The sequence below is a fragment of the Mesorhizobium sp. P2_F5 genome, assembly GCF_056403715.1.
In genome coordinates this window covers 393,423-450,410 of sequence record NZ_JBFUEY010000004.1, presented here as the reverse complement: position 1 = coordinate 450,410, position 56,988 = coordinate 393,423, and the positions used below count along the sequence as shown (strand labels likewise).

The 56,988-nt window shown below is 62.4% G+C and carries 52 protein-coding genes (2 of these 52 running past the window's edge); 27 read left to right on the top strand and 25 right to left on the bottom strand.

Going from position 1 to position 56,988, the window contains the following annotated elements:
- Window positions 1–1,243, top strand: the 3' portion of a protein-coding gene (locus AC1DYO_RS08665; protein WP_477262217.1) for an oxidoreductase. The gene continues 827 nt to the left of window position 1, outside the view; 1,243 of the gene's 2,070 nt are visible here — the last part of the coding sequence; its start codon lies off the left edge, out of view; its stop codon occupies window positions 1,241–1,243.
- A gap of 109 nt (window positions 1,244–1,352) precedes the next feature.
- On the opposite strand, the gene AC1DYO_RS08660 is transcribed toward AC1DYO_RS08665, so the two are convergent.
- Window positions 1,353–2,039, bottom strand: coding sequence for a GntR family transcriptional regulator (locus AC1DYO_RS08660; RefSeq protein WP_477262215.1), 687 nt, complete (start codon window positions 2,037–2,039; stop codon window positions 1,353–1,355).
- Between the two features lie 119 nt (window positions 2,040–2,158).
- On the opposite strand from AC1DYO_RS08660, the gene AC1DYO_RS08655 reads away from it, so the two are divergent.
- The 5 genes from AC1DYO_RS08655 to AC1DYO_RS08635 all read left to right on the top strand — a co-directional run bounded on the left by AC1DYO_RS08655 (window position 2,159) and on the right by AC1DYO_RS08635 (window position 7,876).
- On the top strand, window positions 2,159–3,073 hold the full coding sequence (locus AC1DYO_RS08655; protein ID WP_477262213.1) for a substrate-binding periplasmic protein: 915 nt from the start codon (window positions 2,159–2,161) through the stop codon (window positions 3,071–3,073).
- 16 nt (window positions 3,074–3,089) lie between these two features.
- Complete coding sequence (locus AC1DYO_RS08650) at window positions 3,090–3,830, top strand: amino acid ABC transporter permease (protein ID WP_477262211.1); 741 nt, start codon at window positions 3,090–3,092, stop codon at window positions 3,828–3,830.
- A 4-nt stretch (window positions 3,831–3,834) separates the two neighbouring features.
- Window positions 3,835–4,635, top strand: a complete 801-nt coding sequence (locus AC1DYO_RS08645) for an amino acid ABC transporter ATP-binding protein (RefSeq protein ID WP_477262209.1) — start codon at window positions 3,835–3,837, stop codon at window positions 4,633–4,635.
- Between the two features lie 128 nt (window positions 4,636–4,763).
- On the top strand, window positions 4,764–5,960 hold the full coding sequence (locus AC1DYO_RS08640; RefSeq protein ID WP_477262207.1) for an NAD(P)/FAD-dependent oxidoreductase: 1,197 nt from the start codon (window positions 4,764–4,766) through the stop codon (window positions 5,958–5,960).
- Between the two features lie 539 nt (window positions 5,961–6,499).
- On the top strand, window positions 6,500–7,876 hold the full coding sequence (locus tag AC1DYO_RS08635; protein ID WP_477262205.1) for an aspartate aminotransferase family protein: 1,377 nt from the start codon (window positions 6,500–6,502) through the stop codon (window positions 7,874–7,876).
- Between the two features lie 112 nt (window positions 7,877–7,988).
- Here the strand turns inward: AC1DYO_RS08635 and ftsZ are convergent, their stop codons facing one another.
- The gene (gene ftsZ / locus AC1DYO_RS08630; RefSeq protein ID WP_477262203.1) at window positions 7,989–8,969 is read right to left on the bottom strand and encodes a cell division protein FtsZ; all 981 of its coding nucleotides are present in this window, start codon (window positions 8,967–8,969) and stop codon (window positions 7,989–7,991) included.
- 496 nt (window positions 8,970–9,465) lie between these two features.
- On the bottom strand, window positions 9,466–10,335 hold the full coding sequence (locus tag AC1DYO_RS08625; RefSeq protein WP_477262202.1) for a LysR family transcriptional regulator: 870 nt from the start codon (window positions 10,333–10,335) through the stop codon (window positions 9,466–9,468).
- A gap of 235 nt (window positions 10,336–10,570) precedes the next feature.
- Between AC1DYO_RS08625 and AC1DYO_RS08620 the strand changes: the two genes are divergently transcribed.
- Both AC1DYO_RS08620 and AC1DYO_RS08615 read left to right on the top strand, forming a co-directional pair.
- Window positions 10,571–10,726, top strand: a complete 156-nt coding sequence (locus AC1DYO_RS08620) for a YjiS-like domain-containing protein (protein ID WP_023712171.1) — start codon at window positions 10,571–10,573, stop codon at window positions 10,724–10,726.
- Between the two features lie 301 nt (window positions 10,727–11,027).
- Window positions 11,028–12,131 (top strand): DUF930 domain-containing protein, encoded by a 1,104-nt coding sequence (locus AC1DYO_RS08615; RefSeq protein ID WP_477262199.1) that lies wholly within the window; start codon window positions 11,028–11,030, stop codon window positions 12,129–12,131.
- A 155-nt stretch (window positions 12,132–12,286) separates the two neighbouring features.
- On the opposite strand, the gene AC1DYO_RS08610 is transcribed toward AC1DYO_RS08615, so the two are convergent.
- The 6 genes from AC1DYO_RS08610 to AC1DYO_RS08585 form a co-directional block, all read right to left on the bottom strand.
- Window positions 12,287–13,030 carry a ribonuclease activity regulator RraA gene (locus AC1DYO_RS08610; RefSeq protein ID WP_477262197.1) on the bottom strand — a complete coding sequence of 248 codons (744 nt, stop codon included), beginning with the start codon at window positions 13,028–13,030 and terminating at the stop codon, window positions 12,287–12,289.
- A 23-nt stretch (window positions 13,031–13,053) separates the two neighbouring features.
- Window positions 13,054–14,217, bottom strand: a complete 1,164-nt coding sequence (locus AC1DYO_RS08605; protein WP_477262463.1) for a mandelate racemase/muconate lactonizing enzyme family protein — start codon at window positions 14,215–14,217, stop codon at window positions 13,054–13,056.
- Window positions 14,218–14,247: 30 nt separating this feature from the next.
- On the bottom strand, window positions 14,248–15,345 hold the full coding sequence (locus AC1DYO_RS08600; RefSeq protein WP_477262195.1) for an ABC transporter ATP-binding protein: 1,098 nt from the start codon (window positions 15,343–15,345) through the stop codon (window positions 14,248–14,250).
- A 124-nt stretch (window positions 15,346–15,469) separates the two neighbouring features.
- A complete protein-coding gene (locus tag AC1DYO_RS08595; protein ID WP_477262193.1) occupies window positions 15,470–16,360 on the bottom strand; it encodes a carbohydrate ABC transporter permease in 891 nt (296 codons plus the stop codon).
- Window positions 16,357–17,316 (bottom strand): carbohydrate ABC transporter permease, encoded by a 960-nt coding sequence (locus AC1DYO_RS08590; RefSeq protein ID WP_477262191.1) that lies wholly within the window; start codon window positions 17,314–17,316, stop codon window positions 16,357–16,359. Before AC1DYO_RS08590 ends, AC1DYO_RS08595 begins: the two co-directional genes overlap by 4 nt.
- 81 nt (window positions 17,317–17,397) lie before the next feature.
- Entirely contained in the window at window positions 17,398–18,876 is a 1,479-nt protein-coding gene (locus AC1DYO_RS08585; protein ID WP_477262189.1) for an ABC transporter substrate-binding protein, read from the bottom strand.
- Between the two features lie 210 nt (window positions 18,877–19,086).
- Here AC1DYO_RS08585 and AC1DYO_RS08580 point away from each other — a divergent pair, with 210 nt between their 5' ends.
- From AC1DYO_RS08580 to AC1DYO_RS08530, 11 genes are all read left to right on the top strand, one after another.
- Complete coding sequence (locus tag AC1DYO_RS08580; protein ID WP_477262187.1) at window positions 19,087–19,797, top strand: GntR family transcriptional regulator; 711 nt, start codon at window positions 19,087–19,089, stop codon at window positions 19,795–19,797.
- A gap of 54 nt (window positions 19,798–19,851) precedes the next feature.
- A complete protein-coding gene (locus AC1DYO_RS08575; RefSeq protein ID WP_477262185.1) occupies window positions 19,852–21,018 on the top strand; it encodes a mandelate racemase/muconate lactonizing enzyme family protein in 1,167 nt (388 codons plus the stop codon).
- A gap of 61 nt (window positions 21,019–21,079) precedes the next feature.
- Complete coding sequence (locus AC1DYO_RS08570; protein WP_477262183.1) at window positions 21,080–22,438, top strand: mandelate racemase/muconate lactonizing enzyme family protein; 1,359 nt, start codon at window positions 21,080–21,082, stop codon at window positions 22,436–22,438.
- A gap of 45 nt (window positions 22,439–22,483) precedes the next feature.
- Complete coding sequence (locus tag AC1DYO_RS08565) at window positions 22,484–22,810, top strand: NIPSNAP family protein (RefSeq protein WP_477262181.1); 327 nt, start codon at window positions 22,484–22,486, stop codon at window positions 22,808–22,810.
- Between the two features lie 8 nt (window positions 22,811–22,818).
- Window positions 22,819–24,015: a mandelate racemase/muconate lactonizing enzyme family protein gene (locus AC1DYO_RS08560; protein ID WP_477262179.1), complete on the top strand. Its 1,197-nt coding sequence runs from the start codon at window positions 22,819–22,821 to the stop codon at window positions 24,013–24,015.
- 515 nt (window positions 24,016–24,530) lie between these two features.
- On the top strand, window positions 24,531–26,576 hold the full coding sequence (locus AC1DYO_RS08555; RefSeq protein WP_477262177.1) for an SPFH domain-containing protein: 2,046 nt from the start codon (window positions 24,531–24,533) through the stop codon (window positions 26,574–26,576).
- Between the two features lie 263 nt (window positions 26,577–26,839).
- Window positions 26,840–27,775, top strand: coding sequence for a LysR family transcriptional regulator (locus AC1DYO_RS08550; RefSeq protein ID WP_477262175.1), 936 nt, complete (start codon window positions 26,840–26,842; stop codon window positions 27,773–27,775).
- Between the two features lie 151 nt (window positions 27,776–27,926).
- Window positions 27,927–28,637 carry an SDR family NAD(P)-dependent oxidoreductase gene (locus AC1DYO_RS08545; RefSeq protein WP_477262173.1) on the top strand — a complete coding sequence of 237 codons (711 nt, stop codon included), beginning with the start codon at window positions 27,927–27,929 and terminating at the stop codon, window positions 28,635–28,637.
- Between the two features lie 14 nt (window positions 28,638–28,651).
- Complete coding sequence (locus AC1DYO_RS08540; protein WP_477262171.1) at window positions 28,652–28,855, top strand: tautomerase family protein; 204 nt, start codon at window positions 28,652–28,654, stop codon at window positions 28,853–28,855.
- Window positions 28,828–28,983, top strand: coding sequence for a hypothetical protein (locus AC1DYO_RS08535; protein WP_477262169.1), 156 nt, complete (start codon window positions 28,828–28,830; stop codon window positions 28,981–28,983). Before AC1DYO_RS08540 ends, AC1DYO_RS08535 begins: the two co-directional genes overlap by 28 nt.
- 93 nt (window positions 28,984–29,076) lie before the next feature.
- Window positions 29,077–30,606, top strand: a complete 1,530-nt coding sequence (locus AC1DYO_RS08530) for an MDR family MFS transporter (RefSeq protein WP_477262167.1) — start codon at window positions 29,077–29,079, stop codon at window positions 30,604–30,606.
- Between the two features lie 18 nt (window positions 30,607–30,624).
- Here the strand turns inward: AC1DYO_RS08530 and AC1DYO_RS08525 are convergent, their stop codons facing one another.
- From AC1DYO_RS08525 to AC1DYO_RS08490, 8 genes are all read right to left on the bottom strand, one after another.
- Complete coding sequence (locus AC1DYO_RS08525) at window positions 30,625–31,095, bottom strand: MaoC/PaaZ C-terminal domain-containing protein (protein WP_477262461.1); 471 nt, start codon at window positions 31,093–31,095, stop codon at window positions 30,625–30,627.
- On the bottom strand, window positions 31,092–32,168 hold the full coding sequence (locus tag AC1DYO_RS08520; RefSeq protein WP_477262165.1) for a Gfo/Idh/MocA family protein: 1,077 nt from the start codon (window positions 32,166–32,168) through the stop codon (window positions 31,092–31,094). Before AC1DYO_RS08520 ends, AC1DYO_RS08525 begins: the two co-directional genes overlap by 4 nt.
- A complete protein-coding gene (locus AC1DYO_RS08515; protein ID WP_477262163.1) occupies window positions 32,161–32,490 on the bottom strand; it encodes an L-rhamnose mutarotase in 330 nt (109 codons plus the stop codon). The genes AC1DYO_RS08520 and AC1DYO_RS08515 overlap by 8 nt, the downstream gene beginning before the upstream one ends.
- A gap of 11 nt (window positions 32,491–32,501) precedes the next feature.
- Window positions 32,502–33,614: a mandelate racemase/muconate lactonizing enzyme family protein gene (locus AC1DYO_RS08510; protein WP_477262161.1), complete on the bottom strand. Its 1,113-nt coding sequence runs from the start codon at window positions 33,612–33,614 to the stop codon at window positions 32,502–32,504.
- A gap of 3 nt (window positions 33,615–33,617) precedes the next feature.
- Window positions 33,618–34,715, bottom strand: a complete 1,098-nt coding sequence (locus tag AC1DYO_RS08505; RefSeq protein ID WP_477262159.1) for an ABC transporter ATP-binding protein — start codon at window positions 34,713–34,715, stop codon at window positions 33,618–33,620.
- A gap of 1 nt (window position 34,716) precedes the next feature.
- Window positions 34,717–35,583: a carbohydrate ABC transporter permease gene (locus AC1DYO_RS08500; RefSeq protein ID WP_477262157.1), complete on the bottom strand. Its 867-nt coding sequence runs from the start codon at window positions 35,581–35,583 to the stop codon at window positions 34,717–34,719.
- A gap of 14 nt (window positions 35,584–35,597) precedes the next feature.
- A complete protein-coding gene (locus AC1DYO_RS08495) occupies window positions 35,598–36,494 on the bottom strand; it encodes a carbohydrate ABC transporter permease (RefSeq protein ID WP_477262155.1) in 897 nt (298 codons plus the stop codon).
- Window positions 36,495–36,626: 132 nt separating this feature from the next.
- Entirely contained in the window at window positions 36,627–37,946 is a 1,320-nt protein-coding gene (locus tag AC1DYO_RS08490) for a type 2 periplasmic-binding domain-containing protein (RefSeq protein WP_477262153.1), read from the bottom strand.
- Between the two features lie 162 nt (window positions 37,947–38,108).
- Between AC1DYO_RS08490 and AC1DYO_RS08485 the strand changes: the two genes are divergently transcribed.
- Together AC1DYO_RS08485 and AC1DYO_RS08480 are read left to right on the top strand one after the other, a co-directional pair.
- On the top strand, window positions 38,109–38,897 hold the full coding sequence (locus tag AC1DYO_RS08485; protein ID WP_477262151.1) for an IclR family transcriptional regulator: 789 nt from the start codon (window positions 38,109–38,111) through the stop codon (window positions 38,895–38,897).
- 65 nt (window positions 38,898–38,962) lie between these two features.
- Entirely contained in the window at window positions 38,963–39,799 is an 837-nt protein-coding gene (locus tag AC1DYO_RS08480; RefSeq protein ID WP_477262149.1) for an amidohydrolase family protein, read from the top strand.
- Window positions 39,800–39,850: 51 nt separating this feature from the next.
- On the opposite strand, the gene AC1DYO_RS08475 is transcribed toward AC1DYO_RS08480, so the two are convergent.
- From AC1DYO_RS08475 to AC1DYO_RS08460, 4 genes are all read right to left on the bottom strand, one after another.
- Window positions 39,851–40,987, bottom strand: coding sequence for an extracellular solute-binding protein (locus AC1DYO_RS08475; protein ID WP_477262459.1), 1,137 nt, complete (start codon window positions 40,985–40,987; stop codon window positions 39,851–39,853).
- A gap of 20 nt (window positions 40,988–41,007) precedes the next feature.
- On the bottom strand, window positions 41,008–42,168 hold the full coding sequence (locus AC1DYO_RS08470; protein ID WP_477262146.1) for a CaiB/BaiF CoA transferase family protein: 1,161 nt from the start codon (window positions 42,166–42,168) through the stop codon (window positions 41,008–41,010).
- Window positions 42,165–42,716, bottom strand: a complete 552-nt coding sequence (locus AC1DYO_RS08465) for a MaoC family dehydratase (RefSeq protein ID WP_477262145.1) — start codon at window positions 42,714–42,716, stop codon at window positions 42,165–42,167. The genes AC1DYO_RS08470 and AC1DYO_RS08465 overlap by 4 nt, the downstream gene beginning before the upstream one ends.
- Before the next feature lie 226 nt (window positions 42,717–42,942).
- Window positions 42,943–43,728, bottom strand: a complete 786-nt coding sequence (locus tag AC1DYO_RS08460; protein WP_477262143.1) for an SDR family NAD(P)-dependent oxidoreductase — start codon at window positions 43,726–43,728, stop codon at window positions 42,943–42,945.
- 84 nt (window positions 43,729–43,812) lie between these two features.
- Between AC1DYO_RS08460 and uxuA the strand changes: the two genes are divergently transcribed.
- On the top strand, window positions 43,813–44,997 hold the full coding sequence (gene uxuA / locus AC1DYO_RS08455; protein WP_477262141.1) for a mannonate dehydratase: 1,185 nt from the start codon (window positions 43,813–43,815) through the stop codon (window positions 44,995–44,997).
- A gap of 19 nt (window positions 44,998–45,016) precedes the next feature.
- On the opposite strand, the gene AC1DYO_RS08450 is transcribed toward uxuA, so the two are convergent.
- Window positions 45,017–46,177, bottom strand: a complete 1,161-nt coding sequence (locus AC1DYO_RS08450) for an alpha-D-ribose 1-methylphosphonate 5-triphosphate diphosphatase (protein WP_477262139.1) — start codon at window positions 46,175–46,177, stop codon at window positions 45,017–45,019.
- Between the two features lie 307 nt (window positions 46,178–46,484).
- Here AC1DYO_RS08450 and AC1DYO_RS08445 point away from each other — a divergent pair, with 307 nt between their 5' ends.
- The 5 genes from AC1DYO_RS08445 to AC1DYO_RS08425 all read left to right on the top strand — a co-directional run bounded on the left by AC1DYO_RS08445 (window position 46,485) and on the right by AC1DYO_RS08425 (window position 53,494).
- Window positions 46,485–47,774 (top strand): D-arabinono-1,4-lactone oxidase, encoded by a 1,290-nt coding sequence (locus tag AC1DYO_RS08445; RefSeq protein ID WP_477262138.1) that lies wholly within the window; start codon window positions 46,485–46,487, stop codon window positions 47,772–47,774.
- Window positions 47,771–48,955 carry an alanine racemase gene (locus AC1DYO_RS08440; protein WP_477262136.1) on the top strand — a complete coding sequence of 395 codons (1,185 nt, stop codon included), beginning with the start codon at window positions 47,771–47,773 and terminating at the stop codon, window positions 48,953–48,955. Before AC1DYO_RS08445 ends, AC1DYO_RS08440 begins: the two co-directional genes overlap by 4 nt.
- 79 nt (window positions 48,956–49,034) lie before the next feature.
- Window positions 49,035–50,747, top strand: a complete 1,713-nt coding sequence (locus tag AC1DYO_RS08435; RefSeq protein WP_477262134.1) for an aldehyde dehydrogenase family protein — start codon at window positions 49,035–49,037, stop codon at window positions 50,745–50,747.
- 50 nt (window positions 50,748–50,797) lie between these two features.
- Window positions 50,798–52,450 carry an FAD-binding dehydrogenase gene (locus AC1DYO_RS08430; protein WP_477262132.1) on the top strand — a complete coding sequence of 551 codons (1,653 nt, stop codon included), beginning with the start codon at window positions 50,798–50,800 and terminating at the stop codon, window positions 52,448–52,450.
- A 159-nt stretch (window positions 52,451–52,609) separates the two neighbouring features.
- Entirely contained in the window at window positions 52,610–53,494 is an 885-nt protein-coding gene (locus AC1DYO_RS08425) for a hypothetical protein (RefSeq protein ID WP_477262130.1), read from the top strand.
- On the opposite strand, the gene AC1DYO_RS08420 is transcribed toward AC1DYO_RS08425, so the two are convergent.
- The 3 genes in view from AC1DYO_RS08420 to AC1DYO_RS08410 are tightly spaced (at most 3 nt apart) and all read right to left on the bottom strand, a layout consistent with a single transcriptional unit that may run on beyond the window.
- On the bottom strand, window positions 53,466–55,004 hold the full coding sequence (locus AC1DYO_RS08420) for a hypothetical protein (RefSeq protein ID WP_477262128.1): 1,539 nt from the start codon (window positions 55,002–55,004) through the stop codon (window positions 53,466–53,468). The two genes, AC1DYO_RS08425 and AC1DYO_RS08420, sit on opposite strands and share 29 nt — an antisense overlap.
- Window positions 55,001–56,131 carry a glycoside hydrolase family 5 protein gene (locus tag AC1DYO_RS08415; RefSeq protein ID WP_477262126.1) on the bottom strand — a complete coding sequence of 377 codons (1,131 nt, stop codon included), beginning with the start codon at window positions 56,129–56,131 and terminating at the stop codon, window positions 55,001–55,003. The genes AC1DYO_RS08420 and AC1DYO_RS08415 overlap by 4 nt, the downstream gene beginning before the upstream one ends.
- A 3-nt stretch (window positions 56,132–56,134) precedes the next feature.
- Window positions 56,135–56,988, bottom strand: the 3' end of a protein-coding gene (locus AC1DYO_RS08410; RefSeq protein ID WP_477262124.1) for a GumC family protein. It continues 1,294 nt past the right edge of the window; 854 of the gene's 2,148 nt are visible here — the last part of the coding sequence; its start codon lies beyond the right edge, outside the window; the stop codon is at window positions 56,135–56,137.

Below are 56,988 nucleotides of genomic sequence, written 5' to 3'. Positions count from 1 at the left end.
CGCGCAGGAGAGCCTAGTGTCCGGCATCAAGACGCTGACCTCGAAGCCGGTGGTCGGTGTCGGTCGTTTTACCTCGCCGGATGTGATGGTGAAGATGATCAAGTCCGGTACGCTTGATTTCATCGGCTGTGCGCGCCCGTCGATTGCCGATCCCTTCCTGCCGAAGAAAGTGGAGGAGGGGCGGATCGAGGACATTCGCGAATGCATCGGCTGCAACATCTGCATCACCGGCGACATGACCATGTCGATCTCGCGCTGCACGCAGAATCCGACCTTCATGGAGGAGTGGCGCAAGGGCTGGCATCCCGAACGCATGCAGGCCAAGGGCGACAGCGACAGCGTACTGATCGTCGGCGCCGGTCCCGCCGGACTGGAGGCGGCGCGTGCGCTCGGCCTGCGCGGCTATCAGGTGGCCCTCGCCGAAGCCGGCACCGAACTTGGCGGTCGCGTGGCGCGCGAATGCCGCTTGCCCGGCCTCTCGGCATGGGGCCGCGTGCGCGACTATCGCCAATATCAGATTAGCCAGATGTCCAATGTCGACGTCTATTTCGAGAGCCGATTGTCGGCCGAGGATATCCTTGCCTTCGGCTTTCAAAACATTGCCATCGCCACCGGCTCGACATGGCGCCGCGATGGCGTGGCGCGCGCGCATGTCGTGCCGATGCCGGTGGACCCAGCCATGCCGCTCTATACCCCGGACGACCTGATGGGCGGAAATGTTCCGACCGGAAAAGTCGTGTTGTTCGACGACGACCACTACTACATGGGGGGCGTTCTGGCAGAGCTTATGACACGCCGGGGCGCGAAGGTGACGCTGGTGACGCCGTCAGCGTATGTGTCCGACTGGACCCGCAACACGCTGGAGCAAGGCGCCATCCATCGCCGGCTGGCCGAACTCGGCGTCGAGATCGTGCTAAACCGGATCGTGACGCGCATTGTGCCGGATGGTATTGCCACTGCCTGTGCTTATACGGGCACCCGACATGACATCGCCGCAGACGCCGTGGTGCTGGTGACGTCGCGCCAACAGGACGATTCCGTCTGGCGCGAATTGAAGGCGCGGCGGGACGAGTGGGCCGATAGCGGCATTCGCTCGATCAAGATCATCGGCGATGCCGAGGCGCCAGGCCCGATTGCCTGGGCGACCTATGCCGGCCATCGTTTCGCTCGTGAGCTGGACGAACTCGATATCGGCGACGCGCTGCCGTTCCGGCGAGAAGTGACGGCTTTGGCGGCGGGGTAGGCCGATGGCAATGGCTTGATAGGAATGACGTCGCCACAAGCCGATAGTGTGTCGAAATCTGATGTCGGGATCAATCGCAAGACAATACGGAACGATACGGGAAAATCGGCTAGATGATCTTGCGAACATCCTGTTCGAAGCTCAGGACGTGATGCAGCGCGATGCGCTCGGCCGTTTCGCCGTCTCCCCGGCAAACCGCCTCGAGCATAAGGGTTTGCTCCTGCAATACCTTGTCGAGCCCCGACATGAGTTCCGGAAACCGCCGCGTCGCCACATGCAAGATCCTGAGTGACAGGTTGTGGTAGTGGTCGAGCGTGTCGAACAAATAGGGGTTCTTGGCGGCGCGGTAGATGAAGCGGTGGATGCGTCGGTCGAGCGCAAGCAGAGGTTCGAGTTCGGGAGGGTTCGCAAAGGCGGCGAGTTCGGCGATCAGGCCTTGGGCTTCGCGCCGCTCGGGCTCGCGCAGACGTTCGGCGGCCAGCCGCGTCGCCCAGGATTCAATTCTCGCCCTGGCCTCATAGATCGCGGATAGATCGCTGATGTCGATAGTGCTGACGGAGGTGCCGCGGCGGCCGTTGACGTCGACGAAGCCATCGCGCTGCAGCCGCAACAGCGCCTCGCGCACAGGCGTACGACCGACGTCCAGCCGCCGCATGAGATCGGTTTCGCGAAGCAGGGTGCCGGGCGCCAGCTTAACCGTGATGATGTCCTCCCTCAGCTGCAGATAGGTGCGCTCGGCCAATGTCGAGCCAGCCTCGACATTGTCGGCATCGTCTTCCGGCATCCGCGCGTCCATCCAACTCACCTCACAGGGATCGAATCCGATCGCCAAGGAATCACTTGACAACGGATTCATATAATATACTGATCGATATATCACAAATATATTAATCCGGTTACAGGGAGGTATCGGGGATGGAAAAGGGTGTTTTGTCGCGCTCGCGGTTCAAGGTCGGGATTGCCGCCTTGCTAGGGGTTGGAATTGGCTTGCTGGCCACGGTGGCGCATGCGGACGGGCTTGAGACGCTGAAGCCGGGCGTCCTGCAGGTCACGATCGAGCCCTATATGCCCTACACCGCGATGAAGGACGAGAAGCTCGTCGGGCTGGACAGCGATATCCTTGCCGCTGTCGCCGACAAATTGGGTCTCAAGATGGAAGTCAGCGTCACCGATTTTCCCGGCATGCTGGCATCGGTCCAGTCGCGGCGTGCCGACATCACGATAGGCGGTATCGCCTGGTCGGACGCGCGCCAGAAGGTCGGCCTCTTCACCGATCCACCCTATTATTCGCCACCGGCGATGGCGGTGCAGGGCACTGCAGACTATCCTGACGTCAAGAGCCTGGAGGGCAAGGATCTCGGGACTGTCACCGGCTATGTCTGGGCGAAATCGATCGCGCAGGTGCCCGATGCCACCCCGCACACCTATCCGTCGGCCGACAGTGTCTTTCAGGATCTGTCATCGGGCAGGCTGGATGTCGGCTTTCTCGACCCGCTGCTGATCATCTATCAGCAGAAGCAACGGCCGGACATGAAGTTCAGCGTTGCCTATCTGGCGCCGCCAACCGCCGACGAGATCAAAGCCCATCCCGACTATCAGTATTTTCAGCCCTACATGACCGGCTTCTACCTGCCAAAAGAGGCGCCGAAGCTCGCGACAGCTGTCTCGGACCAGATCGATGCAATGTACAAGGACGGCTCGCTTGCCACGCTCGTCACCAAATGGGGCGGCGATCCGAAGCAGTTCCTAGTTCCTTCGCCGGAGATGGCGGCTCAGCGCCGGGGCGTGGACCGCCCAGCGGATTGGTCGCCGCCCTCAATCGCGCCTTGAGTGTCGGGGCAAGCACATGTCCCTTTTCCACACTCTCACCGGGTTTTTCCAGGTTCCCTGGAGCGACTACGCAAGCAATCTCGGCTGGGGTCTGCTCAGGACCCTGGCCTACACGATCGTCAGCTTTGTCGGTGCCGCTGTCCTCGGTCTCGTGCTGGCGCTGATGCGCCTCAATCGCTTGCGTCTGGTGCGTCTGCCGGCCGCCATCTACACGGAGATATTCAAGAATGTCCCGTTGCTCGCGATTATGTTCGTCACCTATTTCGGCCTGCCGTCGGTCGGCATCAAGCTCAGCGTCTTCGTCGCTGGCGTGCTGAGCCTCATGTTGTTCTATGCCGCCTATCTGTCCGAAATATTCCGCGCAGCCATTTCCGGTATCCACTCCGGTCAGAGTGAGGCTGCCCAGGCGCTGGGCCTTGGCCGGGGCACCACCTTTGGTCACGTCATTCTACCCCAGGCGCTGAGGCTGGCGTTGCCAGGCACCAACACCATGTTCGTCGACCTTCTGAAATCGACGTCGCTCCTGGTGACGATCTCGGCCGTTGAACTGATGACCCAGGCGCAGCTGATCGCCTCCGAAACGTTTCGGGCACTCGAAGTCTATCTGGTGATTGCTTCTATCTATTTCGCCGTCTGTTACCCGATTTCGCAATGCCTGCTCTGGTTGGAGCGGACCATTCAGGCTGGCGTACCTCTGTCGCTGGGGCGCCGGCGACGGCTTAGGCTGGCGAAGACGCTGCTCGCAAGCGGAGCCTAGGCCGATGGCACAAGAGACACTCATTATGGCGCTTGGCACGACGGCGTCCGGTGCCAGCCCGGCAGTCACTATCCGTGGCTTGCGGAAATCCTTCGACGGGAGGCAGGTCCTCGGCGGCATCGATCTTGACGTGCCGGCTGGTCGGATCGTCAGTATCATCGGCCAGAGCGGCGGCGGCAAGACGACGCTGATGCGTTGCGTCAACCTGCTCGAGCAGCCCGACGATGGCGTCATCGAGGTCAACGGCGAGACGATCTGCGACAAGGGTGAGGTGACCTGCAGGAACCTCGCCAAGCTGCGCCAGCGCGTCGGCATGGTGTTTCAGCGCTTCAACCTGTTCCCGCATCTGACGGCGGTGGAAAATGTCGTTCTCGCCCAGATGCATGCCGCCGCAATCGGGGAGCGCGAAGCGGTCGAGCGCGCGGTGCGCCTGCTCACGCGCGTCGGTCTCGCGCATCGGGCAACAGCCTATCCGGAACGCATGTCTGGCGGCGAGCAGCAGCGCGTCGCGATCGCGCGCGCCCTAGCCCTCGGCCCGACTGTGCTCCTGTTCGACGAGCCGACCTCCGCCCTCGATCCAGAATCGACCGGTGAGGTGCTGCGTGTGATGCGAGAGCTGGCCAATGACGGCATGACGATGATCCTCGTCACCCACGAACTGCCTTTCGCCCGCGAAGTCTCGGACTGGGTCGTCTTCATTGACGGCGGCCGGATCATCGAGCAGGGGACGGCGGCGGACGTGCTCGACAACCCGCGTGAAGCGCGAACGGCTGCCTACGTCGCGCGCTACGCCGCGCCTGCCTGAACGCCAGCCAAGAAGTAGTCCTACCAGAACCCATTGGCGCATCTGCGATCCGGGCACGGCACCGCCATCACCGTTTCGCAGGGCCTCGGGCGCCAGCGACTGTCTTTGCCTCGACGCATGTGGACCAGATGAGCAGGATTTCGACCGACATCGCCGTGATCGGCGGTGGCGTCATAGGTTTGGCGATTGCGCTTCGGCTTCGCGCTGGCGGACGCGAGGTTGTCGTGATCGAGCCAAACGAACCCGGCAGTGGCGCATCTTACGGCAACGCAGGGACCATCGCGGACTATGCGGTAATACCCGTCGGGACGCCGGCGGTTCTGAGGAATTTGCCTTCCCTGCTGCTCAACGCGCGCAGTCCGTTGTCGATCCGTGCTTCCGCCTTGCCGACCCTGTTCCCTTGGCTGGCGCGGTTCGCATACGAATCTTTACCGCACCGATTCAGGGAAAACACCCGCCGGATCGCCGAACTCGTATCGGACGCATCGGCGGCTTGGGAGGAGTTCGCAGCGGAAATAGGGGCATCGGACCTGCTCTCCGCGAAGGGCTGTCTCTATCTCTACGAAACGCCCAAGGCCCTCAAGGCGGCCGCCACCGATATCAATTTGCGCCGCTTCTATGGCGTTGGTCAGGAACTGCTTTCGGCCGACGAAGTGCATCGGCTCGAACCTCGGCTACCGCCCTTCGAAGGTGGTGGCCTGTTTTTTCCGGGCGCGATCAATCTCAGTGATCCGGGCGAAGCGATGCATCGGTTGACCGCTACGGTTCGGCGGGCAGGTGTGCAATTCGTCAAGGCCTCTGCACGAACGATCGCCCGCGGAGCGAATGGAATCCGGATCATAGCCGCCCCTTTCGACATCCGCGCCCGGACCGCTGTCATCTCCGCCGGCGCCCACTCGCAAAGGCTTGCCGCCCAAATCGATGATCCGGTCAGACTCGATACCGAACGTGGCTATCACGTCGAATTTGACATGACCCACCCACTGATTGAACGGCCGGTCTGCCCCACAGCGCTCGGCTTCTATCTTTGCCCAATGCGAGGCCGGTTGCGCGTTGCAGGCCTTGTAGAACTCGGCGGCTTGGGGTCTCCAGCCGATCCGCACCGCATTGCGGCGCTGGTGGCGAATTCGCGTCGGGTTTTTCCAGACCTGGGGGAGCCGAGCCGCACATGGCTAGGATTCCGGCCTTCGATGCCCAATTCCGTGCCCGTTATCAGGCCATCGAGAGGTGGGCGGGATGTGATCCTTGCCTTCGGCCACGGACACATAGGGTTGACACTCGCGCCGCGCACCGCGCGACTGGTAAGCGCGATCCTTGACGCCTAGTCGCCGTTTCACTCCAACGTGATTGCCGCGAATGTATCGTTATACGATGCGCTCGATGCCGATCGTGACTCTGTCCCCCGCCAGTCATACCGGAACACAGAGTGGAACTGCGGCGGTACAAGATCGATGAAACCACCATTTGTTGGCGTACCGTCCTACGTCTTTCCTGCGAATTGGGTGGAGAGTTCTGTCGCGAAAGACGAACGGGTCGCATGTTCGACTGTTTGGCTGCCGCGGCACCATGCGGAACGATACGGGAAGACTTCTGATTTTGGTCCACGAAAAAGCCAATGAACAGGGTTGATTCGCCTTTCAAACGCTCGGTGTTGGGCCTAGCGATCGCAATGGTTGACATTGCCGGCATCTGGTGCGGCAAGCTTCGGAACACGGCATTTCCACCAAGCGCAAGCATCGTTGGTTGAGGTCCCGCAACCAAATATCAAAACGCTTGCCTTGTGCGGTCCGTCTTGGTTTGTGATCATACGAAAAGTAAGGGGCAGGAGATAGTTCCCCGTGAACCCCTGTAGACAGGAGCCGTCGTGGACGCCAGACCCAACTCCCCTGAAGCTCGTGACATCCGCTACCACCTACATGGCTATACCAACGCCCGTAAACATCAGGAGTCGGGGCCGCTCATCATCGAAAAGGGCGATGGCATCTATGTCGAGGACGTGGCCGGCAATCGCTACATCGAAGCGATGGCGGGCTTGTGGAGCGTAGCCGTCGGCTTCTCGGAAAAGCGGCTGGTCGACGCCGCCACGCGGCAGATGTCGAAGCTGCCCTATTATCACGACTTCGGTTCGAAATCGCATTCGCCGCTTGTCGACCTGGCCGAGAAGCTGGTTCAGATGGCGCCGGTTCCGATGAGCAAGGCGTATTTCACCAATTCGGGCTCCGAGGCCAACGACACGGCGATCAAGATGATCTGGTACCGGTCGAATGCGCTCGGCCAGCCAGCTCGCAAGAAGATCATCAGCCGCAAACGCGGCTATCACGGCGTGACGATTGCCTCGGCTAGCCTGACCGGACTACCTAACAACCATCTTTCATTCGACTTGCCGATCGCCAACGTGCTCCACACTTCGGCGCCGCATTACTGGCGTGATGCGGAGCCGGGTGAAAGCGAAGAACAATTCTCGATCCGTCTTGCCGATGATCTGGAGACGCTGATCCTCGCCGAGGGACCCGAGACCGTCGCCGCCTTTTTCGGCGAGCCGATCATGGGTGCGGGCGGGGTCATCGTTCCTCCAACAGGCTATTGGGCGAAGGTCCAGGCAGTGCTGTCGAAATACGACATCCTGCTCGTGGCCGACGAGGTCATCTGCGGCTTTGGCCGGACAGGCGAGATGTTCGGCTCGCAGACCTTCGGCATCAAGCCCGACATTATGGTGCTGTCCAAGCAGATCTCGTCGTCTTACCTGCCGATTTCGGCGCTGCTCATCAATGAGAAGATGTTCGAACCAATTGCGGACGAGAGCGACCGCATCGGTACGTTCGGGCATGGCTTCACGGGCGGCGGCCATCCCGTCGCCGCGGCCGTCGCGCTGGAGAATCTCAAGTTGATCGAGGAGCGCGACCTTGTCGGCAACGCGCGTACGGTCGGTGCGCACATGCAGGCACGGTTGCGCAAGCTCACTTCGCATCCGCTCGTCGGAGAGGTGCGTGGCGTGGGTCTGATCGCCGCCGTCGAATTGGTCGCTGACCAGACCAGCAAGGCGCCGTGGGGGAAGCCCGGGGCGCTTGGCGGACTGGTCAACGCATTCCTGCAACAGAACGGGGTCATCTCGCGCAACATGAGCGATGCGATTGCCTTCTGCCCGCCGCTCATCATTACCGAGACCCAGGTCGATACGCTGATCGATGCTTTCGAGCGGTCGCTCGCCGCCGCTATGCCGCAGGTTCGGGCGCCGGATTGAACAAGGTGATTGCAGGCGAGTCTCGATGTCGCAGGAGCCTTCGCCTCTGGTCGGCCTCGTCGCAGCGGCCTCCGCCTCGGTAGCTCCGTTGGGCCAGGAACCGGATCCTTGCTTAGTGTGGCATCTCAAGTCCCTGCCGCAATCCTGTAGCGACGACTGAGACCCTGAATTTTCCGGCAAGTGCCCGGTCGAATATGGCGCCGACGATGATGTCGGCGTCAGCGTCGACCTCCTCGCGGATGCGGGTGGCGGCCTCATCGACTTCGAACAGCGTCATGTCCATGCCGCCCGAGATCGAGACCAGGACGCCCTTGGCGCCCATCATCGAGGCTTCGTCGAGAAGCGGGTTTGCGATTGCCGCTTCGGCTGCCTTCTTGGCGCGGTCCTCACCCGTGGCTTCCCCGGTACCCATCATCGCGCGGCCCATATCGCGCATCACCGACTTCACATCGGCGAAGTCGAGATTGATCAGCCCCTCCTTGACGATGAGATCGGTGATGCAGCCGACGCCGGAATAAAGGACGCGATCAGCCATTGCGAAGGCGTCCGCGAAAGTCGTCCTGGCGTCAGCGATCCTGAACAGGTTCTGGTTCGGAATAACGATCACGGTATCGGCGCATTCGCGAAGCTGCTCGATGCCCTCTTCGGCGGCTTGCATGCGGCGTTTTCCTTCGAAGGTGAATGGCTTGGTGACGACAGCCACCGTCAGAATTCCGGCTGTGCGCGCAGCGTTCGCTATGACGGGCGCGGCACCGGTTCCAGTTCCGCCTCCCATGCCGGCGGTCACGAAACACATATGCGTTCCAGCGAGGTGGTCCCTGATCTCGTCGATCGATTCCTCGGCTGCCGCACGGCCGACCGCGGGCAGCGATCCGGCGCCAAGGCCTTCCGTGACGTTGGCTCCCAACTGGATCAGCCGCGATGCTTTGGACATGGTCAGTGCCTGGGCATCGGTGTTGGCGACGATGAATTCCGCCCCCTGCAGATTTTCGGCAATCATGTTGTTGATTGCATTGCCACCACCGCCGCCGACGCCGAAAACGGTTATCTTCGGCCGCATTTCCGAGATGACGGGCCTTGCAGCGGTGCTCATCGTCTTGTCTCCTTGATCGACAAAAGGTTCTCCCCGGAACGCGACGTTTGAACACGCCAGGTGCAAGAATCAGATTCTATCGCCTTGGCACAGGGAATCAGAGGGTGAACTTTGCGGCAAGACAAGATGTGGGGCTTGTACCATATACGCCTATCCAAGCCGACCTTTTGAACGAGTCTCCAGTCCAATCTTTTGGAATTGGCATAGATTCTGGCCAGCGAAAATCCAGCAATCCTTCGGGATCGCACCCGTCAAGCTTCACGCACCCGCCTCACGCACCAGGACCTTGAGAATCTGACGCCAGCCATGTGCAAGCAGGCTTTCGGCGCGCCATCGAGCAGCAGCACGCCGCGCCATGTCTGATTCGGGTCGCCCGGTTTACTGAGCACCCATGCGGTGACCGCATATTCGCCCACTGTGAAAGCCGATCCGTGCCAGCCACCAAAGCCTGAGCGCCAGCATGCGGCTCGGCTGGCGGCGGATCGACGCCTGAGGCTTAGCGGATCGGCATCTTGCCGCGAAACAACGGCTGATGGGCCTGCATCAGGGCGGTGATCCGGTCGGCGACTTTTCGTACCGGCGGGGAGTGGCGTTCCTCATGATGGGTGACAATCCACTGGTCGGTTTCGAGTTCGGGGACAGGCTGAGCGACGCGAACCAGCCGCGGATCGCTGTCACCGACGAAGCACGGAAAGACGGAAAGGCCGGCACCGGCGGCCACCAGTTCGCGCACCGAATGGGTGTTGTTGCCGCGCACGGCGATGCGGTCGCCGTGATGGGCTTGCAGCCAGCGAGCCGAGGCAATGTTTGCCCCTTCGCCAGTGACGCCGACGAACAACCCGGCGGCGATGCCGTTGATCAGGTGGCGTCCGGAATAGATGGCGTGGGCGACCTTGCCGCTCTGACGGCCGGCCAGCCACTGCTCGGTCGGGCGCTCGCTGCGGATGCCGATATCGGCGGCGCGGCGACCGATATCGACCCGGTCGGTGGTGGTGACGAATTCCACCCTGATGCCGTCATCGACCGTCCAGATTTCGCCGATATGGGCGGAAACGAAGGCCGAGGTCCATGGCCCGGCCGAGACGCGGACAATGCGGTCGGGCAGGTTTCCCTCGCGCCAGCGGGTCAGGGACTGCATTGCTGCCTCGACGTCTTCGGCACGCCGCAGCAGTTCTTCACCGACCGGGGTTAGCCGGTAGCCGGTCTGCTGACGTACGAACAGCGCTTCGCCGATCTGCTTTTCGAGCGCGGTGACGCGTCGTCCGAGTGTGGCTGCGCTGAGGCGCGTTGTTGCCGTCGCCGCGCTCAGGCCACCCAGCCGCGCAACGTCGAGAAACAACCTCAGATCGTCCCAGCCAATATCCATTTTGCAGAATTGAAAAACTCCTTGCGACTGTGGCTGTAGCGCGAAGTGGGCATCACGCGCAAGTATGCAGCCATTGGAGGCGTTGGATAATCCTGCCCTGGCGGGACAATGGCAGGCGCCTCGGCTGGCCAGGAAGTCAGCCCAATCCCTTCGATCATGCATACGCTTTGCGCAGTTGCTTTGCGTTTTCGACCAAACCAAGAGCGCGGGTATTCCGCTCGCCAAGGAGACGATCATGTTGCATGAACTTCGACACCGTTTCGCCCGCTGGCTTGCCTATCGCCAGACGCTTGCGAGCTTGAGGCGGCTTCCGGACAGCATATTGGCGGATGCGGGCCTTTCTCGCGAAGAGATCCGCGAGCGTGCCCGCGACGCCAGCCTGCGTCGTTGAGATTGGAGGCGGGCATGCAGAGAATGGAGCCGGCGACGACGGTTGCCTTGGTTAACGTCACTGCCACATATTGCAACATCAAAGGTCACATGAGGATCTTCTGACTGCAGCCAGCCGGTGCGCGCGCTTGCAACGCGGCGCCACGATGAGATTCTGAAGCGCGCGGGCTACGGGTTCGTAGGCTTTGCGCCACTTGTAGCAATCAGGCGCCGGTCGATCCTCCTCATCGGGCTGCGGCTAAATTGCGCCAACGCGGCGGCCGTGCTTGATGCCGCCGCAGTTTCGCTCCACATCGTGAGGGATGAAGACCGAGACATCCGAGCGGCGTCGGACTTTGCTGTGGGCCTTGCCCGCATCGCTGATCCTGCATGCGCTCATTGCCGCGCTCTTGGTCTACAGCCTGCCCACGCCTCCGGAAAAGCCGCAGGAGGAGCAGCCGGTCAATGTCGCGCTCGTGCCGCCGCCCGATCCGCCAAAGCCGAAACCTGCTCCCACGCCGCCTCCACAGAAACCCGAGGCGAAAAAGCCTCTCGAGCAGAAGGTTGAAAAGCCGGCGCCTGAAAAGCTGCCGCCAATCGAGGTGCTGAAGCCCGTTTTCCAGTTCGGTGACAAAGATACCGGCCCTCGGAAATCCCTGGATGGAGGCAGCGCTCAAGACAATGCCCCATCGCCGGCCAAGGATAACGAGCCAAAGCCGGCTGTCGCGCCAAAGGATGCGGAGAGTAAACCCGCCCCAGCGCCAGACGCCGGAGGGCCGGCAGAGTCAGCCAAGGTCGACGAGAAGCCGGAAGCAGACAATCAGGAGGCGGGGGCTCCAGACGCCGACAAACAGGCATCCGCGGCCGCAACCCCCTTGGCTGGTCCTGGGGACGACGGTGAGATCGAGCTTCCAGCGTCGGCTCAGGCGCCTCAGACCAGACCCGAAACTGTGCCGAAACCCCGCCCTTCAAAGGCTGCGAAGTCAGGACGCGGAATCACCGGAGAGCCAAGCTCCACGGAGGTGGCCGCGGCTGCATCACGGGCGTATTCGGGCCTTCCGGGCGTCCGCAAACTCTTTTCGCAGGGCGCTACCGGTGATGTGTTCGCAACGGACTCGATGGCCGACGTGCCTCGCGATCAACGGGTCGCCAAACTTTGCGCCAGCGTTCTGGAGCAGGAACTGAAAGACGCGTCCAATTTTCCCCAACTCATCCCAGTTATTCCGCTGAAAGCCGGCAATATTCTTGACGCCCCCGACACCGCTTTCCGCACGGCAACGACATGGTACCATCTGAGCTTCCGGTGCGGAATCGACACCAACGCGACGCGGGTCACGTCCTTCGCCTTCCGTGTCGGAGCTGCCGCCACGCCCGAAGAAAGCGCCTTCCTTGATCGGGAAGCTCGTCGGCGACGCGGCCCCGGCTGAGACGGGCCCAGCAAGAGCGCATTTGCGCTTGGCGAGAGCCGCCGCGAAGCCAGTTCCCTTGCATGCGAAGCAATAATTGTCTTTTGAACGGCTCCTGCGCCGAGTGCTGTTACTGCCCGAGTGGATACAGTCGACTGGCTCCGCGTAGTCCCACGTCAATCCGCCGGGCGATTGGCTTTGCGCCATTCCTCATATTCGCCGCGGGCATCGTCGTGCAGCGGATAGTAGCGCTGCAGCGGCGCACCCTGCATCAACTTCTCTCGCGAGAACTCTTCCCAATCGTGATGCTTTTTCGATTCTTCAATTACCTTTGCGGCCATTGCGACGGGAAGCACCACCACCCCATCATCGTCGGCGACGATAATGTCGCCGGGGATCACCGTGACACCGCCGCAGGCAATCGGAACGTTGACGGCGTTCGGATAGATGCTGGTTTGCACATGGTAGTTGGGCGTCCAGCCGCGCAGCCATAGGGGCAGATCGAGCTTCTCGACATTGGGCCGGTCGCGCATGCATCCATCGATGACAATGCCTGCGCCGCCTCTGCCCTTGAAATACGTCGACATCATATCGCCGAAGACGCCCGAGCTCATGTCGCCGCGCGCGTCGACCACGACCACATCGCCCTCCTGCGCGTGATAGAGCACGTGCCGGTGCAGTTGCGTTTCCGGGTCGGCGTATTCTCCCTCGCTGAAGAGGTCCGGCCGCTGCGGCAGGAACTGCAGCGTCAGCGCCGGCCCGACGATCGATTTCCCACGGTTCTGCGCCACCGGACCGACCATGTGGGGATTGCGGAAACCCATGTGGCCAAGCGTGCCGGCAACCGTCGCGGCGCCGATTTCCCTCAGCGCGTCAATGAGGTCTTTAGGCGGCCGCGTGATGTCAGGGGTATGCGTCATTGTGGACTCCGGATGAAAGGGAACTACCAGTTCGTAACAGACCCGTCGCGGCGCCTAAGGTGAGGTGCTTCCCAGAAACGAAAAGCCTCTGCCTGGACCGCCGCTTCGTTGACCTCGACGCCGAGCCCCGGCAGGTCGCTGACCGGATAGTTCGGACCGTCGAGCCGTGGTTGCACGGGGAAGAAGTCGGAATTGTCGAAGCCCAGCTTCCTTTCCGGCGCCCTGGTCTCGAGCCACGCGAAGTTGGGTACCGCGGCGGCGAGATGCAGGGTCGCGGCCGTACACACCGGACCAAGCGGATTGTGCGGCATCAGGTCCACATAGTGCGCCTCGCTCCAGCCAGCGACTTTCATCGCCTCGGTGAGCCCGCCGACATTGCAAACATCGAGCCGGTTGAATTGATGGATGCCGCGCTCGATGTAGGGCAGGAACTGCCACTTGCTGGAAAATTCCTCGCCGATGGCAAAGGGAATGTCGGTCATCCTACGCAGGGATTCGTAGGCCTCCGGTGTCTCGTCGCGTATCGGCTCCTCGAGGAAATCAAGCACGCCGCGGCCGAGCTTGTTGCAGAAGCTCGCCGCCTCCGCCACCGACAGTCGGTGATGATAGTCGATACCGAGGACGACGTCGTCGCCCAGCGCCTCGCGCGCCTTGTTCAGCATGCTCGCGGTCGCGCCGATCGACTCGCGGGGCTCGAAGATGTCCCTGCTGCTTTGCCCTACGGGGAAGAAGCGGATCGCCTGCCATCCCTGCGCGCGCAGTTCGCGGGCTCGTTCGATGGCAGCATCGCCCTCGGCCTCGTCTCCCGTCGAGGCGAAGGTGGGGATGCGGTCGCGCTGCCTGCCGCCCAGCAGTTCGTAGACCGGCACCCCCAGCGCCTTGCCCTTGATGTCGTGCAGGGCGATGTCGATGGCGGAAATCGCCGCCTGCAGAACGCGCCCGCCTTCGAAGTACTGGCTGCGATATACCTCCTGCCAGATCCGCCCGATCTGCATGGGGTCGCGGCCGATGAGAAATTCGCGATAGTGTTCGACCGCGCCGGCAACGGCTCTCTCGCGACCGCTCAAGCCGCTCTCGCCCCAGCCGAAGATCCCTTTGTCGGTCTCGATCTTGACGAGCATCTGGTTGCGCGTTCCAACCCACACAGGATAGGGCTTGATCGCGGTGATCTTAAGCTTTCCAGTCATCCCCAACGTTCCCAATGACCCCGTATTGTCTCAGCCGGCCTTGAGGGCCAGTTCGGTTTCGCCGTCGAACAGATGTATCCGCTCCTGGTCGAACTCGAGCCAGATCTGCTCGTCAGGTGCGACGGAGATGTTGGGGGACACGCTGATGTTGACGATGGCGCCAGACAGCAACGCCTGCACGAAGGTGACGTCTCCGGTCGGCTCCACAGTGTAGGCTCTGGCCGGGACGCTGCCTGGCACCGCGCTCTTGTGGAGCCTGATCGTCGAGTGACGTGCGCCGAGCACGACTTTCCTGGACGTTGCCTTCGCGACCTTCCGGGCGTTGAGCGGCGAGAGCTCAAGGCTCCAGCCCTCCGCGCCGGTCAACGCAGTGTTGCCGTTTGCTGTCGATGCCTCCAGCGGGATAAGGCTCATCGCCGGGCTGCCGATGAAGCTGGCCACGAACATGTTCACCGGATGGGCAAAGACCTGCGCCGGTGAATCGTATTGCAGCAGATAGCCGCCGTTCATCACCGCCATCTTGTCGGCCATGGTCACGGCTTCGAGCTGGTCGTGCGTCACATAGATGATCGTTGCCTTGAGGTCCTGGTGGAACCGCTTGATCTCCGACCGCATCTGAACGCGTAGTTTGGCATCGAGGTTGGAGAGCGGCTCGTCCATGAGGAACACGGCGGGGTCGCGGACGAGGGCACGCCCCAGGGCGACACGTTGCTGCTGCCCGCCTGAAAGTTCGCGCGGCTTGCGCTCGAGCAGGTGCGTCATATCGAGCACGCGCGCCGCTTCCTTGACCTTCCTGTCGATCTCGTCCCTGGGCAGTTTGCGCATCTGCAGCGGGAACGCCAGGTTCTTGTAGACCGATTTCTGCGGGTAGAGCGCGTAGTTCTGGAACACCATTGCGATGTCCCGGTCCTTGGGGTCGAGGTCGTTGACCACCCGGTCGCCGATGACGATGTCGCCCGATGTGACCGGAATCAATCCAGCGACAAGATTGAGCGTGGTTGTCTTGCCGCAGCCGGAAGGGCCGACGAGCGCTACGAACTCGCCGTCATTGACCGTCAGCGAAACGTCGTTGACAGCTTTGAAGCCGCCATAGGTCTTGACGAGATCTTTGAGGACCACGTGGGCCATCGGCAACTCCCTAGAGCATGATGCCGAAAAGTGTGAAGCGGTTTTCGGACGACATCATGCTCTATCTCTTGGATTTAGAGCCGGATTCAGATTTCAGGTCGAACAGACCTGAAATCATCCGGCTCTAGTGCTTGACCGCGCCTTCTGTGAGGGCGCGTACGAAGTATCGTTGCAGAACGAGGAACAGCACCACGACGGGCACGCTCATCATGAAGCTGGCCGCCATCAGGCCCGGAAAGTCCGTCGTATTTTCCGAGAAGAAGCGCTGTATGCCGACCGGCAGGGTCAACTGCTCGTTCTTGGAGAGGAAGGTGTAGGCATAGATGTACTCGTTCCATGCGCCGATGAAGGAATAGATCGCGGTGGCGATGATTCCGGGCGTCGACAGAGGCATCACGATCAGGATGAAGGCCTGGAACCGCGTCGCCCCATCGATGCGCGCCGCCTGCTCGAGCTGCACCGGGATGTTGTCGTAGAAACCCTTGAGCAGCCAGATCGCCAGCGGCAGGCCGAAGGTGAGATAGGTGAGAATCAGCGAGCCATGCGTGTTCACCAACCCGATCGCGCGCATCAGGATGAAGAGCGGCACGAGAAAGATCACTGCCGGGAACATGTTGCGCAAAAGCACGGTGAAGAACAGGAAGTTTCGACCGGGGAAACGAAAGCGCGAAAACGCGTAAGCCGCGGGAACGGCCACGATCACCGAAAGGATTGTGGTGACCGTCGACACGTAGAGGCTGTTCCAGAAAAACCGGAGGAAGTCCTGGCCGACGCTGTTTTGCGGATCGAGCAGCTTCTGGTAGCTGGCGAGGGTAGGCTCTTCCGGCCACCATTGCGGTGGGAACTGCATCGCCGCGAACCCGGACTTGATCGATGTGATCAGCATCCAGATCATCGGCAACGCGGTGTAGAGCAGCATGAACACGAGGAAGATGCGCCCGGCCCACCGCCATCCGTCGACACGCATGCGGCGCCGGGTGGGACGTCGAGAGGCTGTCTCGACAAGCGTGCTCATGCGCCCCCCTCCTTGCGCTCGTTACCGGCCAGCGCACGGACATAGAAGTAGCCCAGCATCATCAGCAGGAGGAACAGGAGTACCGAATAGGCCGATGCGACGCCCCAGCGCTGCCGGCCGAAGGCGAGCTCATAAATGTGCGTGATCCATATGTGCGACGCGTTCGACGGCCCGCCACCGGTCATGATCCACGGGATGATGAAGGAATTGAAGTTGGCCACCGCGAGCAGCAGGATCGTCACCGTCGAGACGTTGCTCAGGTGCGGGAAGGTGACGTGCCAGAAACGCTGCCATGCGTTCGCCCCGTCGACTTCCGCGGCGCGCAGCAACTGGTCGGGGACCGTCTGCAGGCCGGCCATCATCATGATCATGGCAAACGGAAACTCGCGCCAGATATTGACGACGATCAAGGAGGGCAACACCGTGCTGACGTTGTCGATGAAGTTCGGCGGCCGGTCGGCCAACCCGAGGCCGACCAGCACCGCGCCGATGATTCCGAAGTCCGAATGGTAGATCCACTTCCAGATATAGGAGGCGGCAACCGCGCTGATGACCCAGGGAATGATCAGAATGGCGCGCAGGACACCCCGGCCGACAAACTCGCGGTGGAGGGCCAGCGCGGCGGCAAACCCGAGGACAAAGGAGAAGAAAGTGGATCCGATCGTCCAGATCAGGGTGTTCAAGGTGACTTTCCAGAACACCTCACTGGTGAGGATGGCCGTGTAGTTATCGAAGCCGATGAAGCTCTTGTCGCGAAGCTGCAGGCCAGGCGGCGTTTTGAAGAACGACAACTCGACCGTGTAGTAGATCGGATAGGCGATCACGACGAGCATCACGCCGATCGCGGGAAGCACATATGCGTAGTCGGCGCGATGCTCCCAGATATTCCGCAGCACGCCGGACTTGCCGGATTGCAATTTTCGGCGAGCCTCGGCCTTGCCGGTCACGATCGTCACTGTGGCATGCCCTTATTGTTCGGAACAAACCGGCTGCACCCGCTATCGGCACAGCCGGTCAGATCGCAGGTCGGGCTTGGACTAGAGTCCGCCCATCAGGTCTTTCACCTTCTTGGCCGCGTCGTCCGCCGCCTGATCGACCGTCATCGCTCCGGTCAGGGCATTCTGCAGCATGTCCGGGACGATGATATTCATGATCTCGGGGGACTGCGGCAGCGCCGGGAACGGGATGCCGTATGGCAGCATCGACGTCGTGACATCGAGGAACTTGATGTTGTCCAGACGTTCCTTCATCCATTTGGTCTTGAAGCCGTTGAGGTTGCCCGGGTTCGAGCCGGCATAGGCCATCTTCAACGACCATTCCGGGCTGGTCCACATGCAGATGATAGCCTTCGCGGCCGGCTCGTCGACCTTGCCGCCCTCGACATATTCGGGCTTCAGGATGTGGATGTTCGAGCCGCCGAAAACTACGGCGCGTTTGCCGTCCGGCCCAGTCGGAATCAGGCCGTAGCGCATATTGTCGATGACGGTCTGCGCCTTGTCCTTGTCGGCGCCCGTCGCCTTCTTCTGCAGGTCGAGCATGACGTTGTAGTCGGACGGGTGCGAGATCATCATGCCGAGCTGGCCGGCGACGAACAGGGGCTGGTTGTCGGCCTGCTGGTTGGTGAGTGCCGAAACCGGAACCGACTTGTCGCGAACATACATGTCGTACGAGGCTTGCAGTGCCGCCTTGCTCTGCGGGCTGTCGAGCTCGACCTGCTCATAGGTCGGGTTTGCCGTCGCCTCGTCGAAGACGCCGCCGCCATAGGCCCATAGCTGCGGCATGAAGCGGTATGGCGTGTTGCCGGCATTCTTGCGCGCCACGAGGCCGTAGCCGGCAATGCCGAGCTTGTCGTGGATCTGCTTGGAATATTTGACGACGTCGTCCCAGGTTGCCGGAGCCTTGTCCGGATCGAGGCCCGCCCGCTTGAAGATGTCGGCGTTCCAGATGAACGCCATCGTCTCATTGTTGGTGGGTATGCCGTAGGTCACCCCATCCCAGGTTACCGCCTTCATGGCGCCGGGCCAGAAATCCTCGGTCGAATAGCCCACATCTTCGGGCTTGAGCGGCTGCAGATAGCCCTTCGAGGCGAACTCGGTTCCACCCAGGATTTGCAGGCGGACCGCCATCGGCGCGGCATTGCCCAGGAGCGCCGTGCGGAATTTGTCGAGAAGGTCGTTGTAGGTGAGGGCCTGATCCTCGAGCTGGATGTTCGGATAGGTCTTGCGGAAGGTCTCAAAGAAGTCCTTGTAGTACTGGCGCAGGAGGTCGGGGTCGCCCTCGAACACGCCCTGATACCAGAAAGTCAGTCGCCCCTTGTAGTCGAGGGGGGTGACCTTGCCGCAATCGGCGGCCGTGTCAAAATCCTGTGTGCCCGCAATGGAGCGCACATATTCCGGCGACCACTTGCTCAAATCGACCGGCGGTGCACCTAGCGCCGAACCGGACATGAGCGATGCCATCAAAGCAGTGGCGACAGTGCCGCGCAGGACAGCACCGCCGAGTGTAATCCTCGTCATAGTATCCTCCCAGGTTCTCCCATGCCGCTCTGCGCCAAGGCAAGCGGGCTCGTTCGACCGCGCGGGATGCGTCTTTTGCTCAATGTATCCCTTCGATCATCTGGTACGTTTTCAGATCATGGATTGCCTGTCAACGCGTCGGATCGTACATTGTTTTTGGGAACCGTGCGTGATATCGGGCAGAGTGTGTATTAATCCGGGGAGCCGGCCTTGGCCGAAACAAGCGATTTTAAAGCCAAGCCACCCGTGGGGATTGACGCCATCGGGGCCTCAAGCGAGGGCGCCTCGCTTTATGAACTGATCCGGGAAGACATCATTGAGGGACGGCTCGCCGCCAACGAACGGCTTGTGGTTACCGATCTCGCCCGGCGTCACGGCACCTCGACCAACCCCGTGCGCGAGGCGCTGCAGCTGTTGCGTGGGGAGGGTTTTGTCACCTTTATCGCCAACCGGGGGGCGCGCGTCCGGCCCATAGATCAGGATTTTGTCCGGGATATCTACGAGATCGGAGTTCTGATCGAGCCGGCCTTGACGCGATGGTTCGTCAACATGGCGACCGGCGAGGACATCGCCGAACTCGAACGTCTCCAAGGCCTGATTGAAGAGAACAATTTCGCCGACCCGTTCAGACACAGTGAACTCGATACCGCCTTCCACACCGTGATGTACCAGCGGCATTATAATCGCCATGCCGCCGAGCTGTGGTGGAAGCATCGCGAGGTGCTGCGAGCCGTGAGCCGGCGTTTCAATTTCACGCTCGCACGGCGTGCCGCGATCATTCGCGAGCATCGCGAACTCATCGCGCTCGCCAAGGCAGGAGAGGCTGACAAAGCCGCCGAACTCATTGCCCGCCATGTCGAGGGTTCCGGCCGGCATGTTCTCGAACAGATGCGTGCGCGCAACGCCGCTCGAGCCGGATAGAATTTCCAGTCCAGAACATCATTGGCCCGACAATCAGATAGAGGTAGTTGAGAGATGAAAATCACGAGCGTTCGGCCGTGGCTGATCAAGTCCGATGCTTCCTATTGGGGAGAGTTCCTGTTCGTCGAGGTGACGACCGACGAAGGGGTGAGTGGCTGGGGAGAAATCACCACCACCACAAGGCTCGCCAACCGCGCTCTCTGCACGATCTTGCGGCAGATCGGTGTCGCCGTGACAGGCGAGGATCCGGCGCGTATCGAGCATCTCTGGCACAAGATTTTCCGCAGCTTCACCTATATGGGCAGCCGCGGCGCCGCAGTCGAATGCGTGAGCGCTATCGACATAGCGCTCTGGGACATCCGGGGCAAAGTTCTCGGCAAGCCGATTTACGAGCTGCTGGGCGGACCCGTACGCGATGAAATCGCGCTCTATACCCATCCCAACCAACGCAAGTTTACCAGCAAGGAGGCTGTGGTCCGCGAAATTCGAGACATCGTCGAGTCCGGACACACGGGGCTGAAGTTCGATCCTTTCCCCCACCAGGGTCGCACCGCCGATGGCTTGTCGCGCGAACAGCGGGACGGCTACCTCGATGGCAGCATGACCCGCAAGGACGAGCGCGAGGCCGCCGAACTGACGGCTCTGATCCGCGAAACGGCTGGGCCCGATGTCGACATTCTGATCGATGCGCATGGCCGCTTTGACGTTCCTACCGCCATTCGCCTCTGCCGCAGCCTCGAGGAAGCCGGCCAGATCGACTGGTTTGAGGAGCCTTGTCCGCCCGAGAGCCTCAATGCCCTCAAGCAGGTGCGAGAGAAGGTCAGTGCCGCTATCTCGTGGGGCGAGCGCGGCCATACGAAGTGGGATTTCGTGCCGGTTCTCGAGAACAAGCTTGCCGACTACATCATGCCGGACGTTACCTGGACAGGCGGCATTACCGAACTGAAGAAGATTTCCGCCCTGTGCGAGGCCTACTACATCCCGGTCTCGCCCCATGATGCCGCGGGACCGATCAACGTGGTTGCGGGAGCGCAGGTGATGATGACGGTTCCCAACTTCTACAAGCTCGAGACGTCGGAGTGGAACCTGGATAAATACAATCACCTCATCGACAGACCACTGGATGTTTCGAACGGCAGCCTCAAGCTGACGTCGAAGCCTGGTCTGGGCGTCGAGATGAACCGCGACTACCTGCAGGCCCACGAGATAGAGCTTGGCTAGCAACGCTCATGCCGGCCGGGCGTGTGGGGCGACAAGCCGCCGATCAGAACGAGGATAAGCCATGGCAAAGACGGGTAGCGCCGGCGAGGCGCTCAATCGGGTAAATACGAACTCCAAGCCGAGCGAGCTACGCATCACCGACCTGCGCGTCGCCGAGATTGTCGGCGCGCCGTTCACCTCGGCGCTTATCAAGATCTACACCAACCAGGGCATTGTCGGCCTGGGCGAAGTGCGCGACGGCGCCAGCGCGACCTATGCGCTGATGCTCAAGAGCCGGCTGCTGGGCGAGAACCCCTGTGACGTCGACCGACTGTTCCGCCGCATCAAGCAATTTGGCGGCCATGGGCGGCAAGGTGGCGGTGTCTCGGCAATCGAGATCGCGTTGTGGGACCTTGCCGGCAAGGCGTACGGCGTGCCGATCTACCAGATGCTCGGCGGACGGTTCCGCGACAAGGTGCGGGTCTATTGCGACACCGATGCGGACAAGCCCAGCGGCACCCAGACCGGCAAGCGGCTCAAGGCGCGGATGGATCTCGGCTTCACCTTCCTCAAGATGGATCTCGGCCTGGCGCAGATATCGCACATACCGGGCGCGGTGGTCGCGCCGGCCGGCGTGCTCGACGGTTTCCGCACCCATGCCAGCCGTGCTCGGGCACGCACGCTGGACGAACGCCGGGCGCGCAATGCCGCCTATGACGCGCAGAACGTGCCGCATCCCTTCACCGGCCTGCACTTCACCGAGAAGGGCATCGACCTGCTCGATCAGTATATCCACGAGGTCCGCGAGGTGATCGGCTACGAGATCCCGCTCGCCATCGACCATGTCGGCCATATTTCGCTGCAGGACGGCATCCGTCTCGCCCGGCGCATCGAGAAATATGCGCCAGCCTGGCTCGAGGACGTGATCCCCTGGCAGTACACCGAGCAGTATCGCCAGTTGCAGCAGGCTACGTCTGTGCCGATCTGCACGGGCGAGGACATCTACCTCAAGGAAGGGTTCGAGCCGCTGCTCAAGTCAGGCATCTCGGTCATCCACCCGGACCTGCTGACCACCGGCGGCATCCTCGAGACCAAGAAGATCGGCGACGCGGCGCAGGAGCATGGCGTTGCCATGGCCATTCACATGGCGGAAAGCCCGATCGCGGCGATGGCCGCCGCGCATGTTGCGGTGGCCACGGAGAACTTCATGGCGCTCGAATATCACAGTGTGGAGGTCGACTGGTGGGACGACATCGTCACCGGCCTGCCCAAGCCGCTGGTCAAGGACGGCTTCATCGCTGTGCCGGACAAGCCCGGTCTCGGCATCGACGACGTGGTGGATGAGGTCATCAGCCAGCATTTGCAGGAAGGCGTCAAAGGCATCTGGCAGCCGACCGATCACTGGGACGATGAATATTCCTGGGACCGCACCTGGAGCTGATCTACATCTCTCCCCCGGAGGGAGAGGTGAACAGAAGGATCGACCATGATCTACGAACTTCGCATTTACAACTGCCTGCCGGGCCGGCTGCCGGCGCTGCTCAAGCGTTTCAACGACCATACCTTGGCGCTGTGGGATAAGCACGGCATCCGCCAGGCCGGGTTCTTCACCACGGTGGTCGGCGAAAGCAGCAATCGACTGACCTATTTCGTCGCCTGGGAATCCCTTGCCGAGCGTGAAGTGAAATGGAAGGCCTTCACCACCGATCCGGCATGGCTCAAGGTCCGCGACGAGTCCGAGCGCGATGGCCCGATCCTGGCCAATATTTCCAGCCAGTTTCTCGCGCCAACCGCCTTCTCGTCGGTGAAATAGAGGACATCATGAAAATCACCGATCTCCGGTGCGCCGTCATCGGCAAGCATCCCATCGTTCGCATCGTCACTGACGAGGGCCTCCATGGCCTCGGCGAGGTCGAGTACACCAAGACTTATCTCAAGCCCTGGGTGCTGCATTTCCGCGACGCGCTGATCGGTGAGGACCCGACAGACGTCGAACGCTGCATGCTCAAAATCCGGCAGCGGGGCTCGTTCAAGCCTTATGGCGCCGCCGTCAGCGCCATCGAGCATGCGCTGTGGGATATCGCCGGCAAGGCGGCCGGCGTTCCGGTCTACAAGCTACTCGGCGGCAAGGTCCGCGACCAGGTGCGGGTCTACAACGGCTCCGTCCGCAAAAAGCGTACCGGCGACAGGCCAGAGGATTACGCGGCCGATGTCAAATGGATGATGGAGCGGCCGGAAAACTTCTTCATGGTCAAGCAAGGCATCAGCTTCCACTCCAACATGAAGACCACCGTGCCCGACTTCCACTACGGCGTGCGCCAGCCGCCGACTTACCACGGCGCGATGGACCAGGGGCAGATCAGCGAGCGCGGCATGGCGCATATGATCGAATGCGTCATCGCCATGAAAGAGGTGCTCGGCGACAAGGTCTCGCTGGCGCTGGATTGCGGTCCCGGCTGGTTCCTGCCGGACGCGATCCGCTTCGCGCAGGCGGTGGAAAAGTACAATCTGATGTGGCTGGAGGACATGCTGACCGGCGACTACGTGCCATGGGTCAATCCGCAGGCCTACCGCGAACTCACGACGTCCACGTCCACGCCCATCCACACGGGAGAGCAGATCTACCTGCGTCATAATTTCAAGGAACTGATCGAGACGCAGGCGGTCCGCGTCATCGGCCCGGATCCCGCCGACATCGGCGGTATCGCCGAGCTCAAATGGGTGGCCGAGCACGCCTATATGCACTCGATCATGATGGCGCCGCATGGCACGGCGAACGGCCTGCTGGGCCTCGGCGCGCTGATCAATGTCTGCGCCACGCTGCCCGCCAACTACATCGCCTTCGAATATCCCAGCGCCTCAGACCCGTGGTGGGAGGATATCGTCATTGGCCTGCCGACGCAGATCGTGAAGGATTCGATGGTCGACCTGCTCGAAGCACCGGGGCTGGGCCTCGACATCGATGCCGCGGGAGCGAAGAAATATCTCGCGGAAGAGGACGCCGGTTTCTTCGACTAGCCTGCGCAGCCACCAGGGCCACCGGAAAGCGATGTCCCTCGAAGTTTGCTGCTTGAGGAGGCTAAGCCGAAGAAGTGTTCCCGTTCGGCGCCCGTTCCTCCCTTGCAACCCGGCCCAGCCGGTCGGATCGGAGGCCGACGGTTCTAAGCCGTCAAGAGCGCCATTTCGCGCTCTTCCCAATTTGTAGAAGCCAACCGCCACGCTTTCGAAATAAAAGCGTTTGGAAATACTTATGCGATTTCCACGCGGAGTACCTTTAAACCTGTTGTTGCGATCCCTACGTCATTTGTTGTAATGTCTGTCAAGGCAACACCGATGTGACATAGCTCACGACCACGCTTCCCTTACTGGGGACTCGGGATGCGCGGTCATCTTCCCATACAAAGAGCAGCCCAAACGTTCGACACGCCCTTGGTGCGTCCAGCGTGTCGCTGCGCAATCTCCCCGCTTCATCAATCAACACCAACCGGGTGGCCGGCGGGTGAATGAACCCGCGCGCCCATAGGAGACAACAGATGGAAGCCTTACAATATGTCGGCCCGATGCAATGGATGGCGATCGAGGTAGCCGTGCTAGTCGTCGTGTTGGCAATCCTGTTCTGGTGGAGCGGCGTGGTCCGCTACATCCCCAACGACAGGCTCGGCATCCTGGAAAAACTATGGAGTTTTCGCGGCTCCGTCAGTAGTGGCTTCATTGCACTCAACCGTGAGGCAGGCTACCAGCCGGAAGTCGTGCGCGGTGGCCTGCATTTCTTCATGCCGTTCCAATATTCGATGCATCGCGCCAATCTTGTCACCATCCCGCAGGGTCAGATCGGCTATGTCTTTGCCCGTGATGGCAAGCCGCTGCCTCCGACGCAGACACTTGCTTCCAACACCGAGGCCGATGATTTCCAGGATGTGCGCGGCTTTCTCGAAAAAGGCGGACAGAAAGGACCGCAACGCAAGATTTTGCGTGAAGGCACCTATGCTATCAATCTCGCACAATTCATCGTGCTGACCGCCCAGTCGATCTATTCCGTCAATCTGAGTTCGTCGGAACAAAGCCTTTTTTCCAATATGTCCAGCATGATCTCGGAGCGGGGCGGCTTTGAGCCAGTCATCATCCACAATGCCGATGACATGATCGGTATCGTCACCATCCATGACGGTCCGGCCCTGCCGGACGGCGAGATCATAGCACCGACCGTCGCCAACGATCCGAACGACCCGAACTTCCACAACAATTTTCAGGACCCGGAGAAGTTTCTCAATGCCGGTGGCTACCGTGGCCGGCAGCTTCAGGTGCTGGCCGACGGTAGCTATTTCCTCAATCGCATTTTCGCGACCGTCGAATTGGTCGAGAAGACGATCATTGACGTTGGCACTGTGGGTGTCGTCGTTTCCTATAACGGCCGCCACGGCACGGACATATCCGGGCAGGCATACCGTCACGGCGAGCTGGTCGAAATCGGCGCACGCGGTGTCTGGTCAACGCCGCTACTGCCAGGCAAGTATGCGTTCAATACCTATGCCGGCAAAATCATCATCGTGCCGACCACCAACTTTGTGCTCAAATGGACGAAGGAGCAGTTTGGCGAACACAGGCTGGACGAGAACCTGTCTGAAGTGTCGTTGATCACCAAAGATGCGTTCGAACCTGTACTGCCGCTCTCCGTCGTCGTGCATATCGACTATATGAAGGCGCCGCTCGTGGTGCAGCGTTTCGGTGACATCAAGCGGCTAGTCGAACAAACGCTCGATCCGATGGTTTCTGCTTACTTCAAGAATATCGCCCAGACGAAGACGCTGATCCAGCTTTTGCAGGAGCGTAGCGATATCCAGCGCAAGTCGGGCGAGGAGATGCGTGAAAAGTTCAATACCTACAGCCTCGAGCTACAGGAAGTGTTGATTGGCACGCCCCGTGCTGCCGATGGCCAGAACAGCATAGAGCAGATCCTGATCCAGCTGCGCGACCGCCAGATCGCAGTCGAAAAGGTCGAGACTTATAAATTGCAGGAGAAGGCGGCCATTCAGGAACGCACGTTGCGTGAGAAGGAGGCGCTCGCCGAACAGCAAGCCAAGATCACGACGTCGGCACTTACCATCGAGATCAGTGAGAACGAGGGCAAGGCGCAACTCGCCCGCACCCGCCAGGAGGCGGAAACCATTCAGGTCACTGCCAAGGCAGAGGCCGAGAAGGTGCGCCTCGGCGGCCAGGGCGAGGCCGACATGATCAAGGCTATCGCGCTTGCCGATGCCGAACGCATCAAGGCGACCGGTTTTGCGGAAGCCGAGAAGGTGCGCGCCCTCGGTCTGGCGGAGGCCGAGGCCACCGAGAAGAAGGTCGCGGCCTTCGGCGGCCCGGACTATCAGCTCAACTCGCAGGTTCTCATGCGCTTCGCCGAGGCGATCGAGAATGGCAGGTTACCGCTCGTGCCGCAGATCCAGATCGGCGCTACCGGTGGCGAGAAGGGGGCCGCCAACGGCCTTGTCGAAATGATGCTCTCGATGCTCGTTGCCGACCGGGTTGGACGGCAGAACCTACCGGATGAGATCCCGGCACCCGTTGAGGAGGATTGATTGAGGGTGGGCCACCGGCCCATTCTGCGCCTTGCCGAAAGATACCGCGGCGAGGCGCAGGAGCCCACTCATGCCGGCCGATCCGTTCACCCGCATAGACAGGGGCATGCGAAAGCGTTCCTGCATCGGATGAAGCCGGGCGCGCGGCAGAAAACCTTCCCGATATCGGCACAATCGTCGGGGACGATGCGGCATGGATTGTTGCCACAGCCGGATTGCTCGTTGAGAATCCGGCGGTAATGTTGCGCATCTGGGAATAATAGATGGACCGTATCGAAGCCATGCGGGTGTTCGTGGCGGCGCTGGACGAGGGCAGTCTGGCGGCGGCGGGGCGCAAGCTGAGGCGCTCGCCTGCCGCGGTCAGCCGCGCCATTGCCTTTCTCGAGCAGCATGTCGGCGCCGAGCTTCTTCACCGCACCACGCGGTCGATCAAGCTCAGCGAAGCGGGTGAGCGCTACGCCTCGGCCTGTCGGCGTGTGCTGATCGATCTCGAGGAAGCCGACATGTCCGTCGCCGGCGAGCGCGCCGCGCCGCGCGGAACGCTGACGATCAGCGCGCCGCCGATCAGCGGCGAGGAAATTCTGCGCCCGGTCATCGACGCTTATCTCGACGCCTATCCGGCCGTGTCGGTCAATCTGATCCTGATCGATCGTCACGCCAATCTCGTCGAGGAGGGGATCGACGTTGCCCTTCGCGTTGCGCAACTGCCTGACTCCTCCCTGGTTGCCGTGCGGGTGGGTGGTGACGTCAAGCGCGTCATCGTGGCGTCGCCGCGCTACCTCGCCGAGCATCCGCCCATCGTCGAGCCTGCGGATCTGACTAGGCATCGCATCGTGTCGACCACGCATTTCGGTCACGACGCTTGGGTCTTTGCCCCGCCACCGGGCGGCACCATCGCCCGCTCGGTCCACTTCAAGCCCCGCCTCGTGGTCAACAGCGTTCGCGCCGCGCTGGCGTCGGCCGTGGACGGCCACGGCGTAACGCGTCTCTACACCTATCACGTGGCCGAGCGTGTCCAGGACGGCTCGCTGAAGATCGTGCTGCGTGACGCGGAGCCCGCTGCTCTGCCCGTGCACCTGCTCACGCCTCAGGGCCGTACGCTCGCGCCAAAGGTCCGTACCTTCGTGGACTTTGCGGTTCCGCGACTGCGCGCCGAGTTTGCAAGACTTTCGGCGCAGGCCGACGCTCTCAAGAGCTGACTGCGCTCATTCTTCCGGCTTGGGGAAGGATGCCTGCCGAGCAGCAGCTATTCTGCCGTTTCCTGATCGATCCGATATCCGTGGCCGGCCCGCTTCAACGGGTCGACGGCAGCAATTGGCCTGCCGGACCTCTTTCAAGACAGGACAGATCATGAGCAACGAACAGAAAGTCGTCGTCATCACCGGGGGATCGCAAGGTATCGGCGGCGCCTTGGTGAAAGCCTATCGCGATCGCAACTTCAAGGTTGTGGCCACCTCGCGTTCGATCAAGCAAGGCAGTGATCCGGATATTCTCGCCATTGCCGGCGATGTCGGCGATCCCGCGACGGCGGATCGTGTCGTCAGGGATGCGATGGCGCGGTTCGGACGCATCGACACGCTGGTGAACAATGCCGGCATTTTTATCGCCAAGCCGTTCACGGACTACACCGCCGAGGACTTCACGTCCAAGATCTCGACAAATCTGGCCGGCTTCTTCCATATGACCCAGGCAGTCGCAGCCCAGATGCTGAAGCAGGGTTCCGGCCACATCGTCAGCATCACCACCAGCCTGACCGATCATGCCGTGGCCGGCGTGCCGACGGTGCTGGCCAACCTGACCAAGGGCGGCCTCAACTCGGCCACCAAGGCACTGGCCATCGAATATGCCGACAAGGGCGTACGCGTGAACGCCGTGTCGCCCGGCATCATCAAGACCTCGATGCACGCTTCGGAAAACCATGAGTTCCTGGCGGCGCTGCATCCGGTCAAGCACATGGGCGAGCTGCGTGACGTCGTGGAAGCCGTACTTTACCTCGAAACCGCAGGGTTCGTGACAGGCGAAATCCTGCATGTCGATGGCGGCCAGAGCGCCGGTCATTAAAGGGGGAGGTCGCCATGCCCATCGTCACCATTCAAGTCACGCGTGAGGGGTCTGCCCCTGGCCGGGATTCCGTCACCACCGAAGAGAAGGCCGCGCTGATCGCCGGGGTCAGCCAGTTGCTGCTCGACGTGCTCCACAAGCCACTCGAGGCGACCTGGCCGCCACATCGTGGCGGCCCTTCGCCATTGCGATGGCGGCTTGGGAGAGCCACAATCTGACGACGTTGGCGCTCGATCACACCGCCTTCATCGACAGCATCGTCGATCTGATCGCACGCGACCCTGCGGAACAGGTCGCGACGACGATCATCCACGACTGCACGGTCCGCTGGGGCTCTTCCTGTTAACCGGACGGACTGCGTCCAGGCATGGCGTTATCGCCTATTTGACACCTCTCGGCCGTGGGCACATAAATCGCGCCCCAAGTTACGGAGACACCGATGACTGTCGAGCAGACGCTGCCGAATGCAGCGCCCGTTGAGGCCGAAGCCAGGCCCGATCTGACGACATTGATCGTCTATTTCGGCGCGCTGATCGCCATGTTCATGGCCACCATCGACATGCAGATCGTCGTCACGGCCTTGCCCACCATTGCCGGCGAACTCGGCAATCTGCATCTGTTCGGCTGGGTGGGTGCTGCCTATCTGCTGTCGACCGCCGCGGTCTCGCCGTTCTATGGCAAGCTCGGCGATATGTATGGCCGCAAGAATGTGGTGCTGACGGCGATCGGCCTGTTCCTGCTGGGCTCGCTGGTCTGCGGCATGGCATGGTCGATGGAGAGCCTGATCGCCGCGCGCGTGCTGCAGGGCATCGGCGGCGGCGGTCTGATGGTCTCGGCCTTCGCCATGATCGGCGAGTTGTTCGGACCGCGCGACCGCGCAAAATACCAGGGTTACAGTTCGGCGGTGTTCGCGCTGTCGTCGGTGCTTGGTCCGTTGGCCGGCGGTTACATCACCAGCCTGTTCGGCTGGCGCTGGGTGTTCCTGGTTAATTTGCCGATCGGTATCATCGTGCTGGCGGTGCTGGCCTTCGCCATGCGCAGCCGATTCAACGAAAAGCGGCACCGCATCGATTATCTCGGCGGTTTGTTGCTCGCCACCGGCACGACGGCCATCGTCTATTGGGGCTATCACGTGCTCGACCCCACCGGACCGGACCTCATCACCTTCGCGCTTCCGGTCCTCGCACTGGTTGCCATCACCTTGTTCATCATGGTCGAGCGGCGGGCCGAGGAGCCGATCGTGCCCTTGCGGCTGTTCGGCAATTCGACGGTCAGCATCGTCTCGGGCGTGTCGCTGGTCGCCGGAACGGTGACGCTGGGCATGTTTTTCTATTTCGCGCTTTACATGCAGACGCTGACGGGCCTGAGCCCGGCCGAAGTCGGCTTCCTGTTCCTGCCCGCATCCTTGACGTCGATGGTCATCTCGATCGTGGCCGGGCGGGTGATTGCCGCAACCGGACGCTACAAATGGATGCCGGTCGTGGCGATGGCGATTGGCGGGCTCTTGATGCTGGGCTTCGTCGTCACCAACCAGCACACGCCGATCTGGGTGCTGGCGACGATGATGGCTGTGTTCGGGATCAGCATGGGCCTGCAGTTCCAGGTGCTGATCGTGGCGATCCAGGCGGCGGCACCGCTGCAGGATATCGGCGCGGTGACCTCGCTGATCACGCAAGCGCGGACGCTCGGAGCATCGCTCGGGCTGGCGCTGAACGGCGCGGTGATGATCTGGGCGCTGAACCGGCAGACCGCCGAGCTCCCCGCCGATGCTGCCGCCCTGCTGCCGCAGGGCCTGAACGGGTTGACCCCGCACCTCGCGTCGAGCCTGCCGGACGCGATCCGCGAAGTGGTGCTCGACCATTACTCGAGTGGCTTCAACGTGATGTTCATCTGGGTGGCGGCGCTCTATTTCGTCGCCATGGGGCTGACGTTGCTGCTCGAGGATAAAGAGATTCCGAAGCGGCCTTAAGCCGGTGCAGGCGACCTGTCAGGCGCCGCTGCTTTGCGCCGGTTTGTTGCGGCGCCCGACGATGTAGATGTGGTCGGCGGCCAGGACCACATCGCCATGCTGGTTGATCACTTCGCAGCGTTCGATGATGCGGCCCGAATCCGGCCGTTTCGGATCGTCTTCCTTGTGCGAAATCGTCGTGCGGGTCTTGATCGTATCGCCGATGAACACCGGCTTGATGAAGCGCAGCCGGTCATAGCCGTAGGAGAAGGCGACCGGATTGACGACGCTCGCCGTCAGCCCGACACCGACCGAAAAGACCAGCGTGCCATGTGCGATACGCTGGCCGAACGGCGTCGTCTTCATGAACTCGGCGTCCATGTGGTGCGGGAAGAAATCTCCGGTGTGGCCGGCATGGACGATGAAGTCGGTCTCTGTGATGGTGCGGCCGCTGGTCAACCGCGTCGAGCCGATCTCATAGTCTTCGAAATAAGTGATCTGTTCCATCAGGGTCTTTCCGCGATCGGCGTCGCCGGCGCTGCGCTCGAGCGATAGGCCGCCTCGACCAGCGCCATGGTGTTCCAGGCGTCCTCGACCGAGCTTATCAGTTCGTCATCCTCGCCCGCAGCAAAACGCTGGACATTGGCCATGCGGCCGACAAAGGCGTCGGGAAACCATTCGCCGGCCAATGGCACCGCGACCCAGTCCGTTCCGCCTTTCGGGTGGATCTCCAGAATGTCCGGCTCACCGGTGGGATAGTCGAGATTGAGGCCGAGTTTTAGGTAGGCCGCACCCTCGGTGCCGCTGATGCGGAATTCGCAGGCCTGGTGCCGGCGGCCGAATTTGTGGTCGTGGTTGATCGACAGCGCGCAGCGCACGGTGTCGCCATAGTCGAGGATGGCGCTGGTGCGGGTCTGCGCCACCTTGTGGTTGGGGTGGCCGAGCGTCTTGGCGTGCACGCCTTTGGGGTCGCCGAGCAACTGCCGGATCAGGTCGAGATAGTGGATCGAGTGCATGGCGATCTCGACGCGCGGCGCCTTGAGCAGGAACTCCCAAAGCTGCCACGGTGTGGCCAGCGCCAGCCATGCGTCGAAGTCGACGATTTCGCCGAGCCAGTCCTTGGCGATGGCATCCTTCAAGGCCAGCATCATCGGTGCGAAGCGCAGTTGGAAATTGACTGCCGCCTTGAGGTTTTTGGCGCGGCAGATTTCGAGGATTTCGGTGGCTTCGCCGAGATAGTTGCCCATCGGTTTCTGGATCAACGCGACCGCGCCGTCAGGCAGCGCGTTCAGGATTTCGGCGTGCCTTCCCGGCGGCGTGGCGAGATCGAAGATCGCGTCCTTGACATCAACAGCTTCGTCTACCGAGCTGAATGCCGTCACGCCCCATGTCTCGGCCAGGACCTGCGCCTTCGCCTGATCCGGATCATAGAGGCCGGCAATCGGAAACCCCGCCTTTCGGTAGGCCGGAAAATGCGCGTCACCGACAATCGATCCGGCACCGAAGGTGACGATCGGCCGAGGTTTTGTCGGTTTGGGCCAGGACTGGACGAGAGAGGCGGGATCGAAAACGCCATCAGTCATGGTGGAAGACTTCATCCATGGAAGCCCACCATTCGCCGTCCTTGCGCGTCGCCAGCGGCTCCTGGCACGGCATGCAGACGGCCCACCATTCCTGCGTCTTCGGGTCCGCAGCCATCTTCGCCATGTCGGCGACATAGTCGACGCCATGGTATTCAAAATACGAAAACAGCAGATTCTCCGGCCGCTTCAGATAGATCGAATAGTTCTTGATGTTGCAGGCGGAAATCATGGTCAGCACATCCGGCCAGACGGCGGCGTGCAGTCGGACATATTCCTCGACCTTTTCCGGCTTGAGGCCGAGCACCATTCCCATCCGCTGCATGTGCCGGCTCCCTATTTCGCAATCACCGTGGTGAATTCGGCGATGCTCTTTGCCTTGACCGCGTCCCAGTCCCAGTCGATGCCGATGCCAGGCTCGTCAGGCGCCAGCGCCTCACCGTTTTCGATGCGCATCTTCTTGCCGGTCAGATCGTCCAGTTGGGGAATATACTCGACATAGCGGCCGTTCTGAACAGCGCAGGTCAGGCTGACATGCAGCTCCATCAGGAAATGCGGGCAGACCGGAATGTCGAAGGCTTCGGCCGCATGCGCTACTTTCAGCCACGGCGTGATGCCGCCGATGCGGCCGACATCGACCTGCACGATGGAGCAGCCGCCCTTTTGCATGTATTCGCGAAAATGCCGGATCGAGTAGAGCGATTCGCCGACAGCGATCGGGGTCGACGTTGCGTTGGACAGTCGCACATGGCCATCGATGTCGTCGGCGGGCAACGGCTCCTCGATCCAGGCGAGGTCAAGATCGCGCAGCCGCTCGGCGCGGCGGATCGCTTCGTCGACGGAAAAACCCTGGTTGCAGTCGGTCATGATCTCGTAGCCGTCGCCGACCGCCTTGCGCACGGCCGTCAGCCGGGCCAGGTCTTCCGAACCGTGTGGCTTGCCGATCTTGACCTTCGAGCCGCGAAAGCCCTTGGCCTTGGCTGCCAGAGCATCGTCGACCAGTGCCTGCGTCTCGATGTGCAGCCAGCCGCCTTCGGTGGTGTAGAGCGGGCAGCGGTCCTTGGCGCCGCCGGCGAGCTTCCACAAAGGCAGCTTCTGTTTCTTCGCCCTGAGGTCCCAAAGGGCCGTGTCGATCGCCGCAATCGCTATCGCCGTGATGGCGCCGATGGTGGTGGCGTGGGTGGCGAATTCGAGCTCGTGCCAGATCGCCTCGATCTGGTCAGCATCGCGGCCGATCAGCCGCGGCGCCAGATGGTCGGACAGAAGCCGCATCACCGAGGAGCCGCCGGTGCCGATCGTGTAGCTGTAGCCGATGCCGACCGCGCCGTCGGCATCGGTGATGGTAACGATCGGCGTTTCCTGGCTGACGAAACTCTGGATCGCGTCGGTGCGCTTGACCTTGGGAACGAGGTCGACGATGCGCAATTCGACTTTTTCGATTTTCGCCATGGTCTAGCTCCGCAATGTCTTGCCGGTTGCGGCGGAAAACAGATGCGCTTGCGACAGATCGAGGCTCATCTTCACCCGGTCGCCGGCCTTGAGCGGCTTTGGGTTGAGCATGCGCGACACCCAGTCTGTGCCGTTGAATTCGGCGAAGACTAGCGTCTCGTTGCCGAGCGGCTCTGTGACCGTCACTGGCAGTTCGACCTGATGGACATCGGTGTCGGCGCCGGAGTTGAGGCCGTGGCCGGTCGGATAGATATCGTCGGGCCGCAGCCCAAACACGACCCTGTCACCGGCAGTGACGTTCGGCTTGAACTGGCTGGGCAAGGGCAGGCGCTCGCCGCTGGCAAATAGCAGCTCTCCGTTGTCGACCGTCGCCTCGTGCAGGTTCATCGGCGGTGAACCGATAAAGCCGGCGACGAAGCGGGTCGCCGGGCGGCGGAAGACTTCGTCGGGCGTGCCGACCTGTTCGATGAAACCGTCGCGCATGATGACGATGCGGTCGGCCAGCGTCATCGCCTCGACCTGGTCATGGGTGACGTAGATCACCGTCGACTGCACCTTGGCATGCAGCTTCTTGATCTCGGTGCGCATTTGCGTGCGCAACTTGGCGTCGAGGTTGCTGAGCGGCTCGTCAAACAGGAAGACGTCGGGGTCACGCACGATGGCGCGACCCATGGCGACGCGCTGGCGCTGTCCGCCCGACAGTTGCGACGGGCGGCGATCGAGCAGCTGGTCGAGGCCGAGAATGCCGGATGCCTCGGCGACGCGGCGGTCCATTTCTTCTTTGGCGGCGCCGGCGATCTTGAGCGAGAAGCCAAGGTTCTCGCGCACAGTCATGTGCGGATAGAGCGCGTAGGACTGGAACACCATCGAGATGTTGCGCGAGCGCGGCGGCAGGTCGTTGACCTTGCGGCCGCCGATCTCGATCGTGCCGCCGCTGATGTCCTCGAGCCCGGCGATCATGCGCAAGGTGGTCGACTTGCCGCAGCCTGACGGGCCGACGAGAGCGATGAATTCGCGGTCGGCGACTTCGAGGTCGATGCCGTGCACGACCGCGACCGGGCCATAATTCTTGCTGAGTGTCTTCAGGGATACGGTTGCCATGTCAGCCTTTCACCGCGCCGGAGGTCAAGCCGCCGACAAGGTGTTTCTGGACGATAAAGGTAAGCGTGAGCGCCGGGATGATCATGACCACGGCCAGCGCGCACATGCCGCGCCAGTCGATGGTGAATTCGGAGGTATAGTCGAGCAGGCCGACCGGCAGCGTCTTGGAATTGATCGAGCGCGTCAGCTGCGAGGCCAGCGCGAACTCGTTCCACGAGGTGAGGAAGGCGAAGATGCCGGCTGAGGCGATGCCGGGTCCAGCCAACGGAAACTCGACCTGCCAGAACGCTTGCCAGCGCGTGCAGCCATCGATCTGCGCTGCCTCGGCGAGATCCTTCGGCACCTGGCGGAAGAAGCCGTCGATCAGCCAGACGGTGAACGGCACGTTGAGCGCGACATAGACCAGGATCAGGCCGAAATGCGTGTCGATGATGCCAAGCCGCGCATAGACGAAGAACAGCGGCAGCGACAGCGCGATGCCGGGCACGGTGCGGGTCAGCATCAGACCGAGGAACATCGCCGACTTGGCGCGGAAGCGATAGCGGGCGAAGGCGTAGCCGCCGGCCATGCCGATGACGATGGCGATGACGGTGGAGGTCACCGAAATGATCAGCGAGTTGCGGAAATAGTCGAGCACCGGAATGCCGCCCTTGCCGATGCCGCTGAACATGGCGACGTAGGCGTCGAGCGACAGCTCTTGCGGGATCCACACTGGCGGCTTGGCCATGATCTCGACGGTTGGCCGCAGCGACGACAGCACGATCCAGATGCCGGGCAGGCAGATCACCAGCATGGCCAGGAACAGGCCGATTCCGTGCGCGATGCCGAGCGCCTGGCGGCGGACGCGATGGATGCTGTTCTGGTCCATCCTCACCACCTGTCTCACCACTCTGCCGCGATCTGCGTGCGCGCCGCGGCGAGCTTGCGGTAGAAATAGACGGTGAAGCCGATGGACAGGAGGATCGAGAAATAGGCCATGGCGTTTGCGAGACCCATCTTGGCATCGCTGTAGGCGGTGCGGGCAACGAGTGTCCAGACCAGTTCCGTGCGGCCGGCCGGGCCGCCATCGGTCATGATCTTGACGATGTCATAGGCGCGCGCCACGTCGAGCGAGCGGATGGTCATGGCGATGAAGGCAAACGGCATGATGAACGGCCAGGTGACATAGCGGAATGTCTGCCATGGCGTGCAGCCGTCGACGCGCGCCGCCTCGACCGGTTCGCGCGGCATGGCGAGCAGGCCGGCAAGGATCAGGATCGCGAACACCGAGGTCGACGACCAGATCTCGGCGGTCAGTATGGCGATGAAGGCGAGGTTGCCGTCGATCAGCCAGGGGATGGCGCGGTCGGTGAGGCCAAGCGCCTGCAGCGCGTTGTTCACCAGGCCGATATTGTCGTTGAACATGAACTTGAACTGGAAGCCGACCAGGATCGGCGAAAACATCATCGGGAACATCATGATGGTGCGCAGCAGGCGCTGTCCGCGCGATGCCTTCTCGACCAGCAGCGCCAGCCCGAGCCCGATCAGCATTTCGAGGTTGAGCGCCACCGTCAGCAGCACCACGGTGCGGGCGAAGGCGATCCAGAAATCGCGGCTGGTGAAAATGTTGATGTAGTTGCGGGCGCCGATAAAAACCCAGAACGTCTCCGGCCGCGTCAGCCGGAACGGCGTGAAGCTGGAATAGAGCGACAGCAGCAGCGGCACGACCACCACCGCTGCCAGCACGATGACGGCGGGCAGCAGAAGCAGGAACGGTGCCGAGGGTTTCCAGCCTTTCATGTCGATCCGGTTCTGGTTGATGCCTCGATGCCGCAAGCCGCTATCGGCGAGGGGAGATCAAAGCATTTTTGTTCTGGAAAACAATTCGGGGGCGCTGCTCTTCACCGATGCCGCGCCCCCGGGGGGAAAAAATCAGAGCTTGCCGGCGTCCTCGAGGATCTGGGTGGCCTTGGCGGCCGCATCGTCCAGCGCCTGCTTGGAGGTCTTGTCGCCGAGGATGGCGGCCTGGAGCTCAGGGTAGACGGCGTTGGAAATCTCGATCCACTCCGGCGTCTGCGGAACCGGGAAAGCGTTCTTGGCGGCTTCCTGGAAGGCCTGCAGAACTTCGGTCTTGTAAGGATCGGACTTCGCCTGCTCGATGTCCCATTCCCACACCTTGGTGCGGGTGGGCAGCGGGCCGGCCGCGGCTTCCAGCTTCTGGCTGTCCTCATTGGTCAGGAACCAGACCAGTGACGCCGCCGCTTCCTTGTTGGCGCAGTTCTCGGTCACCGAGAAGCCATGCGCGCCGGACCAGCCGGAGCGCTTGCCGGACGAGCCCTTGGGCTGCACCTTGACGCCGACATTGCCGGCGACCTTGGACGACTTCGGGTCGTTGAAGAAGCCTGCCCAACCCGGCCAATCCAGGTTGATGGCGACGGTGCCCGAGGCAAAGCCCTGGCCGAGATCGTCCCAGAGATAGTTGGTGGTGCCGGCCGGTACGGCCTTGGCCTTGTAGAGATTGACGAACCAGTCGAGCGCATGGACGCCAGCTTCCGAATTGAAGGCGGGCTTGCCGTCCTTGTCGAGATATTCGCCGCCATCGGCGATGACCATCTCGTAGAAGCGGCCGTTGATCGCCTCTTCCTTGCCGGCAAATTGGGTGCCGTAGAAATCCGGCGGGCTGGCGAAGAATTCAGCCTGCTGCGCCATCTCGTCGAACGTGTCCGGCGGTGCGAGCTCTTCGCCGTATTTGTCCTTGTAGGCCTTCTTCTTGGCTTCGTCCTGATAGAGGCTCTTCTGGTAGTAGAGAGCCGAGACATCGAACTGCGCGCGCGGCAACATCACCAGCTTGCCGTCCAGCGTGCCGGCGGCGATGTTGGCCGGAACGAAGGCGTCGATCTCCTCCTTCGGCAGCAGCTTGGCAAGATCGGTGTAGATGCCGGGATATTGCGGCGCGAACGAGGTGTGGTTGGAGCCGACGCACCAGTTGATGCTGCCGGAGGCGATATCCGATTTGATTTCCTTGTCGAGCTCGAAGTGGTTTTTCTTCGAGATGACGTTGACCTTGGCGCCGGTCAGCTTTTCCCATTCGCCGATGCGCGCGTAGAGGCCTTCATATTGCTGGCCGCCGATCAGCTTGGCATCGATGGTGACGCCGTCGAATTTGCCGGGCAGGTCGCCGGCAAAGGCAGCGCTTGCAGACAAAGCAAGCAATGTCACGCCGGCCGACAGGCCGGAAAACAGTCTGTTCATTTGGTTTCCTCCCAAAGAGCCTGCGTCGAACCCGTCCTGGGACTCGATTGACAGCCTTCATTCATATACAAACAAAACATTTATAGCCGCGTCAAGCCGAAAGTTCTTTCGGATGACGGCTGGTATGCGTATATGAAGTCTGAAATTCACTGGAGGATGAGTATGGCCGAAGACGATGACGACGACCGCTACCGCGCCCCGGCGCTGGACAAGGGGCTCGACATTCTCGAGCTGCTGGCCGGCGTCGACGGCGGCCTGACGCAGGCGGAAATCGCCAAGAAGCTCGACCGTAGTCCGAACGAATTCTACCGCATGCTCGACCGCCTGGTGCGGCGCGGCTATGTCACCCGCCCCGACGGCGACCGCTACTCGCTGACGCTGAAGCTGTTCGGCCTGGCACAGCTGCACGCGCCGGTGCGGCGGCTGGGGTCTTACGCGACGCCGCTGATGCGCGAGCTCGCCGAGACCTCGCAGCAGGCCAACCAGCTTGTCGTCTTCGACCGCGGTTCAGCCGTGGTGATCGCGCAGCAGGAGGCGCCGGACTATTGGGGCATCTCGATCCGCGTCGGCTCGCATATCAGCCTGTTCGACACCGGCTCAGGCCATGTGCTGCTCGCTTTCCGTTCGGACGAGGAGCGGCAGATGATGATCGCCGAGCATATGCGCAGCACCGACAAGCCGGCACAGTCGCCGGAGTTCTTCGCCCGCCTCGACCAGATCCGCGACCGCGGCTACGAGATGATGGCGTCGTTGCAGACCGCCGGCGTTTTCAACCTGTCGGCGCCGGTGCTGGGGTCGGACGGCAAGGCGATTGCCGCGCTTTCGGTACCCTACATCACGCTGGTCAATTCCCCCCAGGCGCCCGACATCACCAGGACCATTGCGTTGCTGCAGGCGGCGGCGGAAAAGCTGTCGCAGTTGGCGGGGTCGGGGTTCAAGCAAACCAAGTGAATTCTTATTTGAATGAACGATTTCTCCGTGAGATGATCTGAAATCACCGAGGAGGACAGCGTGTCATGATCATCGACACCCATCTGCACCTGATCGATCTGTCGGCGCTGCGCTATTCCTGGCTCGGCGGCGTGCCGGCGCTCAACCGCGATTTCTCGCATCAGGAATACGCGACCCAGGCCCGCCGCGCCGGCGTCGAGGCGGCGCTGCATATGGAGGTCGATGTCGATCCGGCCGACATCCAGGCGGAGACCAGTCATGTGAAGACGCAGTCGCTGGAGCAGGGCAGCCTGCTGCGCGGCGCGATCGCCGCCTGCCGTCCGGAGGAAGCCGGCTTTGCCGCCTACCTTGAGCGCCAGCAGGCCGATCCCTTCGTCAAGGGGTTTCGCCGCGTGCTGCACGTCATGCCGGACGAGCTTTCTGAAAGCGTGCTGTTTCGCGACAATATCAGGCGACTTGCCGGCACCGGCCTGACCTTCGATCTCGTCGTCCTGCCGCATCAGATTCCGCGCGCGATTGCGCTCGCCGATCTGGCGCCGGACGTTCAGTTCGTGCTCGACCATTGCGGCGTTCCCGACATCAAGGGCAGCGCCGAGCACCCCTGGTGCGAACACATGGCCGAGATCGCTCGGCGGCCCAATGTCATCGGCAAGATCTCTGGCGTGGTTGCCTATGCGGATGCCGGCTCATGGACCGTCGAGACACTGCGCCCCTATGTCGAACACACGATCGGCTCGTTCGGCTGGGACCGCGTCGTGTGGGGCAGCGACTGGCCGGTGTGCACGCTTGGCGGCGGCCTTGCGACCTGGGTGGCGGCGACGCATGCGCTGATCGCGGGCGCCAGTCCCGACGAGCGGATCAAGCTGCTTTCGGGCAATGCGAAGCGGATGTGGAAGCTGTAGACGTGGTCGGACGGCGCTCGCCCGCCGGCGGGTGCGTCTCTGCCTCTGGTTTCAGGCTCCTCCGCGGGCCACCTGCGCCGGAATGCTCTCCCGGAACAGGCGATTGAGATCGGCAACGACCTGGTTGGGCCGATGCCGGGAATTCAAACCGTCGATGATGCGGTCGGATGCTTTCTGCTGGAACGCCATGTAGCCGTCATGGCGTGGCCGCACCCATGCGCCTTCCAGCGTCGCGCGCGTGTCGCGATAGAAATTGCCGGTCGAGGCATTGACGTTCTGGTCTTCCCAGGCGGCGGCGTGGCCGGGCTGGCCGCCGGCAGCAGCATAGGGACCGCGCTGGACATCGCCGCTGGCGACCCAATAGGCGAAATCGATCGCGGCATCCTTGGCCTTCGAGAAGGCTGATACGGCTATGCCGGTGCCGCCAAGCGCCGAGCCAACCGGACCAGTGGAGCCGATCACCGGGATATCGGCAAACGCCAGCCGGTGCGCGCGAAACCCTGTTAGCGCATAGGAGACATAACCGTAGATCAGCGGCGCGCAGACGATGCGGGAGTTGGCTTCCGCCATGCGCTCCGAGACGGCAATCGGGTCCATCTTGAAACAGGCGGGGTCGACCAGCGCCGCGATCTCGCGCATTGCCTCGAAGACTTCGTGGCCGGTCTCGGTAGCGATGAGATCGCGGGACGGGTCGGTGGCGCAAGCGTACCCAAGATTGCCGGCCAGCGTGTAGAACACCATCAATGCATGCGGTGGCCGCAGCGGCAGCAGCACGCGGCCTTGCCGGGCAAGGTCGAGCACCTCGCTCCAGCGCGCCGGAGGGGCGTCGAGCGTATCCGGCCGCCAGGCCTGCACCTGCGCCGCCGCATCGATCGGGAAGGCCCATTGCCGGCCCTGCCAGGTATAGCTCGGATAGGATTGGCCGACGCTGCCCGAGGCAAGCGCCGCGCGCTCGGTCTCACGGCCGGCGACATCGAGCGGCGCGAGGCAGCGCTCCGCGGTGATCTGGCCGACATGCGGATGGTCGATGACGATGAGGTCGTAGGCGCGTGCCAGTTCCTCGACCGGGAAGGATTCGAAATCCTGCAGCGAGCGCTTGTCCCAGTCTACGGCGACGCCAGTCTTCTCTTTCCACAGCGCCGAACAGGCGACCATCGGGTCGTAGCCACGCGGATGGCTCCAAGTCATGCCCTTGAGCGTCACCTCGCTCACAGGCCGAACTCCGCGCGTATCGCAGCACTGTGCTCGCCGATGCGCGGGGCCGCGCGGTCGACCTTGGCCCTGACGCCGTCGACCCGCAGCGGCGAGCTGGTGGTGAGGATCGAGACGTCATCCTCGCGCGTCACCGTCTGCAGCATGTCGAGCGACTGGAAGCCGTCGCTGGCCAGCATCTCCGGCCAGGTCAGCACCTTGGCGCACCAGATGTCGGCTGGCTCCAGAATGGCGAGCCATTCGTCGATGGTTTTCGTTGCGATCCGTTGTGCGATGATCGCCTTGATGTCGTCGCGCGCGGTGAACCACGACGCCGGTTTGTCGCGATAGGGCGCTAGCTCATCGAGCGACAAGAGGTCGGCGAGTTTCGGAATTGGCGTCATCGCGATGGCGAGATAGCCGTCCTTGGCCGGATAGACGCCGTAGGGCGCGGAGAGGTAGGCATGCGCGCTGCGGAAACTGGAACGGCGCGGCAAGCGGCGGCCATCATTGAGGTGTGTGGTCAGCACCTCGAACTGAAAGTCGACCAGCGCTTCCAACAGGCTGGTCTCGATATGGCTGCCTTGACCAGTGATACCGCGCCGCACCAATGCCGCGAGAATACCTTGCGCGCAGGCAGCGCCGGCCAGCATGTCGCCGATGGCGAGCCCGAACGGCACCGGCCCCTGGTCCTCGTCGCCGTTCAGCCACATCACGCCCGAGCGCGACTGCGCCAGCAGATCCTGGCCGGGCCGTTTGACCCATGGGCCTTCCTCGCCATAGCCGCTGATCGAGGCATAGACGAGCCGCGGGTTGATCTTGCGCACCGCCTCATAGTCGAAGCCGAGCCGTTCGATGACGCCGGGCCGGAAATTCTGGATCAGCACATCAGCCTTGGCCAGAAGCCCGCGCAGCGTCTTCAGATCGGCCTCGTTCTTCAAGTCGATGGCGAGACTTTCCTTGGCCCGGTTGATGGCGTGGAAGATTGTGGAGTCGCCGCCGATCTCGGTGTCGCTGAGATAGAGCCGGCGCGACAAGTCGCCACCATCCGGGCGCTCGATCTTGATGACGCGGGCGCCGAGATCGAGCAGCCGGAGCGAACAATAAGGCCCTGACAGGAACTGGCTCATGTCGACGACGGTGAGACCGACAAGCGGCAATTCGGCTGCCATCGTCATTTCTCCGTCTTGCCGACGAAATCGGACGGGTTGCGGTACTTCACCGTCTGCAGGTGCTCGCAATAGAGAACGAGTTCGCCTTCGCCCTTGAACACTTCGTAGCTGGCGCGGATCAGCCCCATCTCCTTGTAGCGCGGCTTCTTGTCGAGGTTGGAGCGGATCGAATAGATCGTGTCGCCAATGAAGACAGGTTTTATGAAACGGAGCTTGTCATAGCCGTAGGAAAAGGCGTTGACGCAGTTGGTGGCGACCAGGCCGAGACCGGCCGAGAAGACGAAGGCGCCGGCGATCAGCCGCTTGCCGAAAATGCCTTCGCTCTCGGCAAACATCTGGTCCTGCACATAGGGATGGATGTCGAGCACCAGCGTGTTGAACAAATGGCTGTCACCTTCGGCCATCGTGCGGCGCAACGAGCGGATTTTCTGGCCGACCGGCCAGTCTTCATAGAACCAGTTCTCGGCGTTCCAGACCGGGATATCGGCGTGATCCTTGGCCATGTTGGCCGGGTGTGTCGATGCCACGCCAACGGTCGGCGCGAAACCCGTCATGGCAACACCCACAGAACGGACAAAGCATCCGTTTGCGCGCGCCGCGAACCCACTGGCTGCATGATCGATCCTCCCGCCAATCTTCTTTTGTGAATAATATTTTCACATATGGGATGAGGTTGCAAGCGGGGCCGGGCGAAATTCGGCTATCCCGATTACGCGCGGGCCTGCAGCGCCTGTGGTGTTGCCGGGAGGCGACCAGCGGAGCGTTGCTTGAACGATGGTTCTACTTCACTCCAATGCCTGCGGTCAGGCCGCCATCGATCCTGTAGTCGGAACCGGTGCAGAAGCCGGCCTTCGACGAGCACAGAAAGGCGATGAGTTCCGCCACTTCCTCCGGTTCGCCGATGCGGCCGAGCGGATGCGCCGCGCTAAAGCGCTTGTAGGCCTCTTCGACATCGGCATCGCTGCCATTGTCGCCGCGCGCGGCTTTCTCCAGGATCGGTGTGCGGATCGAGCCTGGGCTGACCGAATTCACCCGGATGCCGGCCGCCGCATAATCGAGCGCCAGCGAGCGCGTCAGCGTGTGGATGGCGCCCTTGGTGGTGGCGTATGCGGCGACGTTCTGCTGACAGGCAAAGCCCTGCACCGAGGCGACGTTGACGATGGCGCCGCCGCCGCGCTTGATCATTTCCGGAATGCCGAAATGCGCTGTCAGATAGATCGAGCCGACATTGACCGTCATTGCCCGGTTCCAGGTTTCCCAGTCGGTGGTCGTGGCGGTTCCATAGGGATGGACCGCGGCCGAATTGACGATCACATCCAGGCCGCCGAATTTTGTGACGCCGGCCACCACCGCGTCGCGCACCTGATCAGAGATAGACACATCGGTATCAATGACCAGCGCTGCGGCTCCGGCGCTTTCCAGCTGCGCTTTCATCGCCGCATTGGCGGCGCGGTCGATGCCGCAGGCGATGATTGCGGCGCCACCGGCCGCAAGGCGCTTGGCGGTTGCCAGGCCGATGCCGGTCGTCCCCGTCACCAGGGCCACCTTGCCGTCGAAATCCTGCATTTTCGAAAACTCCTCCATTTTCTATCGACTCCCATCGCGGTCCGACAATAAGTTGCCAACCTCTCGCAGAAGGAAAGCCGAAAAATGGAACAATGCTGGCGCTGGTATGGACCCGACGACCCGGTGACGCTCGATCATGTCAAGCAGGCGGGCGCCACCGGCGTGGTCTCGGCACTTCACCACATCTATGACGGCAGGGCGTGGCCTGAAGCCGAAGTGCTGGAGCGTAAGCGCATTATCGGGGAAGCCGGACTGACCTGGTCGGTCGTCGAGAGCATCCCGGTCCACAATTCCTTCAAGATCGGCGCACCGGAACGCGAGCGCTATGCCGGCTATTATCGCGACTCAATCCGCGCGCTGGCCAAGGCAGGCATCGCCACGATCTGCTACAATTTCATGCCCGTGGTCGACTGGACCCGTACCGATCTCGCCTACCGGCTGCCGACGACGGGTTATGCCTTGCGTTTCGATGCGATCGATTTCGCCGCCTACGATCTGTTCGTGCTGAAGCGCAAGAATGGTGCGGCAAGCTATACGCCGGCGCGTATTACCCAGGCGGAAGCGCGGCTCAAGGAATTGCCGCCCGAGAAGATCGACCAGATCGAACGCAACCTGATCGCCGGTCTGCCGGCGACCGAGCGCAAATATGACCGCGAGAGCTTTCGCGAGGCCTTGGCGGACTATGACGGGATCGGGCCGAAGGAGCTGCGCGACAACCTCGCCTGGTTCCTGCGCGAGATCATTCCGGTAGCGGAAGAGGAGGGGGTGCGCATGTGCATCCATCCTGATGATCCGCCGTTTTCCCTCTACGGCCTGCCTCGTGTCGTTTCGACCGCCGAGGATGCGCGCTTCATTCTTGGGGCTGTCGACAGCCAGGCCAATGGGCTGACGTTCTGCACCGGCTCCTACGGCACGCGCGCCGACAACGACATTGTCGCCATGGTCAAGGAATTCGCCGACCGCATCCACTTTGCCCATCTGCGCAACATCACCATCGAGAAGGACGGCTCGTTCTACGAAGCCGAGCATCTCGAGGGCGGCACCGATATGGCGCATGTCATCCTGGCGTTGATGCAGGAAGAGGCGCGCCGCCATAGAGAAGGCCGCGCCGACTGGCAAATCCCGATGCGGCCGGACCATGGCCATCTGCTCGCCGACGATATCGGCAAGACAAGGATCAATCCCGGCTACTCGCTGATCGGCCGCCTGAAAGGCCTCGCCGAACTGCGCGGCATCATGCGCGCCGTGGAGACGTTCGGGCTTGCTTGAAGCGACAAACGAATTGCGTTCAATGCCGATTTAACGTGCCGTCGCTGTAGATCATGCGGCCGGCGCGGAATGTCGCCCGCACCCGCGCCACCGGCTGGCGATCGGCAACGACCAGATCGGCCAGCAGTCCCGTCTCGATGGCGCCGCGATCGGTAAGCCCGAGCGCCGTGGCTGGATTGGCACTTGTCAGCGCTGCCGCCGCTACAAGACTGCCTTCGCGCAGTTCCGCCAGGCCGAGCACGGCCGGCAGGATGGAGGCTGGATGATAGTCGCTGGCCAGCATGTCGAGCAGCCCGGCCTGGTAAGCCTGGCGCGCCGAAAGATTGCCGGAATAGGATTGGCCGCGCAGCGCATTGGGCGCTCCCATCACAGTATGCATTGCGAGCCTCCTGGCTTCCTGCGCCGCTTCCAGGGTCACCGGGAATTCGCTGAGCGTGGCGCCAAGGCCATGAACCAGTTCCACCTTCTCCAGCGTGTCGTCATCATGCGAGGCAAGCGCGACGCCATTGGCCTGCGCACGCGCCGACAGATCCTGCAGTGCGTTGAGCACATCGCCCTGGCCCTCGCGGCCGGCTATGCGATGGCCGACGACCTCGGATGCCTGGGCAACCGACATGCCGCGCTCCTTGGCGATGCGTGCGATGTAAAGCTCGACATCGCGATACTGGCCCTGTCCCGGCGTGTGATCCATCAGCGAGATCAGATGCAGCCTGCCGGCATCCATCAGCTTCTGCAACATGGGAACCGCCGGGGTGAAGGTGACTTCGAAGCGGGCATGGATGCGGTGATCGACCAGCAGGTGGTCCTTCATTCCGGCAATGGTGTCGATGATTGCAGACGTATGCTCTTCGGAGCGCGCCACGCCGCTGGTGATGCTGGCGCCGATGAAGGACAGCGCGGCATAGGCGGTGGTGACGCCGCAGGAGGCGAGCTTCTTGTCGAGTTCGGCGATGCCGATCTTCATCGGCACATGCACGCCGAGGCGCGGTTCGACTTCCTTCTCGACCATGTCGCCATGCATGTCGATGAAGCCTGGCAGAAGCAGGCGGCCGCCGCCTGATATGTCGGCATTCTCGACCGGCTCGTTTCGGATCTCGGCAATCCGGCCGTTTTCGATGCGGATGGCGCCGCTCGGGATGACGCGGTCGCGCAGGACAATTTCGAATTCACTTAGCCACATGCAATTTCTCTTCGAGGCGGGTCAGGACGGGATTTTCGGTCGGCAAGACCAAGGGACAGGCGTCCCCATAACAGCTGCTTGCCCCCGAAAAATGACAATCGGTGACGGGCCTTGTGATTGACGCGAAAAGTCACGGTTCATGAAAGTTCACGGCCGCATTTCTTTTCAAGCCGGCTTCGGGTTTGTCCCTCGATTGCCAGCTTGACAGAAAGCTGACAACGTATCATATCCGAAAAGCTGACTATGTATCATATTATTCCGCGCAGCTGTTAAGACCGGTAAAGCCGGCTGTCCCAGGGAGGCGATTGTGGGAGACGCTATCAGCCAGTGGAGCAATTGGTCGGGCTATGTCACGGCCAGGCCGCAGGCTTTTGCCGAACCGCAAACTCTCGATGAATTGGGCGAACTCCTGCGCAGCGCGCCCGGACCTGTCCGCTTCGTCGGCACGGGGCATTCCTTCACACCGCTGGTCAGGAATGACGGCACCATCCTGTCGCTCGACCGCTTCGAGGGGCTAAAGTCACACGATCCCGAAAAACTGACGGCCCGGGTCGGCGCCGGCACCAAGATCGGCGCGCTGGCAAAACTTCTGCACGGCGTCGGCCAGGCGCTGCCAAACATGGGTGACATCGACAAGCAGGCATTTGGGGGAGCGCTCGGCACCGCCACGCATGGCTCGGGCATCACGCTCGGCGCCTACCACACCCAGCTCGAGGCGATGCAGATCGTCGACGGGCGCGGCGAGGTCAAGGAGTTCGACCGCGCCACAAGCCCAGACATGATCGATGCCATGGGCGCCTCGCTCGGTGCCTTCGGGGCGGTGACCGAGGTGACGATCCGCAATGTCGCGAGTTGCCGGATGCGGCACCGCCGCTGGACAGCGCCGATTGCCGACGTGCTATCGCAATTCGAGAGCACCGTGACGGCGCATCGTTCGGCAGAATTCTACTACGTGCCGTTTTCGGGCCAGGCGCTGCTGATCGCCAGCGACATCACCGACGCGCCGGCGACGGTGCGCCCGCCGACGGAAGACGACGATGCGGTGACAACGCTGAGGAAGTTGCGCGACTATCTCAGCTGGTTTCCCTGGCTGCGCCGCCGTCTCATCGGCTCGGCCTTCGCCAAGGTGCCGCCCGAGGATTATGTCGAGGACTGGCTGAAGGTCTTCACCTCGGAGCGCAACGTCAAGTTCAACGAGATGGAATATCACCTGCCGTTCGAGGAAGGGACGGCGGCGCTGGGCGAAATCATCGCGCTGCTCGAGACGCGGTTTCCGGATGTCTACTTTCCGATCGAAGTTCGCGTCGTCGCGCCCGACAACATCTGGCTCAGCCCCTTCTACAAGCGCCCGACATGCTCCGTCGCCATTCATCACGGCGTCGAGCGCGATCCGATGGCGTACTTCAACGCCGCCGAACCGATCTTCAGGAAGCGCGGCGGCCGCCCGCATTGGGGCAAGATGCACAGCCTCGCCGCCAAGGAACTGAGTGCGCTCTATCCGCGCTGGAGCGATGCGATGGCGGTGCGCCGGGAGATGGACCCGGACAACCGTTTCGTGACGCCTTACATGGCCAGGCTGCTCGGCGTCGCGACATGAGCCTGACCGACACCTATTTTGCCGAACTGTCTACCGCGCTCAGGGCGGTCGGGATCTTTCAGCCTTGCCTGGTGCTCGATCTCGACCGGCTCGACCACAACATCGCCGCGATCAAGGTGAAGTTCGCCACCGGCCTCGATCTGCGCCTCGTCGACAAGTCGCTGCCATGCCTGCCGCTCATCCAGCATATCCGCGCGGCGTTCGCGACCGACAGGCTGATGACTTTTCATCTGCCGATCAGCGCCGAAATGCTGAAAGCCTTTCCCGATGTCGATCTGCTGCTTGGCAAGCCGATGCCGGTCGCCGGTGCCAGGCACGCGCTGACCAAGGGCGTTCTCGCCGGTCTTGGCGAAGCGACGTCGCGCATCGTCTGGCTGATCGATACCGAGGAGCGGCTGGCCGCCTATGGCGCGCTTGCCACCGAGCTCGACCGCGAGCTGCGCATCTGCTTCGAGGTCGATGTCGGCCTGCATCGCGGCGGTATCAGCAATCCCGACGCACTGGCACGGGCGGTTGCAGCGCTGGCGAATTATCCACGGCTGAAATGCGAAGGCGTCATGGCCTACGAGGCGCATATCGGCCATATCCCAAAACTGTTGGGAGGACCGGTCAAGGCGCGGGCCAAGGCGGTCAGCCTGTTTCGCCAGTATGTCGCCTGCCTTGCCGCCGACCAGCGCAGGATCCTCAATCTCGGCGGCAGCAGCACCGCATTGCTCTACGACAGCTGGGTCGGCGCCAATGAATTGTCCATTGGATCGGCCTTCATGCTGCCGACCGATTTCGATGTGCCCAGCCTCAGCCAGTTGCAGCCTGCCGCTTTCATCGTGACGCCGATCCTGAAGGTGGTCGATGTCCAGCTTCCGGGCCTCGACGAGCGCTCCTGGCTGCTGCAGAAGCTTGGGCTGCTGCCACGGCGCGGCTGTTTCCTCTATGGCGGCAAGTGGATGGCCAAGCCCGTCCATCCCGCCGGGATGAAGAGCGACAAGACGTTCGGCTTCTCGACCAATCAGCAATTCATGGCCTTGCCCGACGATGCCGGTCTCGGGGCCAATGTCGGACCCGACGACTACGCCTTCCTGCGTCCGACGCAGAGCGAATTCGTGCTACAGCAATTCGGTTCGATCCAGGTCTATTCCGGTGGGAAATTCGTCGAGCAATGGGCCGCACTGCCGTTTTCTTAGAGCAATTCCAGGAAAAGTGTGAAGCGGTTTTCCGTCCGGAATTGCGTCAAACAAAGAAATCGAAATGGAGGAGGATAGGATGGTCGCCAAGGCAGTCAAAACCCAGCCCGTGCAACCTGAATGGGCAGCCGAACTCGACCTCGCGCTCACCGATCTCGACGCCAGGAAGGACGACTGGGCGCGGACCTCGAACAGTGAGCGCATCGCGCTGCTGCGGCAGGTCAAGGATCACCTCCGCGAGGTCGCCGAAGCGTGGGTCAAGACGGCGGTGCGCAAGAAGGGCATCCCGACCGGCTCGCCGCTGGAAGGCGAGGAGTGGCTGGCCGGCCCGGCGGCGCTGATGGATGGCTGCAACCAGTTCATCCACACGCTGAGCCTGATGGAGGGCAAGAAGTTCCTCGACAGACTGCCGGTCCGCACCTTGCCCAACGGACAGGTGGCGGTCACGGTGGTTCCGAATTCGCTCTGGGACAAGGTGCTGTTCACCGGGCTCAAGGCCGAGATCTGGATGCAGCCCGGTGTGACCAAGGCCAATCTGGCCGCAAACACCGCATCGGCCTACGACGCGCCGCGCACCAGCCGCAAGGGCAAGATCGGCCTCGTGCTCGGTGCCGGCAATGTCGCCTCGATCGCGCCGCTCGACTGCCTGCACAAACTGCTCGTCGAACACAAGGTCGTCCTTCTCAAGATGAATCCGGTCAACGACTACCTCATCGATTTCCTGCGGCCGGCGCTGCGGCCGCTGATCGAATTCGGCGCGCTGCGCATCGTGCGCGGCGGCGCCGATGTCGGCGCCTATCTATGCAATCACGATCTCGTCGACGACATTCACATCACCGGTGCGGCCGCCTCGCATGATGCGATCGTCTGGGGTCCCGGCGAAGAGGGCCGCAAGAACAAGGCGGCAGGCACGCCGCGCAACAGCCGGCGTATCACCTCCGAGCTTGGCGGCGTGGCGCCGACCATCGTCGTGCCCGGTCCGTGGTCGAATGCCGACATCGCCTACCACGCCGAGCTGATCGCCACCCAAAAACTCAACAATTCCGGCTTCAACTGCATCGCCTGCCAGATGCTGGTGCTGCCTGAGGGCTGGGACAAATCCGATGCGCTGCTGGCTGCGCTCGAAAAGGTGATGCGGAAGGCCCCGTCACGCCCGGTCTACTACCCGGGCGCCACCGAGCGCCTCGCCGCCTTCGAAGCGCATGCCGACAGCGTGCAGAAATTCGAACGGCCTAGCGGGCCGGCCTGCGTGGTGGTGCCGTTCCGGCCGGGCACGGACACCTATCTCGAAAATGCCGAGGTGTTTGCGCCGGCGCTCAGCGTCATGCGGCTGCCGGCGGGCAATGCCGAATCCTACCTGCGCGCCGCTGTCGCCTACGCCAATGAAAAGCTGCACGGCACGCTGGCCGCCAACATCCTCATCCATCCCAAGACGATCGCCGAGATCGGCCGGCTGCGGTTCGAGGAGATCGTTGCCGAACTGCGCTATGGCGGCATCGGCATCAATTCCTGGAGCGGCGTTCTGTTTGCGCTGCTGCGCCCGACCTGGGGCGCTTTCCCAGGCCACACGCTCGACGATGTGCAGAGCGGCATCGGCGTCGTCCACAACACCTATCTGTTCGACAAACCGGAACGCAGCGTGCTCGAAGCGCCGTTCCGCATCATGCCGAAGCCGGCGTGGTTCCTGACCCACAAAAGGGCACACATGGTCGGCCGTCTGATCACAGAGTTCAACTACCGGCCGAGCCTCCTGAAGCTGCCGCGCATCATCTGGAACGCGCTGCGCGGCTAGCAACAAGCATCCGATGTCAAAACCAAAAAGCCGAGACAGGAGTGACGACAATGGCTGACGCGGATGCAATCATCGTTGGCGGCGGCCTTGCTGGCCTGGCGGCTGCCGCTGAACTCGGCGATGCCGGCAAGCGCGTGATCATCGTCGAGCAGGAAGGCGGCGGTTTTCTCGGTGGCCAGGCATTCTGGTCGCTCGGCGGCCTGTTTCTGGTCGACACGCCCGAGCAGCGCCGCTTGCGCATCAAGGACAGTCGCGACCTCGCCTGGCAGGACTGGTTGGGCTCGGCCCAGTTCGACCGGCCCGAGGATCACTGGCCGAGGAAGGTGGCGGAAGCCTATATCGATTTCGCCGCCGGTGAGATGCGGCCGTGGCTGCACGGCATGGGCATGCGCTGGTGGCCGGTGGTCGGCTGGGCCGAGCGTGGCGGTGCGCTGGCCAACGGCCATGGCAATTCGGTGCCACGCTTCCACCTGACCTGGGGCACTGGTCCCGGCGTGGTCGCGCCGTTCGAAAGGCGTGTGCGCGAACACGTCGCCAAGGGGCTGATCACGCTGAAATTCCGCCATCAGGTCAGCCGGCTGATCAAGACCAACGGCGCGGTCACCGGCGTGGCGGGCGAAATCCTGGAGGCGTCCAACGTCGAGCGCGGCAAGCAGTCGAACCGCACGGTCGTTGGCGATTTCGAACTCTCGGCCGGTGCCGTGATCGTCACCTCCGGAGGCATTGGCGGCAATCACGATCTTGTCCGCAAGGTCTGGCCGGTCGAGCGGCTGGGGCCGGCGCCGAAGCGGATGGTCGCCGGCGTGCCGCACCATGTCGACGGCCGCATGGTGGCGATCACCCAGGATGCTGGCGGCGCCGTCATCAACGCCGACCGCATGTGGCACTATGTCGAGGGGATCAAGAACTGGAATCCGATCTGGCCCAACCACGGCATCCGCATCCTGTCGGCGCCGTCGCCGCTATGGTTCGACGCGCTCGGACAACGCATGGAGGCGCCGTTCTTCCCGAGCTTCGATTCGCTCGGCACGCTGAAGCGCATCCTGTCGACCGGGCATGATTATTCCTGGTTCGTGCTGACCAAGACGATCGCCTCGAAGGAGTTCGTGCTGTCGGGCTCCGAGCAGAACCTCGACTTCACCGGCAAGGATTGGCGGGCCGTGCTGAAGAACCGGCGTGGCGGCAAGGCGCCGCCGTCGGTGGCGGCGTTTCTGGAAAAAGGCGAGGACTTCGTCGTCCGCGAAAACCTGGCCGACCTGGTCGCCGGCATGAATGCGCTGTCCGGCGACAATCTGCTCGATTACGACCGGCTCAAGCCGCAGATCGTGGCGCGCGACCGCGAGGTCGAGCATGCCTACACAAAGGACGCGCAGGTCACGGCCATCCGCGGCGCCCGCAACTACATCGGCGACAAGATCTTCCGGGTGACCAAACCGCACAAGATACTCGACCCCAAGCACGGGCCGCTGATCGCGGTGCGCCTCAACATCCTGACCCGCAAGACGCTGGGCGGCCTGCACACCAACCTCAATTCGCAGGTTCTCGACGGCGATGGCGAGCCCGTTCCCGGGCTCTATGCGGCAGGCGAGGTGGCCGGCGGCGGTGGCGGCGGCTATCACGGCTACAATGCGCTTGAAGGGACATTTCTCGGCAGCTGCATTTTTTCCGGCAGGAACGCAGGTCGGCACGCGGCGGGCAGATGACGCCCTGGCCAACGCTGCCATCGACACCGAGACAGGCTATCGTCGGGCGCCATAACGGGGATATTTTCCGACGACAAAGCAGATTATTAATCGTCCTGCGTTATTGGCAGTCTTGGGGGTGAATGGGTCTGGTAATCTGATCGTATTCACGGGTCGACTATGGCAGCACTTGGCACCCTTCTTCCCGATCTTAGCTGCCGGCCAATTCACCAGGGTGATTGGGACGGCGTAGCCGATTGCCTGCTCCGGGGTTTTCCAGAACGTGGCCGCACCTACTGGATGCGGGCGCTCGCCCGTTTGTCGCAACGGCCCATTGTCGCCGATTTTCCACAATACGGCTTTGCCTTGGAGAATGCTGGCCAGATCGTTGGCGTCGTGCTGACGCTATACGCCCGCTTCCCTGGCCGGGAAGGCGACGAGGTACGCTGCAACATTTCAAGCTGGACGGTGGACGAAGGATACCGTCCCCAGGCCATGAAGTTGATTTGGGCGATCCTCAGGCGGAGGGACGTGACCTTCACGAACATTTCGCCGGCGCCCGCGACATTGAAGGCCAACAAGGCACTCGGCTTTCGGCTTTTTTCGCATGGACAATTTGCCTTCCTGCCCGCCTTGAGTTCGGTGCGGAAGTCGTGTCGGGTGCTTGAGGTTCGTCCCGATCTTGCCGAATTGGCGATGCTCTCCGACGGCGAAAGATACATCGTCCTGGAACATGCCGCGCTGGGCTGCATCTCTCTGGTCTGCATTTGCGACGGGGTGGCGTCTCCGCTGGTTTTGATGCCGCGCCGAATACTGCATGGTCTTATCCCCTGCGCCCAGATCGTCTATTGCCGCTCGCTGGCGGATCTGAGCCGGTATGCCGGCGCCGTGGGGCGTTTTGTCTTGCGACGGGGGATCCTGCTTTGCCTCGCCGACGCCAAGGAGCCCATCCCTGGCCTGTTCGGCCGCTACTTCGCCAACAGGGGGATAAAATACTTCAAGGGCCCGAACCCGCCGGCGCCGGGCGACCTGACCTTCACCGAACTTGTGGTGTTCGGGCCTTAATTGCTCTTTGCACTGCGAGCTCGCGCCAGCGCGTGCCCAGCGAGACACCGACGAGCAGCAGGCAGAAGGCGAGAGCGAGGGGTGAGTAGAATGCCTCTTCCTGCAGCACGGCATTGGCCGAGATGGTGACAATGCCGACGAAACCGAACAGGAAATCCGGATCGCCGGTTTCGATCAACTGCCGACGTGCCGCCATGGCGAGCGCCGCCAGGAAGCCGAAGAAGACCAGGCTGCCAATTCCCATCTGGTAGAGCATGACGCCGACTGCGCTTTCGACGGGGACGGAGGCAGCACCTTCCGCTTGCGCGGTCGACCAGCTGAGATTGATGCTGGTGCTCGACAGATTGCCGCCCAGCCCCAGTCCTTGGCCGAGCGGGTTGGCGAGGAAGTCGCGTATGCCTGCCGCCAGGCCGAGCACGTGATAGTCGCCATGGGTGGCGCCATAGGCGATTGCCGCGGTCGTCCAGACCACGGCCAGGGCGACGACGCCGGCAAGCGTCAGACCGGTGCGGGAAGGGCGGTGGAACAGCCGCACGCACAGCGCGACGAGCAGCATGAATGTCGCTCCCTTGGAGCCGATGACGAGCAGCAGCGGCAAGGCGGCGATGGGCAGCAGCCAACGGCCTTTGAAGAGCAGCCACGCCGATATGATGCTGAGCGCATAGGCATAGCTGATCGAATGAAAGTTCGGACCGCCGATGCGAAAGACACTTGGCAGGATGTCGTTGAAGAACGGCGTGTTGAAGAAGGTCGTCGTCATCACGTCCTCGAGCCCACGGAAAACGAAGCCAGTCTCCCTGAGCGCCTTCTCCCACACGCCGGTCTCGATCTGCCGCGAGATGTTGCGTTCGATGTAGAGGTCGCCATGAAAGAGGCCGAGGAAATTCATCGTGAAGGTCAGTTCGACATAGCCGTAGATGACCGCGCCGGTGCCGAGCCAGAGCATGCTCTTGCGCAGGTCGACCGGATAGAGGGCGGCGGCCAGCACCGCGATGTGGAAGCAGGCGAGCGGCGTGATGGTGTTGCGGAAATAGACGACCGCGTCCTTGGGGCCGCCATGCACGGCTCCGAGCGCCAGATAGAAGGTGATGGTTGCGCAGAGCACGAGGCTGAGCAGCAGCCAGGGGCGCAATTCGGTCAGCGCGCGCACGCGGTGCTGGAACGACGCAGCAAGGAAGATGCAGAAGGCGGTCATCAGGATGATGAAGTTCGTACCGCGCAGCGCATCGAACGTATCGTTGTCGGGAATGTAAGGCGTGTACCACGCCACCATGAGGTTCTGGTAGAGAAAGGCGCAGATGATCACGACAGGAATGCCGGCAGGCACCGCATTCGAAACGATCAGCGTCACTATGAACGTCGCGACAATCCCGAACGGCGTCCACACCGCAAAAGCCGAAACGCCGAGCGCCACGACGATGAGCGCCATCGAGATATGCAGCAGAGCCTCGGCGCTCGATGCGTTCGGTGCGCTGAGCCCGGCCCGCGGATATGCGCTGGTGACGCTCATTGCCCGGCCGCCTCGCCGCCCAGGAGGGCAGCCATCATCGAGGCGTCGAACCCTTCCGGGCTCAGCCTGCTGGGGATGAAGCCAAAGCCCTGGTCGAGCTCCCAATAGGTCCAGCCGATATGGTTGGCTTCGGCGGCCTCGCGCACGGCGCGGACCCAGGCCGCGCGGCTTTGCGCATCGACGCAGAAATTGAGCACGCCGAACTCGTTCAGCATCACCGGGCAGTCATGAGCCACCGACCAGCGTGCGGCCTCGGCAAAGTTCGAAGCAATCGCGGCCGCCGTCCATGGGTTCGAAAGTTCGTTCTCGAGCAGGGAAGCAGCTTCTTCGTCGCCGGCAGCGCGCAATCTTGCAATGAGGTCGCGGACCGCAGGGGTCTCCCTTGTCGCGGGAAAGGGCAAATTGGCCATGCGCGCCAGCGGCGACGTATCCCAGTTCTCGCATTGATGGGTGAAGGCCGTCGGCGCATAGAAATGGATGGCGGCGATCTGGTTGTCGTCGGCCAGAGGCGGCGCATCGGCTATTTCCCATATGCCCTGGAAGCGTGCCGGCCCCCAGACCAGCGTGTGGCGCGGACATGTTGCGCGCAAGGTCTCCGCAAGCCTGTCGCGCAGCGCCAGCCAGACGGCGCGTTCCATCGGCGGCTCGTTCAACAGTTCCGGATAGACCGAAGCCGCCGGCAGCTCGGCAATGACGGGACGCAAGGCCGTCCATGCCTGCACGACCTGTTCGCTTGCGGCTGCCGGATCGCGCTCAAAGGCGGCGTGAAGGTCGGCGGACGGGTGCATGTCGACGAGAACGGCAAAGCCCAGCCCGACAAGGTCGGCGACGCCATCATGGATGCGGCGGAGCCCAGCCGGGTCGCCGGCCGAGATAAGATCGCTGTTCACCGGCAAGCGGATGGTTTCGAACCCCGACCGGCGCAGATTTTCCAGCGTTGCAGTGGCAGGAGCAGTCCCTGCCTCGCGATCGAGCCATCCCGGAAGATTGAAGCCGCGCGATGGAACGCTGCGCGCAGTCGTCGTGGCGTGGGCCGGGAAGGGGAGGGTGGCGAGCACAGCCCCGCCAGCCAGCGCGAGCACCTGCCGCCGAGACATCACCGGCAGCGATGTCCGCTCCGCCGGCACGGATCAGCTCCTCGCAGCCGAACCGCGGCGCCGATCGGCGGCGCCGGAAGGCTGCATTGGCGTGCGCGCGGCCGGCTGCCCGGTCTGCGGTGCGATGACCAACGTGGCACTGCGTCCGATCTGGGCGACGCCCAGCCGTTGCGTCAACAGGGCGGCAGCGTCGGCTGCCTGCTCCGAGGGGTTCAGCGCCAGCAGCGTCAGATCGGCCTGCGTGAAAAATTCCGGGGACCAGGCCTTTTCGCTGAACGCCGGGGCGCTGACGAGGATGAAGTCGAAGGCGTTTCCGGCCTCGGTCAGGACGTTGCCCAAGGTCCGTCCACCTTTTTGCCCCTGCGGGCTGCAGATGGCGGTTCGCAGGCCGCTGGCGCTGTCGACGAATATACCGGGGCCATGGCCCGTCGAACTGGATGGCTGGCCTTCGATCTCAACAACCAGCACGTTCTGCTCGACCCGCTGCAGGCTGATCCCGATCAATGCGCCGGCAAGCCTCGCCTCGAGGCTGCCGCGCGTCGAGGACACGGCCAGCACAAAGGGTTTGGGATGGTCGTGAAGGCGCAGGATGATCTGCCGCATCAGCTTCAACACGTCGCGCGAAAGCGCCTCGTCGCCGTCCTGGAACAGCGAGGCCCTGATCGCCTTGATGCCTGAAAGCACCGTACCGCCGGCCGGCACGCGGTATTCGCCCAGACTGGCCGGAACCGGCTTCGGAGCCGGCTGGGCAGCGACACGCGGTGCCTCCTGCCTCGGCTGGACCGCCGGCACCACTTCTTCCTTGGGCGCCTGCGGTTCGTCTTCGGGCCGGCGGACCGGGCCGAACGCCAGGGCGAGACCGCATCCGGCAAGAAGGCCAAGAACCG

Bases quoted from the DNA above. Each gene is read 5' to 3' on its own strand.
- AC1DYO_RS08505 (WP_477262159.1), bottom strand. From the start codon at position 34,715: ATGGCAACCGTATCCCTGAAGACACTCAGCAAGAATTATGGCCCGGTC.
- AC1DYO_RS08655 (WP_477262213.1), top strand. From the start codon at position 2,159: ATGGAAAAGGGTGTTTTGTCGCGCTCGCGGTTCAAGGTCGGGATTGCC.
- AC1DYO_RS08515 (WP_477262163.1), bottom strand. From the start codon at position 32,490: ATGCAGCGGATGGGAATGGTGCTCGGCCTCAAGCCGGAAAAGGTCGAG.
- AC1DYO_RS08425 (WP_477262130.1), top strand. From the start codon at position 52,610: ATGGCAGCACTTGGCACCCTTCTTCCCGATCTTAGCTGCCGGCCAATT.
- AC1DYO_RS08530 (WP_477262167.1), top strand. From the start codon at position 29,077: ATGACTGTCGAGCAGACGCTGCCGAATGCAGCGCCCGTTGAGGCCGAA.
- AC1DYO_RS08625 (WP_477262202.1), bottom strand. From the start codon at position 10,335: ATGGATATTGGCTGGGACGATCTGAGGTTGTTTCTCGACGTTGCGCGG.
- AC1DYO_RS08545 (WP_477262173.1), top strand. From the start codon at position 27,927: ATGAGCAACGAACAGAAAGTCGTCGTCATCACCGGGGGATCGCAAGGT.
- AC1DYO_RS08490 (WP_477262153.1), bottom strand. From the start codon at position 37,946: ATGAACAGACTGTTTTCCGGCCTGTCGGCCGGCGTGACATTGCTTGCT.
- AC1DYO_RS08610 (WP_477262197.1), bottom strand. From the start codon at position 13,030: ATGACGCATACCCCTGACATCACGCGGCCGCCTAAAGACCTCATTGAC.
- AC1DYO_RS08605 (WP_477262463.1), bottom strand. From the start codon at position 14,217: ATGACTGGAAAGCTTAAGATCACCGCGATCAAGCCCTATCCTGTGTGG.
- AC1DYO_RS08500 (WP_477262157.1), bottom strand. From the start codon at position 35,583: ATGGACCAGAACAGCATCCATCGCGTCCGCCGCCAGGCGCTCGGCATC.
- AC1DYO_RS08615 (WP_477262199.1), top strand. From the start codon at position 11,028: ATGAAGACCGAGACATCCGAGCGGCGTCGGACTTTGCTGTGGGCCTTG.
- AC1DYO_RS08475 (WP_477262459.1), bottom strand. From the start codon at position 40,987: ATGACTTGGAGCCATCCGCGTGGCTACGACCCGATGGTCGCCTGTTCG.
- AC1DYO_RS08575 (WP_477262185.1), top strand. From the start codon at position 19,852: ATGAAAATCACGAGCGTTCGGCCGTGGCTGATCAAGTCCGATGCTTCC.
- AC1DYO_RS08550 (WP_477262175.1), top strand. From the start codon at position 26,840: ATGGACCGTATCGAAGCCATGCGGGTGTTCGTGGCGGCGCTGGACGAG.
- AC1DYO_RS08470 (WP_477262146.1), bottom strand. From the start codon at position 42,168: ATGACGATGGCAGCCGAATTGCCGCTTGTCGGTCTCACCGTCGTCGAC.
- AC1DYO_RS08495 (WP_477262155.1), bottom strand. From the start codon at position 36,494: ATGAAAGGCTGGAAACCCTCGGCACCGTTCCTGCTTCTGCTGCCCGCC.
- AC1DYO_RS08565 (WP_477262181.1), top strand. From the start codon at position 22,484: ATGATCTACGAACTTCGCATTTACAACTGCCTGCCGGGCCGGCTGCCG.
- AC1DYO_RS08595 (WP_477262193.1), bottom strand. From the start codon at position 16,360: ATGAGCACGCTTGTCGAGACAGCCTCTCGACGTCCCACCCGGCGCCGC.
- AC1DYO_RS08485 (WP_477262151.1), top strand. From the start codon at position 38,109: ATGGCCGAAGACGATGACGACGACCGCTACCGCGCCCCGGCGCTGGAC.
- AC1DYO_RS08520 (WP_477262165.1), bottom strand. From the start codon at position 32,168: ATGACTGATGGCGTTTTCGATCCCGCCTCTCTCGTCCAGTCCTGGCCC.
- AC1DYO_RS08535 (WP_477262169.1), top strand. From the start codon at position 28,828: ATGGCGGCTTGGGAGAGCCACAATCTGACGACGTTGGCGCTCGATCAC.
- AC1DYO_RS08660 (WP_477262215.1), bottom strand. From the start codon at position 2,039: ATGGACGCGCGGATGCCGGAAGACGATGCCGACAATGTCGAGGCTGGC.
- ftsZ (WP_477262203.1), bottom strand. From the start codon at position 8,969: ATGAGCACCGCTGCAAGGCCCGTCATCTCGGAAATGCGGCCGAAGATA.
- AC1DYO_RS08650 (WP_477262211.1), top strand. From the start codon at position 3,090: ATGTCCCTTTTCCACACTCTCACCGGGTTTTTCCAGGTTCCCTGGAGC.
- AC1DYO_RS08645 (WP_477262209.1), top strand. From the start codon at position 3,835: ATGGCACAAGAGACACTCATTATGGCGCTTGGCACGACGGCGTCCGGT.
- AC1DYO_RS08620 (WP_023712171.1), top strand. From the start codon at position 10,571: ATGTTGCATGAACTTCGACACCGTTTCGCCCGCTGGCTTGCCTATCGC.
- AC1DYO_RS08465 (WP_477262145.1), bottom strand. From the start codon at position 42,716: ATGACGGGTTTCGCGCCGACCGTTGGCGTGGCATCGACACACCCGGCC.
- AC1DYO_RS08460 (WP_477262143.1), bottom strand. From the start codon at position 43,728: ATGCAGGATTTCGACGGCAAGGTGGCCCTGGTGACGGGGACGACCGGC.
- AC1DYO_RS08570 (WP_477262183.1), top strand. From the start codon at position 21,080: ATGGCAAAGACGGGTAGCGCCGGCGAGGCGCTCAATCGGGTAAATACG.
- AC1DYO_RS08640 (WP_477262207.1), top strand. From the start codon at position 4,764: ATGAGCAGGATTTCGACCGACATCGCCGTGATCGGCGGTGGCGTCATA.
- AC1DYO_RS08540 (WP_477262171.1), top strand. From the start codon at position 28,652: ATGCCCATCGTCACCATTCAAGTCACGCGTGAGGGGTCTGCCCCTGGC.
- AC1DYO_RS08560 (WP_477262179.1), top strand. From the start codon at position 22,819: ATGAAAATCACCGATCTCCGGTGCGCCGTCATCGGCAAGCATCCCATC.
- AC1DYO_RS08480 (WP_477262149.1), top strand. From the start codon at position 38,963: ATGATCATCGACACCCATCTGCACCTGATCGATCTGTCGGCGCTGCGC.
- AC1DYO_RS08555 (WP_477262177.1), top strand. From the start codon at position 24,531: ATGGAAGCCTTACAATATGTCGGCCCGATGCAATGGATGGCGATCGAG.
- AC1DYO_RS08420 (WP_477262128.1), bottom strand. From the start codon at position 55,004: ATGAGCGTCACCAGCGCATATCCGCGGGCCGGGCTCAGCGCACCGAAC.
- AC1DYO_RS08585 (WP_477262189.1), bottom strand. From the start codon at position 18,876: ATGACGAGGATTACACTCGGCGGTGCTGTCCTGCGCGGCACTGTCGCC.
- AC1DYO_RS08450 (WP_477262139.1), bottom strand. From the start codon at position 46,177: ATGTGGCTAAGTGAATTCGAAATTGTCCTGCGCGACCGCGTCATCCCG.
- uxuA (WP_477262141.1), top strand. From the start codon at position 43,813: ATGGAACAATGCTGGCGCTGGTATGGACCCGACGACCCGGTGACGCTC.
- AC1DYO_RS08430 (WP_477262132.1), top strand. From the start codon at position 50,798: ATGGCTGACGCGGATGCAATCATCGTTGGCGGCGGCCTTGCTGGCCTG.
- AC1DYO_RS08600 (WP_477262195.1), bottom strand. From the start codon at position 15,345: ATGGCCCACGTGGTCCTCAAAGATCTCGTCAAGACCTATGGCGGCTTC.
- AC1DYO_RS08510 (WP_477262161.1), bottom strand. From the start codon at position 33,614: ATGGCGAAAATCGAAAAAGTCGAATTGCGCATCGTCGACCTCGTTCCC.
- AC1DYO_RS08440 (WP_477262136.1), top strand. From the start codon at position 47,771: ATGAGCCTGACCGACACCTATTTTGCCGAACTGTCTACCGCGCTCAGG.
- AC1DYO_RS08435 (WP_477262134.1), top strand. From the start codon at position 49,035: ATGGTCGCCAAGGCAGTCAAAACCCAGCCCGTGCAACCTGAATGGGCA.